The organism is Chryseobacterium endalhagicum (genome assembly GCF_016745235.1).
Taxonomy (GTDB): Bacteria; Bacteroidota; Bacteroidia; order Flavobacteriales; family Weeksellaceae; genus Chryseobacterium; species Chryseobacterium endalhagicum.
The window spans coordinates 763,585-821,255 of record NZ_JAELVM010000001.1; the positions used below are offsets into that span (position 1 = coordinate 763,585).

Consider the following 57,671-nt stretch of genomic DNA (forward strand, 5'->3'; position numbering starts at 1 on the left):
AAGTAGCTCTTAAGTACGACTTAGGCCTTTCAAATACTTATCCTGATCTTGCTAAAGACAAAGGAGGTACCGATAAAGGTAAGTCTGAGCAGGTGATCAGCCTTAGCTTAAGCTACATTTTCAAATAGAATAATTCGTTATTCAGATATAAAAAATCCCGGAAATTTTAATTTCCGGGATTTGTGTTTTATACGATGTGATGAAGTCGGAAAATAGAAGAAAAGTTATTGAAGGTGTAAAGAGAACAACTGGAATCCGTTTCGGCACCTCCATCCTCCATCTTCGGGCTTCCCAACCCTTAGTTTATTATCCTCTGATCCACTTCCAGATCTCCTTCAAGGTAGCCTTATTGCCATACATTAAAATACCAACGCGGTAGATTTTTCCGGCCAGGAATATCATAAAAATAGTAGTTCCCAATAATAACGTAATGGACAGCGCAATCTGCCATGCCGGAACCCCAAAAGGTATCCTTGCAATCATGGCAACAGGCGATGTAAACGGAATAATAGACAGCCAGAAGCCCAGAGGACCGTCAGGATTGTTCATTAATGAAAAACTTCCGTACATTCCTAAAGTAAGCGGCAAAATAGCAAATAAAGTGAACTGCTGCGTCTCAGTTTCGTTATCTACGGCAGAACCTATGGCTGCATATATGGAACTGTAGAAAATATATCCCAAAAGGAAAAACACTATGAATACGAAGATAATCAACGGGAAGTTCAGTTCCAGTAAGCTGTGCGAAACCTGTGTTGCAATCTGTGTAATATCAAGTTTGCTGGCCAGTTCCTCATTGCCTCCGGGAATATTCTTCTGAAAAGATGAAAATCCGGTATTTAAAACCAGTGCTCCCACGACGGACATAGAGATCCAGATCAGGAACTGCGTCAGAGCAACCAGCGTTACCCCTAATATTTTACCCATCATCAGCTCAAATGGCTTCACGGATGAAATAATAATCTCCACAACACGGTTGTTCTTTTCTTCAAGCACACTTCTCATTACCCTTACTCCGTAAATAATGATGAACATGAATGTCACATACATTAAAAGGATGCTTAAACCGCTTTTTACTCCGAAAGCAAGATCGGAATCTTCCTTATTGTTATCAGAAACATTAATGGTTTTTAAAGTAAACCCTTTATCAAGGCTGTTCAGCTGCGTTTCCTGAATGCCAAACTGCTTGATTTTTTCCTTTTTAATGACATCGGTGATATCAGAAACAATTTTCTGCTTCGTATCAAAGCCCATCTTGGAATTCACAATAAGCCTTGTTCCGTTTTCAAGAGCGGTATAATCCTGATCTTTCAGCTCGGGAAGGATAAGGATACCGTCCAGCGATTCATTATCTTTCAGATTATTGACTTTTGCTTTCTCGTCTGCAGCAGAAACAATGACGTAATTCAGTTTGTCATCAGATTTCAGCTGGTCCCTGAAAAGTCCGCTTTTATCCACAACCTCAATAATGCTGTGAGATTCATTGGCTTTAAACATAAGACCGATGACAGCTCCGAAACCAATCAGTAAAACAGGAGCGAGCAATGTCAGTATAATGAAGGATTTTTTCTTAACCTGCGTAAGAAACTCCCTTTTGGTAATTAAAAAAATATTATTCATAAAAATTAGGAATGATTGCTTACAGCATTAATAAACACTTCGTTCATGCTCGGGATTTTCTCGTCGAATGACCTTATTTTTCCTACGTTGATCAGGTCCAGAAGAATATCATTCTGTCCGCTTTCATTTTTAAGATCAAAAGAAACCAGATTGTTTTCGTTGGAAAAATTAAAAATATCGTGGGTGCTTTTGAAATTTTCAAATTTAGCCTCATCGATCTCCGAAAGCGTTACCCCGAAAATATTTTTCTTAAATTTTTCCCTTACATCAAAGACTCTTCCGTCGATGATCTTTTTAGAATTGTTGATCAATGCTACATAATCACACATTTCCTCCACACTTTCCATTCTGTGGGTAGAAAGGATAATTGTGGTTCCGTTGTTTTTAAGATCAATGATCTGATCTTTAATCAGGTTGGCGTTTACCGGATCAAAACCTGAGAAAGGCTCATCCAGGATCAGAAGATGCGGACGGTGAAGAACCGTTACCACAAACTGAATTTTCTGTGCCATCCCTTTTGAAAGTTCCGAAAGTTTCTTTTTCCACCACTGATCGATGTTCAGCTTTTCAAACCATTTTTTGGCTTCATTCAAAGCATCATTCTTGCTCATTCCTTTCAGTTCCCCGAAATACAGGATCTGGTCACCCACGCTCATGTTTTTATACAGTCCGCGTTCTTCGGGCATATAGCCGATATCCCTGATATGGGTAGGATTAAGCTTGTTTCCATTGATAAATACATCGCCGGAATCGGCCTGGGTAATTTGGTTGATGATACGGATAAAAGAAGTTTTTCCGGCTCCGTTAGGGCCTAGAAGACCGTAAATACTGCCTTGAGGTACATGGATGCTGAAATCATCCAATGCTACTTTCTTTCCGGCGCCATACGTCTTTCTGATATGTTCAGCTTTAAGCATTCAATTGTTTTTATAATGAGTATAAAAAAGTTCTGAAAGTTACGGAATTATTAGGGCAGAACCGGTGTAAAAGAAAAAATCCTGATGATTATCAGGATTTAATTTTATTGTTTTACGATTTGAGTTACCTTTTGGGTGTTATCGCTTAAAATATAGCGGATCAGATATTTTCCGGGTTTTAACTTTTCAATGTTGATCTCTCCGGAATTCATGTTGACAGAATAGTTGGCTACCTGCGTTCCTAAAATAGAATAAAAGGTTACACTTTTGATCTTTAAAGCAGAATCTTTTGCTTTGATCAGAAGGAAATCTTTTGCTGGATTTGGATACGCTACCAATACACCGTCATCAGACTTCTGGGAAGGGGAACCCGGCTCTCTCAGCTGTGCTTGCATATTGTTGGAAAACCCAACGAAAGCGCCTATAAATAGAAATAAAAGTAAAAGTTTTTTCATCAAATTATAATTTCTCGAATGTATTAAAACAAAAATAAACAATTCTACAATTCTACACAATAGTTTTTTATATAAGTTGTAGTAAATTTGTAGAAACTTATTCAAAAAGTATTCCAAAATGATACATTCAAGAAATAGAAGACTTAGAGTTAATGAATCTATCAGAAGTTTAGTAAGAGAAAATATTCTTACAACGGATGATTTTGTAATGCCTATCTTCGTAATGGAGGGCGAAAACCAGCAGGAAGCAATTCCGTCAATGCCTGGAATATTCAGGAGGAGCGTAGATTTAACGGTGAAAGAATGTAAGGAATTATTTTCTTTAGGAGTAAAATCGGTCAATCTGTACATGAAAGTGTCAGAACATTTGAAAGACAATACCGGGAAAGAAGCCTGGAACAGAGACGGACTGATGCAGCAGACGATCAAAGCGATCAAAGATGCGGTTCCGGGAATGATTGTAATGCCGGATGTAGCGTTGGATCCTTATTCCATCTACGGACACGACGGAATTATTGAAAACGGAAAAATCATGAATGATGCGACCAATGATGCATTGGCAAGAATGTCTGTGTCGCATGCGGAAGCAGGAGCTGACATTGTGGCACCAAGTGATATGATGGACGGAAGAGTATTGGCTATCCGTGAGGCTTTGGAGGAAAGCGGGTTTACAGACGTAGGAATTCTAAGTTATTCCGCAAAATATGCAAGCTCTTTTTACGGACCTTTCAGAAGTGCCCTGGATAGTGCTCCAAAAGATAATTTGGAAATTCCGAAAGATAAAAAGACCTATCAGATGGATTTTCACAATTCCCGCGAAGCTTTGAACGAAGTATTTAAAGATATTGATGAAGGTGCGGATATCATTATGATTAAACCGGGACTTCCTTATCTGGACATCGTTTCTAAAGTTCGTGAAGCGATTGATCTTCCGATAGCAGTTTACAACGTGAGTGGAGAATATGCCATGGTAAAGGCGGCTGCTCAGAACGGATGGCTGGATAATGATAAAACCATCATTGAAAGTCTTACATGCTTCAAAAGAGCCGGTGCAGACATGATCTTCACTTATTTTGCGAAAGAAGCCGCAATAATTCTGAACAAATAATGTTGATTAATCCTTATGAAGGGATTTAAATGTTAAAATTTAGGTTTGGTGTTTGTATTATAAATAAATACAACTATATTTGAGTATAAGTTATTTAAAAGATTAAATAATAAAGAATCAAAAACAATGTATTTTATGAAAAACCTAAAAAAAATCAACAAAGAACAGTTGAAAAAAATTAAAGGAGGTGCCATTCTTCCGGATGACGATTTTTGCGGAACGTGGTGTTTTGGTGTATGGCATCCATGCACAATCAATCATCTTGCATGTCCCCAATAATTTTGAATTGACATCAAAAATATATAGAAACAGGCCGTCTCAAAAGTGAGGCGGTCTTTTTTTGAATAATTTCAACGCAAAGTTTCACACTATTTCACCTATTTCAAGGTAAGCAGAGAGCTGCGGCTGCGCCACTGAATAAGCGGACGTTTTATCCACACGCTTCATCGAATCAATTTCAATTGATTCTCTACTTTGCATTTCTAAAATATAAAGTATGATCTTCAAACTTTGCGTCAAATAAAACTATTTCTTTTGCCGGCAGCCTCGAAAAATAACATCAGAAAGAAAAAGTTCAGACTATTGTAGGTAAAGACTTAGACTGGACTTCAATATCATTAACAGTTGGGTTGAACCTTAAAAAAGTCTAAGAATAAAAACAAATAATCCCCGAAACTTTTGGATTTGGGGAATTATTACTGGGAAGCTTTTTAGACAGCCTCTTTTTAATTATAAAAACGCTTCAGATCAAATCTGAAGCGTTATATTTTTATCCGAAACAAGCAGTGTAATAAGGGCTTGAAGGGGTTATAGGATTTTCGCCGCCGTTATCATTGATGCAGATATTCTTCGGGCAAAGATACCATCCTCTTGGGCAGTTACCGTTCGCATCAGGAAATCTGATGTTCCCTCCACTGATGTTCTTCAATTCTTTTTTCGTTAATTTTTTCATGTGAAATATTTTATAGGTTAGTTGAACTAAAATAATAAAAATTTATCACATGATGTTGAAATCTTTTCCTTTAGTGAATTTTGCTGCGAAAGGTGCCTGATTTCCAGAATATTTTAAAACAAAATGTTTCTTCGTATCCGTATCTATTTTGGCATCCACTTCCACATTCTGGGTCTGAAAACTGACATCCAGCCCGACTCCCGATTCCTTTTCCAGAAAAATCTCCACACTTTCAGCATAGAAAAGCGAAGTGCTCAGGTAATTGAACTTGATGTTTTTTCTGTAGGTTTTGGATTTGCTTTGTGTAAACAGAGAATAGTTTTTCAGAATTTCAATTCCTGGAGAATCAATATTGGTGATTCTTGATTTCGTAACTCCGTTCACCCGCACCGAAAAGCTTTTGGCATTTTTGATGTTTCCGTTCACCCCGATATTGAATAATGAAGGCAGTGATAGTCCATATTCCACCATGCTGTCTTTTGTGAATTCAAAATCCGGGATTAAAGCAGGATGTTTTGGCGTATTGATCAGCTGTTCCTTCACCGTATTAAGGGCATCACCCGAAAACAGGTATCCAATGAGGTTGTTTCCGGTGGTTCTCCAGTTTCTTCCGTTCCATTCAAAGATTTCGCAAAGCAGGGTGTCTGTGGAAGAGTGGGGAAGAAGATCCATATCCTGCCATTTGAAAACTTCCTTCGCATAAGGGCGTCTGTCCACAATATTAATACCCAGATCCAGGGCAAGCAGATCCGTCAGGTCTTGATTATTTTCCATAGTAAGTTAATTCTTGATTTGGTGTATAAAAATAGGGAAATAAAATAAAAATGAAGACGTCTCTATCAACGAAATCACCTCATCATCAAATCATCCCATCATCAAATCATCATATCACCACATCATCAAATCATCAAAGCCATCCCTTCTTTCCATAAACATACGTATCATCAAACTGCTTATCACTCATAAACAGATATAAGATCCCTTCGATAAAAGGAATAATAGAAGCTGCTCCAAAAGTGATGATATTAAGGACAAGCTGAATTACTCCTTCTTTTGTATAGCCCAGATAAAATTTATTTAAAGCCAGCCACCCTACAAGAATTCCCAGAATCGCAGCCGGAATTTTCTTTTCCGATCTGTAATTCATAGAGTTTTGCTGGTTTTGATTCTGTGTGCCTTCTGTTTTTGTGTAACCGTAATTTTCCATTGTTAATATATTTAGTGTTGACTGAATGAATTTCTCAATAGGTCGGATAAAATTTCATGGAGTTACAAAATAGCCGTCCGAATATTTAATTTTAGATAAAACATGAGTTTTGTTAAGACAATTCCGGATGATATTTAAATCTGTCATTCAAAAAAAATCGGTTCCCATTGATAATCTAAAATTTGAATTCAAAAAAACTTTATCTTTGCTGCTATGATTTTACGAGGAGAAAACTTAATCAAAGAATACGGTCCTAAAAAAGTAGTAAAAGGCGTTTCTGTACAGGTAGAACAGGGAGAAATTGTTGGTTTGCTGGGTCCCAATGGAGCAGGAAAAACCACGTCGTTTTATATGATCGTAGGACTGGTTAAGCCTACTTCCGGGAAAATTTTCCTGGACAAACAGGAAATCACCAGCGATGCGATGTACCGCAGAGCACAAAAGGGAATAGGGTATCTTGCCCAGGAGGCTTCCATCTTCCGAAAGCTGTCTGTGGAAGAGAACATCATGGGTGTTTTACAGCTTACCAAACTCTCAAAGCGTGAACAGCAGATCAAATGTGATGAGCTGATCGAAGAATTTTCTCTGCAGCACGTGCGTAAAAACAGAGGAGATCTTCTTTCCGGAGGAGAAAGACGTAGAACCGAAATTGCCCGCTGTCTTGCCACAAGCCCTAACTTTATCCTTCTTGATGAGCCTTTCGCAGGGGTAGACCCGATTGCGGTAGAAGATATTCAGAAGATTGTAAGAAGCCTCGTAGACAAAAATATCGGAATCCTGATTACCGATCACAACGTACAGCAGACCCTGGCGATCACCAATAAAACATACATTATGTTTGAAGGAAATATCCTGAAAGAAGGACTTCCGGAAGATCTTGCGAACGATCCGCAGGTAAGGGAAGCCTATCTTGGTGAAAACTTCGTCTATCAGAGTATTTTGGATAAACCGAAAAAGAAAAAATATATTTATAACATCTGGGCTGGTAATTTTGACTCAAAACAACAGTTTCAGGGGTTTACAGATGAGAATTTCGGGCAGTTTGATGATTTGAGACTAATGCACGGCATCGAAGATATCAGCTTTGCATCGCTGGCTAATTCTGAAATTGAATATATTTTCAACGAAGTGGTCGATAAAAATGCCAATAATTCTTTCATTTTCCAAAGAAAAGAACTTACATCACATTACACGCTGGAGCAGGCAGAAGCTGAATCCAAAGCGGCCAGCAGACCTGAACTGCATTACCTTACGACCTATTTCTACGAGGGGTAATTCGGGTTTGAGAGTTGGAGAGTCGGAGAGTAGGAGGGTCGGAGAGTTTTAGGGTTTGAAAGTTTCGATGTGTGGGATTCGGGTTTGTGAATAAGAAGATTCGGGAATTATAAATTATTAGGATACGTGATTCTGAGTTGGAAAATTTATGTCAGTAAATCCGGAAGCATTGAATGAACCGGCAAATACCTGGAGGCTGAGGCTCCCGAAGCCACCAGAAGTAATCTCTTCTATCTAAAATCTTGGTTCTTGGCTCTTGGCTCTTGATTCTTTAATCCCCAATTCACTATTCACTTGCGCAGCAAAATTCACCATTGCTATTTCTTAACCTCAATCTCAGTCTTAACCTCCTTAAGTCTGATGTCTGAAATCTGATGTCTGATGTCTAAAATCACCCATTATTCCCCGGACTTTGGCGCCCCGCAAAAATATTTTCCCAGTTATTAAAGACCAGATCAGATAAACGGTGCTGATTCATACTGTCTATAAAAGCCTGATAGGCGGTGTCTAAAAAGAATTTCAGACGGCAGTCAAACGGCATAAAAACACAGGGTTTTGAGTGACAGTTAATAACCGGAGTGTCATCCTGTTCCAGCAAATGGATCAGACTGCCCAGTCCTGTATTGAGCGCTTTATCTGAAATATAAATGCCGCCGTTTTTACCTCTTTTTGTGATGACAAGCTCTTCTTTGGATAAAAACTGAACCACCTTAATGAGATGATTGCGTAATATATTCAGCTGTTCAGACAATTCATCCAGCGAAGAAGATGCTGTGCTGCCTTTTTTGTTTAAATAGATCAATACACGCAGACTGTAATCGGTAAAATGGTTCAGTTTCATTGGGTAATTAATTAAAATGAAGCAATTGAGGGCCAAACTCCTCATATAGAATATCTTCCTGTGCAACCCCGAGTTTGATCAGAGAGTCATACTGTACTTTGATAAAGACTTCCGGTCCGCAAATATAATACTTTGCATCATCAATCAGCACTTCGTCTCTGAGTTCCGCCAAATTGATTCTTCCTTCCTTTACAGAATCGTTTCCGTTTTGAGATAGAGTTTCATAGAAAACATGAGTCGTAAGCCATTCACTGTCCTGATTCAGGCGGTCAACATTATCTTTAAACGCATGAACTTTTTCATTTCTACAGCTGTGAAGCCAGACTGTGGTATTTTCCTGAAGCCTTTTTTTATTGGTTTCCAGCATGCTCAGAAGGGGAGTAATTCCTATACCTCCGCTGATCAATACCAAAGGCTGGTTGCTTTCAACCCCTGCATGAAATACGCCCGATGGAGCACTTACCCATATTTCATCCCCCGTTTTTTTATGATGCAGCATATTGGAGACAACTCCCTCAGGAACATTTCCATTACTTTCTTTTTTAACAGATATTCTGTAATATTCCGGGTTGAAAGCGGATGAAAGACTGTACTGTCTGGCCTGTTCATGTCCTAAAGCGGGAATAAATAACTTTACAGAAAGATACTGTCCCGGAAGATAATCAGCAATAGATGCCTGATCTTTTGGCTTCAGATAAAAAGATTTCACTTCACTGCTTTCTTCGGTAATTTCCGAAATGATGAATGTTCTCCAGCCTTTCCATCCGCCTTCTTTTTTTAGATTGGATTGGTAAAGCTCTGCTTCAATGGAGATCATGATCTGGGCCAGTTCATTATACGCCTCTGTCCAGGCTTCTATTAAATCATCAGATGCTGCTTCTCCCAGTACTTCTTTAATGGAAGAAATTAAATGATGGCCTACAATATCATACTGTTCCGGACTAATATTCAGGCTTACATGCTTATTCCCGATTGATTTTAATACATTGATCAGAACCTCAGGGTTTTCAATATGTTCAGCATACGCAAGAACTGCTCCGGCAAGAGCATGCTGCTGTTTTCCACTGGCCTGGTTGCTCATATTGAAAAGATTTTTCAGCTCAGGGTGGTGTTTGAACATTCTTGAATAAAAATGTTTTGTGAGATCTGTTCCATTGGTTTGTAAAACCGGTACCGTCGATTTGACTAATTTTTTTTGATTAGAGTTCATCTTGTTTTGTTTAATAATGAGACAAATCTACAAAAAGAATTCTAATTGTTGTATTTAAAATACAACAATATGATTTTAAACATTTATTTGAAAAAAACTCTGATTTCTCCCTAAAAATGCCTAATTTTTGATTAACGAATTCTCATGGCAAAACCTTTTAACAGAACAGTCACATTATTTGGAATCTACAAACAGCTGGTTCCATTTATCAGGCCTTACCGTTTAATGATTTACGGGACGCTGTTTCTTACCTTTTTAGGAGCCCTTGCCGCGCAGGTCAATCCTATTGTTTTAAAATACACGGTAGATGAGGTCACGAAGCTCACGCATCTTCCTCATCCAATGTCAGAAGGGATTCATATTCTGGTCGTGATTTCAATTATTTTACTGGGAAAAGAACTGCTTAATATTTTTATCAACTTCGGGCAGAAATTTTACGGGGAAAAAATAAGGATCAACGTAAGTTCTGTGCTGGCACAATCTGCGATCGACAAGATCCTGATGTACAGAGTTGCCTATTTCAACGATGAAAATCATGAATCCGGAAAACTGCAGATCAGGATAGACAGAGGTATTGAAAGCCTGACCAGGCTGGTTCAGAACTTCTTCATCGATATACTGCCGCTTTTCTCCAATGCCATTATTGCACTTATCATCATGTACATGCAGAATGTGTATGTGGGAATGGTTTCCACGATCATTGTTCCGATCTATTTTTACATCAGCTCACTTCAGGCCAAAAAACTGGGTGGAGTACGCCGCCAGCTCAGAAATCAGAGAGAAAGAAAAACTTCAGGGTTGCTTAATCTGATCAATTCCATAATGGTGATCAAAAGTTTTGTCCGCGAAAAATTTGAAGGAAAAAAACAGTATGATTTACAGATGGAGCTGATGGAAAGCCAGATGTTCACCAGAAAAACCAACTTTATTTACGACGGTTTAAAAACTTTTATTGAACAGTTTGGAGTGGTTTTAATCATTCTTTTAACCGTTTATCTGGTGCTGGATCAGCAGATGACCATTGGTGCGATTATGCTTCACATCATGCTGTTCAACAATATTTCTGCGCCCATCCGCCAGCTTCACAGGATTTATGACGATATGAATGATGCTATGATCTACGCTGAAGGATATTTCGAAATCCTTAACGCAGATGACGAAAAAGAACCGAACGGAACTTTTGTAGAAAAGGAGATCAAAGGTAATTTTGAACTGAAAAATGTAGACTTCACCTATCCGAACGGGACAAAAGCGCTGCACGATGTTTCCATGAAAATAGAGAACGGAAAAACTACAGCACTCGTAGGATTAAGCGGTGCCGGAAAATCAACGGTGATCAATCTTTTATGTAAATTTTATCTGCCGGATTCAGGAGAAATTCTGCTGGATGATGTTAATTTAAATGAGTTTGACAATACTTTCCTGAGAGATGATCTGGGGCTGGTATTGCAGAAAAACCATATTTTCCAGGGAAGCATTGAAGACAACATCCGTTACGGGGATATGAATGCCAGTTTTGAAGAAATTCAGGAGGCTTCAAGAAAAGCCTACCTGCATGATCAGATTCTGGATCTTCCGGACGGTTACCAGCATGATGCCACGCAGCTTTCGGGAGGCCAGCAGCAGAGAATTGCCATCGCAAGGCTGTTTCTGAAAAACCCTCCGATTATATTTCTTGATGAACCCACCGCCAGTCTGGATGCTATTGCTACAGAGCAGATCAAAAATTCTCTGGATGCCATCAAAGAAGGGCGTACTGTGGTAATTATTTCGCATTCATTATCACAGATCCTGGATTCCGATACTATTTATGTGATGAAAAAAGGAAGGGTAGTGGAAAGCGGAACTCATGATGAGCTGGTTCAGCTTAACGGGACTTACCGTGAAATCTTTGATGCTTCTGCCAGAAGTTTAAATCTGGATAAACTGGTGAATTCTTTTAAGGATAATTAATCTTAATTTTTCTTTTTTTCAAAAGATTTTATACGCAAAGTCGCAAAGGCTTTTAAAATATATTACTTTTTTAAGACGCAAGAAAATCAAAGATTTTCAGCAAGGGGAATGGTTGAGATTGCTTCGTCGCTTTGCTCCTCGCAATGACAGCGGTACTCAATTTTATCGGAGATAAAATCTTTGCGCCTTATACCATATTTTTGCCATAAAACTTGCGCCTTTGCGTGGCTCCAACTTCAGATTTTATCTATTTAAGTAACTTTTCTCAATAATCAATCCTGTCATACTCCAACCAAATACAATTTGTAAACGATAAATATCAAAAAAGCAGTCCAATTTATATTTTCAGACGAAAAAAGATTGATAGATTTGCGATATCAATATGAATGATCACTATCTTAAAAAACTGGACAGGGTAACGGCTATTCTCACGCAGCTGCAGTCGAAACCCACGGTAAGGGCACAGGACCTTGCTGCAAAATTTGATGTGAGTATCCGTACGATTTACCGTGATGTGAAAACCCTTGAGAATGCCGGAATTCCAATAATAGGTGAAGCGGGGAACGGATATTCGCTGATGGACGGTTATAAGCTTCCGCCTGTCATGTTTACGAAACAGGAAGTATTAAGTTTTATCACGGCGGAAAAGCTGATGCAGAAATTTTCCCACGAAAGTTTGGGAAGCCATTACCAGACCGCAATGGAAAAGGTACGCTCTGTGCTTCGGCATTCGGATAAAAACCTGATCCGGGATATTGAAAAGCAGATTGATGTGTATAATCACCATGCCCATTCAGGAGATACGGTGAAAAATGTGATTCCTACTATTCTGGAAAGCATTGCAGACAAAACGCAGTTGAACATTGAATATAAAACGGTGGATTCCCGGGTAACGAACAGAACCGTAGAAGCGGTCGGCGTTTTCTTTGAATTCAATTACTGGTATATCATGGCGTTCTGTACGTTGAGAAAAGATTTCAGGCAGTTCCGTGTTGACAGAATTCTTCAGATCTTTAAAACTCAGAATCCTTTTTCCCAGGAATACGGACAGATCAACGATTACAGAAGGTATTCAAACGGCGAAAAGACAAGGGTAAGGCTTTTGGTGGAGAAAAAAATAATAGGACATATCGTTAATTCAAAAAGATATTACGGATTTATCGAAGAAAAGGAAACAGAGCATGGAATTGAAATGATCTTTGATACGGAATGGATTGATGAAGGTTTTCCCCGCTGGCTGATCACTTTTGCAGATTATGCAACCATTTTGGAACCGGAATCTTTGAAAACGAAAATTAAAAATTTAACTGAAGGTATTTCAAGAAAACTGGAAGAGTGATAGGAGGGAAGCTGGAAGAGGGAGGATGGAAGTTACTATTAGTCTTGCAACTTCTGGTGATCATCAAATTTGATGAGATAACTTTTAAAGAATAATAAAAGATCTTGTAGCTGTTTTTTGATTTGAATAACTTCCATCATCCAGCCTCAGACTTCCTTACTTTAATAAATATAAAATTATGAAAACTATATTCTTACGCGGGTTTTTATTAATTGGACTTGTATATTCCGGTATTCTTTCTGCCTGCTCGGTGTTTTTGCTGAAAGGAAAGAACCATTGTGTAGTTGGTTTTAATGAAAACTGGAAAACAATGCCCGGAATGATTGTGGTGAATAAGCGGGATATTCAGAAAAGAAATATCAGCTGGGAAAACCTGACGACTGATAATTCAGCCTATGCCAAAGCATGGACTTCCAAATACGGATCCGTAACTTTTAACCTTCTGGGATATGATTTTCCGTGTTATGGTGTGAATGAAAAAGGTCTTTTTCTGGTTGAGCTTTATCTTGAAGAAACGACGAAAGTCCTCAATCCCAAACAGGCCAATATGTTCTGGGCTCAGTGGATTCAATATCAGCTGGACAATTACAAATCGGTACAGGAAGTAGTGGAACATCTCAATGAAGGTCCCAATATAGACTGGTGGCCGAATGCAGCGGGAAGTCATTTTTTTCTGAGTGATGCGAAAGGAAATACGGCTACAATCGCTTTGCTGAACGGGAAATATAAAGTGCTGACGGATAAAGATATGCCGATGCCGCTTTTATGCAATAATCAGTACAAAAAAGATTTCGAAAATGTTCAGCAGTTTGATTTTTTAGGCGGACAGAAGAAATTTGATTTTGCTGAACAGGGGAAATGGGAAGACCGTTACAACCGGGCTTATTATATGCTTAACAGCTATCAGTACGATAAAAAACCGGTAGATTATGCATGGAATATTTTGAATTCAATCCATGCAGGGGAGTGGCAGACCATTATTGATGTAAAAAATATGAATCTGTATTTTCGCTCAGATCTGAAAAAAGAAATTAAAACCATTGATCTCCGCCAGCTGGATTTTTCCAAAAAAGCTGCTGTGAAATTTTTGGATATCCACACAGACAATCTGGGGAAAGTCAATGACAACTTTCAGGCTCTGACCCTGAATAAAAATAACGAATATGTAGAAAAAGGATTTCCCATCGGATATGATAATAAAGAATTCGGTACTTCGGAAACCTTTGTAAAGCTTAAGGCCAATATCATTAAGTTCTTTAAAAGTATCCTGCCTGAATAAAAATATGGGCTTTCTCAAAATTGATACGGTCTTTTTTTATTAGTTTACCACGCAAAGTTCGATTTTGATTTTTTACTTTCCTTTAGATTGAGTATCACCTAAAGTAAAAACTCTGAGTGGTAAAAAATTATTAAATTTAACGCAAAGTTTCATTCTAATTCCGCATACCTTGAGGGGGCAAAGACGGAATCAATTTACATTGATTCGATTAAGCGAGCGTATTGTCCATTCGCTTCATTACGACGCAGTCGAATTCTTTGCTTTCCTTTAAATTTAACATTGTCTAAAGTAAAAACTTTGCGTCTAATAAAATAACTCCTTTTGCCAGCAACCTCGAAAAATAATCTCTAAAGAAAAAAAGACAAAGACCATTGGCAGGTAAAAATCTAAATCTTCCTTTCCATCATTGACGGTTTTAGTAAGTCTTAAAAATAAGTCTTAAAGAATAAACAACAATAATAATCCCCGAAGCCTTTGGATTCGGGGATTATTATTGTGAGACTTTTTAGACAGCCTCCTTAGGAAATTTATATAATTTGAACAAAGAAAATTTTATTTAAACTGAAAGACAAAAATCAAAAACAACAAAATCCGGGTGTCTATATTTAATGAATGGATAATTTGAATAATTGTGACTCTGCTGTTTCATCTTTTTGTCTGGATTGAATCATCATTTTCAGTCTGAATAAAGGCATCAAAGATCCTAAAATCTCTCCCAAAAAAAAGGGGGTTCAATTCCTAAAGCTCTCAGATAGGTATATCCCTGGCCTCTGTGGTGAATTTCATTATCTACGAAGTAAAGAATATTCTGATACACCGGGAATTCATACTGACCGAATAAATTGAAAGTTTCCTGAAAACGCTCTTCCGAAATCTGGTTGAAATAATGGTTGATCACTTCAGTTTCTTCATCCCACTTCTTCAGAATTTCTTCTTTAGTTTTAGGGTTGAATCCTTCCTCATCGTAAGCTTCCATATTTTTATTAATAATTCCTTTCAATGCAGGTCCTGCGATGCTGATAAGCTCTACTGCCAGTTTTGCAAAAGGTCTCATTCCGCCTACTGAAAACTCAAATAATTCTTTTTCAGGAAAAGCTTCAATCACTCTTCTTGTCAGGTTTCTGTGCCCTTGCCAGTGCTCTATTAATTGATCTGTGGACATGAATTGTTTCGTGGCTGTTGCTGTAGTTGTCATAATTGTATTGTTTTGTTTGTTATTGTTGATACAAAGGTATGACAGCATTATGACAACAGTTTGTCAGTAGGATTTTTAATGTTTAAAAATTATTTTTTCTTTCCTAAAATATATGCGGATGTTTCCCGTTTAAATGTAAATTGCATTAATAAAAAACATCTCAGTATTAAATTCAAGAAATGAAGAAGTATATTTTGCCCGTTATTCCTGTTTTTTTATTAATATCATGTAATAAAATCGAAGAGAAAATTGACCAGACTGTTCAGAAAACTACTGAAACTGTTCAGCAGAAAGCCCAGCAGGCGGTAGAAGAAACCGTGAAGAAGACAGTCAGCGAATCAATTAATTCCTTAACGAATTCCCAGGACGTAAAATTTAATGAGGTATTTCCCGATGGCGGAAAACCAGTCGTAACCGAAGATACCGGAAAGAAATTTAAATTTCCTAATGGCTCCGAAGGATACATCTTTAAATATAAAGCAGATATCGCTGCCTTACTTCCGTTTCTGGAAAAGCAGCCTTCCTCCGACGAAAGTAAATCTGATAAGACAGCCCGTAAAATAGACGGACAAAGCATCATTGATAAAATAACCTTCGTTTCTAAATTCCTTCCGGAAAATACTTTTGATACCAGTTTCCTGGAAGATATCAAAAACGATAAAAATATAGAATATTACCGACTGAAAAGGTTTCCCAACAACAGTACAATAATCTATAACCCTAAAAACCAGACCATCATACAATATGTAGAGGTAAATAAATAATTTGTGAGTGGCCGGATTTATCCGGTCATTTTTTATACACAGTCATTGAGAACCATTCGCGAAACAGTTCTGTTGAAAAATACGTTTCAGAACGGATGAAATCATCTTATTCTACTTTCTGCTATTCATTTTGTCAGACAGAATAGGAAGTTATTACTATTTCTTTTCAGATTATTAATAAGCCACTTCATGTTTTATAAATCAAGTCTTATTTTTTATAGAATAATAATAATATTCATTGCATAGGACGGGAAAGGGATTTTTAATATATTTTTATTTATTGTATTTAATATTTATATTTTTACTAGATTTATTGAATTATTATCAACGTATGAAAAGAAAATCATTCAATAAAAAAATATGTGTATTAGTGTTGAGCGGAGCAGGTACTGTGGTATATGCTCAGGAAACGGTAAAAGAAAACAATATAGATGAAGTCGTGGTTACTACAGGTAGAACTAAGCCCAGAACCATCATTACATCAGCAATTCCTATTGATAATATTTCGGCAGCACAGCTAAAATCCACAGGACAAATTACTTTTGATAAAGCATTGACGTACTCGGTACCATCTTTTAATTCATCACAGCAAACTGTTTCTGATGCAACGGCTCATTTTGATCCGGCAGATTTAAGGGGATTAGGGCCTTCCAGAACATTAGTTTTGGTTAATGGTAAAAGAAAAAATCAAAGCGCTTTAATTTACGTAAATGATACACCGGGAAAAGGTGAGGTAGGTACGGATCTGAAGAGTATTCCATCTGCTGCCTTACAGAATGTAGAGGTTTTAAGAGATGGTGCATCTGCACAATATGGCTCTGATGCTATTGCAGGAGTGATCAATATTATTCTTAAGAACAGCGTTGGAAAAAGTGCAGTCAATCTTTTTTCAGGCATTACTTCAAAAGGAGACGGCTTTAATATCGGAGCAGATTTTAATACAGGAATCAGAGTGGCAAAAAATGGAAGTTTGAACCTTACATTGGGATATTCTTCCCAAAATAAAACCAACCGTGCTGGTTCTGTTACAAAAGATGAACTTTTTGGTGTTGATAATGCCTGGACGCAGGCTAATCCTGGTTTAGGAATGATTATAGGACAACCGGAGACAAAAGTTGCCAATATGTTTGTAAATTTTGAATTGCCAACAGGTGAAACAGGCAAGTTTTATGCTTTTGGTGGTACAACGTACAGGAATGGAACCAGTTATGGTTTGTATAGAACACCCTATTGGGTAAGTTCAGATTTTGGTTTATTAACTCCAACAGGACAACCTTATAATGGATTTCAACCGGAATTTAAAACAGATGTTTATGATTATAATTTAACCTCCGGGTGGAAGGGCATGTTTGGAAAATGGAGTTTTGATGGGAGTGCTGCCTTTGGCTCTAATGCGGTAGATTATGTTGTAGGAAACACTATTAATACATCGTTGGGTGGAAATTCACCAACCCGTTTTAAAGCGGGTGGTCATCAGTTTAGTAATATTATAGGAAACATAGATGTCAACCGGAATTTTGGTGTGTTTGTTTTAGGAGCTGGCGTTGAAGTACGTAATGAGAATTATCAGGCAAAGGCAGGAGAGGAGGCGTCTTATATAGGAAGTGGTGCAGAATCATTTCCAGGACTGCAGCCTCAAAATGAAATCAATAAAAATCGTCAGAATATTGGAGCTTATATAAATTCTGAATGGGATGTTACGAAAAACCTGTTACTTGGAGGAACTGTGAGGTATGAAAACTTTAGTGATTTTGGAAATAATGTTTCCTGGAAAGGAAATGCAAGATATAAATTGCTGGATGATAAATTAGTTTTCCGCGGGTCTGTTTCTACAGGATTTCGGGCACCTTCATTACACCAAATTTACTATTCCAATGTTCAAACCAAAATTACAGGGAATACTGTAGCTAATCAGGGTACTTTTAACAATGACTCTCAAATTGTAAGATCTGATCTTGGGGTACAAAAATTAAATGCTGAAAAAGCCTTTAACATTACCGGGGGATTTGCCGTAAAACCTTTTAAGAACCTTACGATTACAGCAGATTATTATAGAATAAAAATTAAAGACCGGGTGCTTTTCTCAGGAGATATTGGTTACAAGACCGGTGCTCCGGGTAGTCCGGATATAACAAACCCTGTGGAAGTAATATTAAACAATAATAAAATTACCTCTCTGAAGTTTTTCACGAATGCTGTAAATACAGTTACTGAAGGGGTAGATTTTGTAGCTAATTATTATACTTCCGCTATTGGCAAAGGAAGATTGGGAGTTATTGCTGCTTTCAATTATAACGAAACTAAAATAGTAGATAATATTGCCGTTCCATCTATTTTGGCTGAAAACGGTTACTCAGAAAACTTTTTTGATAGAAAAGAACAATCCAGAATTACCTCTGCAAGGCCAAAAACAAAAACGATTCTTAGTCTTTCGTATGACTTTTCAAAGTTTAACTTTAACCTTAATAATACTTATTTTGGTTCTGTTACATGGCAACATGCAGCTGATCCTGCCAAAGATCAGACATTTTCCGGTAAGGTGATTACAGACATCGTTTTAACATATAAAATCACCAAAGATCTTAAGGTTTCCGGAGTCGTAAATAATTTATTTAATATTTATCCGGATGTAATAGACAGTAAAGGAGATGTAGTCACTGATCTTGGAGGAAGGTTCAAATATCCTTGGGAGGTAAACCAGTTCGGATTTAACGGAACAACTTTCCAGCTAAATGTTAATTATACTTTTTAATCTATAAATAAAAAAATTAGCAGTGCTTTATCATGCTTAACTAAATCCCTTTTAGACGCAATCATCTGTGAAGATCCGCGCAATCTGGGGTAAAACAAAAAAAAATAGCAAAAAGGCAAAACATAAAATCTAAAAAATTAACACCCAAATATTCAATAGGAATGGGCTTTAGCCCATTCAAAAATTAAAATAGTCCATCCGACTTCAGCCAAAACCTAAATCCATCATTTTAACCATAATTATCTGTGAAAATCTGTGCAACCTGCGGTAAAATAATAACAGTATTGTAAAGATAAAATATCCTTCGACTCCGCTCAGGATGACCTTCCTAATATAATCCTCATCCATTTACTTTTCACATTGTACAAAATAAAGTATTTTAGTACTATGAAAATTTATACAAAAACAGGAGATAAAGGACAGACCGCTTTATACGGCGGTACAAGAGTTTCCAAAGCCAGTGCCAGAGTAGACAGCTATGGAAATATAGATGAACTCAACTCATTCATAGGCATTTCAAAAAGTCATATTGAGGATGAAGCGGTTTTGAACCAGCTGAAAAAAATTCAGTTTGATCTGTTTACGGTAGGTTCAGAAGCGGCGACTCCGGCTGATAAATTAATGCTGGCCAATGGAAAATCCCGTCTGCCATTGATTATTTCCGAAACGGAGATTGAAGAACTGGAAAACTGGATGGATGCTTTTGAAGATAAATTGGAACCGCTTCAGTATTTTATTCTACCGGGTGGTGGAAAACCGGCTACTTTTTTACACGCAGCCAGAACCATCTGCAGAAGGGCGGAACGTTCCCTTGTCTTCTTAAATGAAGCGGAAGAAGTACGTCCGGAGCTCATCAAATACCTGAACAGACTTTCGGACTATCTTTTTGTTTTAGCAAGATATATTTCAAAAATCAATAACGAACCGGAAGAATACTGGAATCCGAATGAAAGGTAAAGTACTGCTTTTTATCAATGGAGATGCTCCGGAAACGCTTCCTGATTACCACAACTATGAATTGATTGCCTGTACGGACGGTGCCTTTCATTATCTGAAAACAATGGGTTTTCCTTTGGATAAACTGGATTTTATTTCGGGTGATTTTGATTCTCATTCAGGAGCAGATGAAAACGTGTATCATGAAAAATTTATTCATACACCGGATCAGGACAGGACAGATTTTCATAAAGCACTTGATCTTATTGCAGAAAGAGGTTTTAATAAAGTTGATGTTTTTGGCGGAAGCGGCGGCGAGCAGGATCATTTTTTAGGAAATCTTACGGTAGCGTTTGCATTTAAAGATCAAATGAGTATACAATTTTATGATGATTTTTCTGAATATTATTTTGTCCCGAAAAATTTTAAACTGAACAGAGTTAAAAATAAAATGATCTCATTATATCCTTTTCCATCTGTTGAAAATATTACAACAACAGGATTGAACTGGCCTCTGACAAACGGAAGTCTAAGCATCACCTCAAGAATCGGGACCCGGAATTTTGCAGTGGAAGATCAGGTTTCCATTGAATATGAAAAAGGAGATCTGCTGATTTTTATAGGAAAGAATTATTTGTAAAGAAAAATAGGAAATATCAATAGAAATGGGCTTTAGCCCATTAAAAAAAATATAAAATCTAATTGGCTTTAGCCAAAATGCAAAAACTATAGCGCAAACATCTGTGCAAATCCGTGAAATCTGTGGTCAAAAAAATGAAACCCCTAATCAAAATATCACTTTTTCTCATCTCAATCCTCTGTATTTTCTCATGTAAAACGCAGAACTTTTCCACATCCGAATATGGAAAAACAGAAAACGGAAAACAGGTTGAGATTAAAAAAGTATATAATTTCCGGACGGTAGGAAATATTAAAAATTCTGATGGAAGGGTTTTAAAAGAAGGCAAATTCTACAGAAGCGGCCATCTTCATAAACTGAAAAAGAAATCATTTAGGGAACTGGAAAAATTAGGAATAAAGGAAGTTATAGATCTTAGGAATTCTAAAGAAATAGCTGATAAACCCGATCAGCTTCCCAATGATATGGTGTATAAAAAATATTCAGCTTTTGAAGATGAGGGAGATCAGCTTACCCAGGCTAAAAAACTCGTTCTGAAAGGAAAAGTAAACGGCTCTGATGCCGACAAAAGAATGATTGATTTCTACCGTGAATATGTAACCGAGAATCCTGAGGTGATCAGAAAAATCATCACAGAAATCCTGGAATCCGATCAGCCGGTCCTTTATCACTGCACCGCTGGAAAAGACAGGACAGGAATTACAACGGCTTTGATTTTAAGTATTTTAAAATTTGATAAGGAAACCATTTACAATGATTATCTGTTATCCAATAATTACAGACAAAAACTGGTTCATAAAAGACTTAAGCTGGCAGATAACTTACATTTCCTCTATCCGAAAATGGATGTAAAAGTCCTCGAAAAGCTGAGCTGGGTGGAAGCTGGCTATCTCGATGCGGCTTTTGATGAAATCAATAAGAAATATGGTTCTGTGGATACTTATATTCAACAGGTTCTGGGAATTTCAGAAGATAAGAGGGAAGAATATATTAAGAAGTTTACAAATTGATAATCAGCTCTGGTTTTCAACGGATCTTCTTTTGAAATTTATAATAAATTTAACGCTCGAAAATCAAACTTTTTTAGCAATTTTGCATTTCGTAATTCACTTGTCAAGAAATGAAAATAAAGTACTCGGAACTTATTGATCAGACATTGTATTTTCCTACGGAGGAATTTAATGTTTCTGAGAACAATTTGTTATTTCACGATGTTCCTTTAATGGAAGTCGTTGAAAAATTTGGCACCCCGCTAAAAATTAGCTACCTGCCGAGAATTTCTCAAAATATCCAGAAGGCGAAGAGCTGGTTCAGGGAAGCTTTTGAGAAAACCGAATATAAAAAGAATTATACCTACTGCTACTGTACAAAATCCAGCCATTTCAACTTTGTGCTTGAAGAAGCTCTTAAAAACGATATTTCTATCGAAACTTCTTCCGCATATGATATGGATATTGTAAAATCTCTTTATGAGAAAGGTAAGGTAGATAAGAATATTGAAGTAATCTGTAACGGATTCAAAACGGATGATTATCTGGTGAAAATTTCAGATATGATCAACAATGGTTTTGAAAATATTACCCCGATCCTGGATAATTACCGTGAGCTGGATAAACTTACCGAAAGCATTGATACCACTTTCGATATCGGGATCAGAATTGCTTCCGAAGAAGAACCTAAATTCGAATTTTATACCTCAAGGTTAGGAATCGGATATAGAGATATCATTCCTTATTACAGCCAGAAAATTGCAGAGCATCCGAATGCAAGACTGAAAATGCTTCACTTTTTCATTAATACCGGGATCAAAGACACGGCTTATTACTGGAACGAATTATACAAATGTCTTCGTGTATACGCGCGTCTGAAGAAAATCGCTCCTGAGGTAGATTCCCTGAATATTGGTGGAGGTTTCCCCATTAAAACGTCTTTAAACTTCGAATACGACTATCAGTATATGGTAGAAGAAATCGTTTCTCAGATCAAAAAATTCTGTGAAGAAGAAGGAGTGGAAGAACCTAATATTTATACGGAATTCGGAAGCTTTACAGTAGGAGAAAGCGGTGCAAACCTTTATAAAATTATCTCTCAGAAACGTCAGAACGACAGAGAAAAGTGGAATATGATTGATTCTTCATTCATGACCACACTTCCTGATACCTGGGCGATCTCCAGACACTTTATCATGCTTCCGTTGAACCGATGGGAAGATACCTATGAAAGGGTATTCTTAGGTGGATTAACTTGTGATTCAGATGATTATTATAATTCTGAACAGCATACCAACGCGATCTATCTGCCGGTTTTCAGTGATACAAAACCTCTGTACATCGGATTTTTCCATACAGGAGCTTATCAGGAAACAATCGGAGGATATGGCGGTGTGCATCACTGTCTGATGCCGCAGCCAAGACACGTTCTGATCCAGAAAGATGAAAACGGTGACCTTCAGTATGAAATTTTCCGTGAAAAACAGGAACCTGAAGACATCCTGAAAATCCTGGGTTACAAATAAAGACACCGTCATTGCGAGGAACGAAGTGACGAAGCAATCTCATCTTAATACTCTTAACAACTCAATTCTTTCTTAATGTTTCAATTTTAACCATTAAGATTTTTGTTAAGGTTTAAGAATAATGAAGATGCTTAACTCATGAAGAAATCCCGCAGATACAATAAAAAAAGCTCTCAAATTTTGAGAGCTTTTTCATTTAAAAATATTTGGAAAGCTTATCCAGTTCCAGTTCTGCATAATCCGAAACCACGATATCCGCTAAAGTATAATCCTGATTTTTTGAGTGCGGGCTTCTGTAGGCGGCACAGAATATCTCAGCTCTGTGTGCGGCTAAAATTCCGTTCGTGGAATCTTCAATCACCATGCAGTTTTCTACAGGTTCTCCTGCCATTTCTGCGGCCAGAAGAAATACTTCCGGATGCGGTTTGGATTCCTTTAAATCGGCACCGCTGATCTTCCCGCTGAAATACTCTTCAAGTCCGAATTTTTCGAAAACCATATTGATCGTTACCATCGTTGCGGAAGAAGCAAGAATAAGCTTGATCCCGTTTTCATGATAATGCTTAATGAGCTCTCTCACCCCGGGAATCAGATCAAAGTCTTCATCATTATCAAAATAATTCTTGAAGTGTGATCTTTTGATGCCCGAAGCGGTTTCATGGGTTTGCGTTAAGCCGTATTGCTGAATCAATGTTTCAAATACTCTTTTGGTAGAGGCTCCGGTGAAAGAAGTATACAGTTCTTCCGAAACATCAATTTCCAGCTCGTGAAATGTAGTAAAATAAGCTTTTCTGTGCAGTGGTTCCGTATCTACAATAACCCCGTCCATATCGAAAAGAACAGCTTTTAAGGACATATTTTGTTTTTTGCAAAAATAGGATTTAATATTTAAAGGGAGAAAGTTATGAGTTATGAATTATAAGTTATGAATTAAAAGAGGAAGGGGCAAGGAAGAGGAACCAGGGAAGGTTTAAAAGGTCAATGGTGAATTTTGCTTTGCAAGTGAATGGTGAATACTAGAATCAACATTTTAGATATCAGACTCCAGATATCAGACATCAGACTTAAGGTTAAGACTGAGATTGAGGTTAAGAAATGGCAATGGTGAATTTTGCGGGGCAAGTGAATAGTGAATTGGGGATTAAAGAATCAAGAGCCAAGAACCAAGATTTTATATTTCAGACAGAAGAGATTACTTCTGGTGGCTTCGGGAGCCTAAGCCGCCAGGTATTTGCCGGTTCATTCAATGCTTCCGGATTTACTGACATAAATTTTCCAACTCAGAATCACGTATCCTAATAATTTATAATTCCCGAATCTTCTTACTCGCAAACCCGAATTGCGCACCCCGAAACTCTCAAACCCTAAAACTCTCCGACTCTCAAACTCTCAAACTCGGATCCCGAGCCCCGAAACTAATAACTCATCATTCATAACTAATAACTCAAACAGTATTTCGTATCTTTGCCGTAAATATTTCAATCTTTAAATCATTTAAATTTTTAAATAAAACATGAGAACATACGCAGGAATTCCTGAAGAAAATGCAACGTTGGAAAACGCTAAAGTAATGCTGGTAACCGTTCCTTACGATGGAACTTCAACATGGGGAAAAGGAGCTGACAAAGGCCCTGAATTATTCTTAAATGCTTCCGAAAACATGGAGCTTTATGACATTGAAACAGGAACTGAACCTTACCTTGACGGGGTATATCTTGCCGGAGACGTTTCTGAAAACTCTACGCCTGAAGCCATGACGGAAGCCGTTTATCAAAAAACAAAAGAACTTCTGAATAATGAAGGGAAAGTATTTACCCTTTTCGGAGGTGAGCATTCCGTATCTATCGGTTCTATCCGTGCAGTAGGAGAGAAGTTTGAAAACCTTACTGTTCTTCAGCTGGATGCACACACAGATTTACGTCCTGAATTCCATGGATCTACTTCTAACCACGCATGTGCGGTTTTTGAAGCCAATCAGAAGCACAACCTGGTTCAGGTGGGAATCCGTTCTATGGATGCTGAAGAAGCTGAATATCTGCCGGAAGGAAGAGTGTTTTTTGCTCATGAAATTGCTGTAAATGAAAACTGGATCAATGATGTTCTGGAAAAAGTTTCAGGAAATGTGTATATCACCATTGATCTTGATGCTTTCGATCCATCCATTGCTCCTTCTACAGGAACTCCGGAACCGGGCGGACTTCAATGGTATCCAACCCTGGAATTACTGAGAAAAGTATTTGAAAAATGCAATGTAGTAGCTTTTGATATTGTAGAATTAATGGATTCGCCGATGGCTAAACCCACTGCTTTCTTAGCCGCCAAACTGTATTACAAAATGCTTGCGTACAACCATATTTATAACAATAACTAAAATTCCGCAAGAATCAGATTTTTTCTGCCCTATATTCTTTGGAAATTTGTGAGGTAAAAAAGAAATACTATGTCCACACAAAGTCAGATAGATTATAACAGAATTGCGAAGGCGATAGATTATATCCAGAGCAATTTCAGGCTTCAGCCAGGTTTGGAGGAAGTGGCAGAGAATATTCACCTGAGTCCGGCTCATTTTCAGAAAATATTCACGGAATGGGCAGGAACAAGTCCGAAGAAATTTTTACAGTTCATCAGCCTTGAACATGCTAAAAATTTACTGAAGGAAGAAAAAGCGAGTTTATTTGATACCGCTTATGAGACGGGACTTTCCAGCACGAGCAGGCTTCATGACCTCTTTGTGAACATAGAAGGAATGTCTCCGGCGGAATATAAAAACGGCGGAAAAAGCCTGAATATCAATTACAGTTTTTCCAAAAGTCCTTTTGGATATGTAATGGCAGCATCTACAGAAAAAGGGATCTGCTACATGGCTTTTGAAGACGATAAAGAAATAGCACTGGGGAATTTATATGCTAAATTTCCCAATGCTTCTTTTTTTGAAAAGCAGGATGCTATTCAGAAAAACGCACTGTCCATATTCGATAAGGACTGGACGAAACTCAACACAATAAAATTACATCTTAAAGGAACCGATTTTCAGCTGAAAGTCTGGGAAAGCCTTCTTTCTATTCCCATGGGAAAACTATCCACCTACGGAAATTTAGCCGGAAAAATTGGCAACCCGAATGCATCCAGAGCGGTAGGAACTGCAATCGGTAGCAATCCGGTGGCATTTCTTATTCCGTGTCACCGTGTGATTCAGTCTACGGGAAACATCGGTGGTTATAAGTGGGGAAGTGAAAGAAAACAGATGATGGTGGGTTGGGAAAGCTCACGTATGTACTCTGAAAATTCTATTCTGCTTTAATCTGTTATTCAACCACAAAAGTTACAAAAGCATTACGGTTTATTTTAAAAAATTACTATTTTTAAATAGACAAGTTTAGGTTTTGGCTAAAGCCAATTGAATGTTTTTATTGATAAACAAACGGGCTAAAGCCCGTTCCTGTTGATGCGAATACTCAATATATATAAAGCAATATTGCCGGATAAAAATCTTTGATTTTTTAAAAAAGCTTAAGTGTACTTTATTCATTATTTTAATAATAACTTAAAAAACTTAAGTGTACTAAAACTTTTGCGACTTTTGTGGTTAAAAAACATTTAAAAAGTCATCAATACATTATACTTTTTACAAATTAAAAATCATGAACAGCCTGTTTGAAGAAATATCAGAATATCCGTTGAATATTCTTCCTAATGACGGAACAGTCCACTATTACGGAAAAGTCTTTGACAAAGAAAGATCAGATTTCTTTTATGATTATCTGCTCAATCAGATCCCGTGGGAAAATGATGAGGCCGTGATCTTTGGAAAATTAATTTTAACGAAAAGAAAAGTTGCATGGTTTGGAGAAAAACCCTTTGAATACACCTATTCAAAACGGACAAAGCAGGCTAAGTTCTGGACCCCGGAATTACTCGAACTAAAGAAAAAGTGTGAAGAAGTTTCAGGAGAAACCTATAATTCATGCCTTCTTAATCTGTACCACGATGGAAGCGAAGGAATGGCCTACCACAGCGACGGGGAAAAGGATCTTAAAAAACACGGAGCCATCGCATCCCTGACGTTCGGAGCGGAAAGAAAATTTCTCTTCAAACATAAAACAACCAAAGAAAAGGTAGAAATATTCCTGGAAGAGGGAAGTCTGCTGATCATGAAGGGAACCACGCAGGAAAACTGGCTGCACAGACTGCCGCCAACCACCAAAGTGAAAACGCCGCGGGTGAATCTTACTTTCAGAACAATTGAAGAGTAAAAATAAGTAGGCTTCGGAAACCTCTTTTTTATGTTAAGAATAGTATTGTCGCCATTTTTTATTCAGACAAATTGCACAACTGGTGGCTGAGGCTCCCGAAGCCACCAGTGCCTATCATAAAAAAATCCGGTCGCTTCGAGAACCTCAGCGACCGGATTTTATGTTTTCAGATATCTATACTTGCGATTGGTGGCTTCGGGAGCCTCAGCCACCATCATTTTATTTCAGAACTTCCACTTCAATAGAACTGTCATTATACACTTTGATAAAAGCTTTCGTATAATCTTCTTTCGTAGCGAAATTTGGATTGTCCATGAATTTTTGTGGGTTGATGGCAAAAAGCGGCCACCATGTGCTGCTGATCTGAATCTGGATCTTGTGTCCTTTTTTGAAGGTGTGCACCACATCCTGCAGTCTGAAATTCACAGCAGTTTTTTGGTTTGGAACCAACGCTTCTCCCTTTTCTCTGGAATTTCTGAACCTTGCCGGCATAATCTCACTTCTTACCATCTGATGATAATTAGGATAGATCACACCGTCTTTCTTTTCTTTAGGTTTAAAATCTTCAGGATAAACGTCAATCAGTTTTACCGCGAAATCCGCGTCGCTGGAAGAGCTGGCGATATTCAGTTTAGCCATGATTTCTCCTGCAAAGCTGATGTCTTCGGTTAAAACATCTGTGGTAAACGTTAAAACATCCGGTCTTCCCACTGCAAATCTCTGATCTTCGGACATATAATTTTTAGGTGTAAAACCATTGAAATCTTTCAGGTTATCAGAACTTAGAACCGGATTGTTCGGGTCACTGTAATATTCCGAGAAGCCTTGTCCTGCAGAGTTTTTTAAAGTTCCATCCGTTAAATAGAAATTGATTTTCTGAGCATTTTTAGGAGGATAAGAAGCAAATTCTTTCCATTCTTTTGCGCCTGTGTCATACATCAAAGCTTCCGGAAGTCCCGCATCTTCTTTTGTATTTCCTTTCAAATAATGATTGAAAAATTTAGTTTCAATATTCTTCTGGTAATACGTAGCAATACTATCCCCGAAATAGATCTGGTTATGGAAATGCTTCCCTTGTTCCTGTGCCCATGCGCCGTGAGAGAAAGGTCCCATGACAATTGTATTTTTAGCTTTTGGGCTTGTTTTTTCTATGGTCTTGTAAATATTTAACGGCCCTGAAAGATCTTCTGCATCAAACCATCCGCCGACAGTCATTACCGCGTGGTTTACATTTTTCAAATAGGGAAGAAGATTTCTTTTCTGCCAGTATTCATCATAATTGGGATGGTTCATAATCTCGGTCATGAAGAAATTATTCTTGTAATACTTTTCATAGCCGTCTTTTAAAGTTCCCATATCTCTGTAAAACTTAAGACCGTCTTCAGAGGTCTGTTTTACGAAGGTATCCATATACCAGGCCTTGTTTTCAGGCTTCGTTTTCTGGATTCCGAAAACAGGGAACGTTCTGAAATAGCCAAGCATAAATCTGCCGTTGTGAAGAAAATCATCATTCCAGAAATCCGAAATTGGAGCCTGAGGCGATGAAGCTACCAAAGCAGGGTGTTGCGCCAATATGCCTACCGCAGTGTAAAATCCTGGGTATGAAGTTCCGTATTGGCCGGCCTTTCCGTTATTGTCTTTAATGTTTTTCAGAAGCCATTCTATCGTGTCATACGTATCTGTACTTTCATCGATATCCTTTTTCGTTTTACGGTCTACCTGAGGTGTCATATTGGTGAAAGTCCCTTCACTCATGTATCTTCCGCGTACATCCTGGAATACGAAAATGTACTTATCCTTCATCAGATACTGGTTAGGTCCCAGTTTGGCTCTGTATTCATTCTCCCCGTAAGGAGCAATGCTGTAGCAGGTTCTCTGCATCAGGAAAGGATATTTGTTTTTATTGGAAATATCTTTCGGGATATACACCGAAGTGAAAAGTTTTACCCCGTCACGCATGGGGATATAAAATTCTTTTTTGGTGAAATTATCCTTAACGAATGTATCTTTCTGGTCCGTAGCCTGCGCACTTCCAAGGATAAACAAGAAAATAAATAAAATTGAAATATGGATCTTCATAAATAAAATTTACCGCTAATTTAGAAATAAAATAGCTCCGGTATACACATATATTCAATCTTTCAGCAGAAAAACAAGGAAAAACAGTGTTGTAAATAAGCCGTTGAATTTTTCATCAGCGTAATCCGCAAAATCTGCGTGAGTTTTCATCGCGCAGATTTTGCAGATCAGACAGATTTTTTAATCATAATTTCAGGGAGGAAAGCTGTTCTCTTACAACTTCTTCCCTGCAAATTTGTTAAGCTTCATGCTGATGGAAAACATGATGTACCGCTTCAGAATAAGATCCTCACGGTCCTCAAAATACGCATTGGAAATGGTTCTTCTCACACTTTGATTCTGGTTCAGAACATCGTAGATCTTCATTTTTGCCGTGAACTGTTTATTGAAGAATGAATATCCTAAACTCGTGTTCCAGAAGTAGAAATCCCTTTTAAAACCGGGAGCAATATTGGAATTTGTATTGTATTCAAAATCATTTCCGAAGACCAGCCTGCTTTTGAAAAGATAATTGGTAAGCTCGAGTTTCAGGGCCTGGCTGGCCGTGTTTACATTGTCGATGCTGTAGTTCGTGTATTTTGAAAAATTATAGCCCAGTCTGTAAGAAGGTTTAATGGTGAATTTATCCTTAAGTTCATACGTAAGATTGATCCCCGGATTCATGCTGTACGAGTCGCTGGTATAAAGCTGCCCGTTGATATATCCTTTATTGTAATTGTACTGCATGTTGAATCTCGGATTGATCGATACCTTGTTGTTTTTCCACTTAAAGCTTTTGCTGAAACCACCTCCGGCATTGAAACTCTTGTTCCCGCTTATATTGTCATACGTAACGAGCTGTTTTCCCGAGCTGTCATACTTTGAATAATTCACAATATCATTATCCCTGTAGGTAAAACCGATATTGAAATAATAACTCATGTTCTTCACCATATTGTAATTATTAAAATACAGATACGTGTTGTTCGTCCATGTGTTTTTAAGGTCCGGATTTCCGGTGTACGCGATCAGAGGATTGGTAGTATCCTCATAAGGCGTCAGCTGTTCTGCTCCCGGAATATTAAAATCGGCATAATTAAAAAGGCTTAATCTTTTGTTTTCAGCAAGCTCATACTGTACATTCAGGTTATATCCCGGAAGCGCAAAATTTTTCTGAAGACCGTAATTTTGTCCGTTAAAAACAGAATTCACTTTCATATCCGAAATATCAAGATTGACCGATGCCCACATATTGAATTTCTTCTTGTTAAGCTCAAAGGAAACCTCGGGTATGATCTTGTTAATTTTCTGCCTCATACTGTTGGAAAGAGCGGTATTGTACTCTGAATACTGCCCGGTGGAGGTATCAAAATCGTTGACATTTCTGAAATCTCTTGAAGCGTTTGAACTGTAATTTACTTCAAAGCTCACGGATGCAGAATCGGAAACCGGCTCCGTATATCCCGCTCCGAAGCTGTACATATTGTTCTGGCTTTTGTTTCTGGCGAGCTGATTTCTGTTGTCATTCGGGTCCGAGCTCTGGTAAAATGTCGTTTGAGAACGGTTAAGATTATCGCTGTTGGACTCAGAGATGGTTCCGCTCATTTTTGCATTCATGGAACGTCCCTTTTTTCTGAATTTTTTTGAAAAATAAATGGATGGATTGAATGAATTGTTTTCCGAATCTGTACTTGTATAAGAATCACTTTCGTTCAGAAGGGTATTATCTTTAAATGTTGTGGACTTCGAATTGTTGAAACTGAAACTTTTAGAATGGGTGAATCTTGGTGAAATATAAACACTCGTCAGAGAATCCAGATTGATTCTTGCCGAAGTATCAAAACTGTACTGCTTGTTTTCGCTTTCCCCGTTGGTTTCTGAATTTGTCTTCAATGTAAATTCAGGCAGCAGGGTCGTTCTGGAAACTTTCGACCTTGTTTCCATATTGGAATCCGAATGCATCAGGCTGAACGAATCCAGATCCGCATCTTTTCCCAGTTTATCGCTGTAGTTGAAACCAATGGTAGTGGATCTTTGAATTCCTTTAGCATTTCCGCCGCCCTGATTGTAATAGGTGGTATTTCCCACCGTAGAAACAGAGCCGCCCTGCATCATCCAGGAATTCCGGCCATTTCCCATACTGTCGAAAACCTCATCATTGGAAAACCCCTGCGAATTGATATTATTCGAAGAGGCGAGGAGGCTGATTTTGGTGTCATTTTTAAAATAACTTACAAGTCCGCTGCCTTCATATCGTTTATCTGAACCGTATCCCAGTGTTACTCTGGAGATCAGTCCTTTATTTTTCTTTTCATCAATATTGAAATTGATGGTGGTATTATTGGATTTTGCTGTTTTTCCGCTCAGTTCTTCCTCTTTGGTTTTAGTGGTGGTAAACTGGATGTTTTTAATGATATCAGCAGGAAGGTTTTGCAGGGCAATTTTGCCGTCTTTATCAAAGAAAGGCTTTCCGTTGATCATGATCTGATCCACTTCCTTTCCGTTAACAGTAATTTTTCCGTCATTATTCACTTCTACACCAGGAATCTGTTTCAGAAGTTCCTCGATTTTACTGTCAGGACGTACTTTGATGGAAGAAGCATTGAATTCTATGGTGTCTTTCTTGATCTTTACCGGAGAAACCGTGATCTTCACTTCATCAATGCTCGTTACTTTGTTTTTTTCCAGCTCAATATCTCCCAAAGTCAGCGACTGGCTGATTTTTTCCAGTTTTTTAGAATAGGACTGTAATTTGTCAGCATCTATTTTTAAAAGGGAAGGCTCATTCAGACCATCTGTTTTCAGGGAGAATTTCCCTTCTTTATTGGTCGCTGTATAATTGATGATGGAGGAGTCTTTTTCTTTCAGAAGATAAACCGTAGCGTTTTCTACAGGTTTTTTGTCAGGATCCGATACTTTCCCGTCGATATGCAGACTTTGGGCATGCAGGATAAAAACCGTAAATGCCAGCATCAGCATCGATAATATTTTCTTCATGAAACAGCTGTTTTTTTAAGGCGTAAAAGTATAAAAAAAACATCCCCGATCGGGGATGTTTCGTAAATATTTGTTGAAGATTTAATTATCGGAATAATTAAGCTCTTAAATATCTTGAATACGCATAGCCTTCCTGGCCGTCGTCAGTTTTTACTTTCCACCAGTCATCAGAAGTCTGCTCAATCAATGTTACGGATGAACCTTTTGCAGCTTTTCCTACTACAGCAGCCTCAGTAGACGGCTCTTGTCTGATGTTCAGGTTAGAATCTTCAGTAGCAACCGTTAAAGCAGCACCAGCAGCCAATCCGGCTACCTGCACGTCGATATTGATATCTGAAGCTGAATAGGTAGAATCAATAGTTCCCAAAGCATTCCATACGGCATCTTTTGCTGCTGTATTGGAAGCACTTCCTGAAACATAAAGAATACCATCCTGCTCCTGAACCTGAAGGTTAGAAATTCCCGCAGACTGTGCAGCTGAAACTACACTTGAATATTTATCTTGTAATGTGCTCATCTTAAAATTATTTTACCACTAAATTATTGTTATACTTTCCGATTTTCAAAGCATCTACAGATTCTTTGATTTTTCTGGCCTGAAGACCTGAAACATTTCCTGTAAGCGTAAGCTGTCCGTTTACAACCTCTACTTTTACAGAAGGGAAATCTTTAACAGCATCCTGAACTTTTTTCTGAACTGCAGGATCTACAGCAGATGTTGTTTCCACTGGTGCAGCAGTAACAGGAGCAGCTATAGTAGACATGTCCATTACTTCTTTTACTCCAGTGATCGCTTTTAATTTTGCAATCATGGCATCTTTAGACTGCTGGTCAGCGAAAGTTCCGCTTAGGTGAGCTACTCCTTCTTTTACTTCTACAGAAGCATTGGGATTAGAAGTTACCACAGTTGTAGCCTGAGTCTGAAGATCGGCGTCAGAAACTTTCTTTTTACAAGAAACCGCTCCAAAAGATATAGCTACAGCTAATGCAGCCATTGCGATAGTTTTTTTCATAGTTGTATATTTATTAATGTTGTTAATACAATCAAATGTAATAATAAAATTTGTACCAAAAGAATAAAAACTCAACAAATGTTTTTTAAATTTTTTACAATATTTTCAAAATCAGGGATTTAATTTTAATGTATTATAAACTTAATTTAAACTTAACCCAATTCGGGCAAAATAGTGTACCAATTGAAAAACTATTATATTTGTGCGAATTGAACTATATATATGAAAGGACAGAATAAACTTTTTATTGCCATTATCGTTGCGCTTCTTCTGGGAGTAGGAATCGGAGGTGTGGTACACGTACAGTATCCTGAAAGTGCGGAACCATTTTCCAAAAATATCAAACTGCTGGGAACCGTATTTATCAGGCTCGTACAGATGATCATCGCGCCGCTGGTTTTCACCACTCTTGTGGTGGGAATTGCCAAAATGAGCGATATCAAAATGATCGGGAGAGTAGGAACGAAAGCAATGCTGTGGTTTATTACCGCTTCCCTGGTTTCTCTTTTTATAGGATTGGTGCTGGTGAACTGGCTGGAGCCGGGACATGTGACCAAACTGCCTATCCAGGATGCTGCTGCTGCTGAAGATCTTCTGAAAAGCAGTAAAGGTTTCTCTCTGGAAGATTTCGTAAAACATATGATCCCTAAAAGTTTATTTGAAGCTTTTGCGACCAATGAGGTACTTCAGATTGTGGTTTTTTCCATTATGTTTGGAGTTGCTCTTGCCAATTTAGGGGAAGAATATTCGAAGCCGGTGGTTAAGCTTTTTGATATTATTGCCCATGCCATCCTTAAAATGGTAGGGTATATTATGTGGTTTGCTCCTCTTGGTGTTTTAGGATCCATTGCCGCAGTAGTAGCGATGAATGGATTTGAGATATTTAAAGTCTACGCTGTTTATCTGAGAGACTTTTTCTTTGCATTAGGCGTTCTTTGGCTTGTGCTTCTGTTAGTAGGTTACCTGATCCTTGGAAACCGTCTTTTTGAACTGTTGAGAAGAATTAAAGCTCCATTACTGATCGCTTTTTCTACCACAAGTTCAGAAGCTGTATTCCCGAAACTGGTGGAAGAGCTTGAGAAATTCGGATGTAATAACAGGGTAGTATCTTTTATCCTGCCTTTAGGATATTCATTTAACCTGGACGGAAGTATGATGTATATGACGTTTGCTTCTATCTTTATTGCCCAGATCTACGGTATTGAAATGGAAATCGGCCAGCAGATCACCATGCTTCTTGTACTGATGCTTACTTCAAAAGGGATTGCAGGGGTTCCGAGAGCTTCTCTGGTAATCATTGTAGCGACATGTTCTATGTTCGGAATTCCGCCGGAAGGGATTGCTTTGATTCTTCCGATTGACCACTTCTGTGATATGGGAAGAAGTATGACGAATGTATTAGGAAATGCACTGGCTACCTCAGCTGTTTCCAAGTGGGAAGGCCAGCTTGAAAATACGCCTCAGGAAGTTTAATCACTGATGAAAGAGCAGGATTTGCAGGTTTATCAAAAAGATATTCTGGAAAAAGGTTTTGCAGTCATCAATTCGGTGTTTACGGATCGTGAAATTGAAAAGATAGCAGAAACCATTCAAAAGACTGATAGTTCCACGGAAAATTTCAGAAAGTCTGATGATCTTTTTGCTGTAAGACAGTTTTTAAAAGAAGTTCCGGAGGTTAAAGATCTTGTGTTTAATGAAAACGTTAAAACCATTGTCAGAGAGCTTTTCGGGGAAAGATATTTTGCGGTAAAAAGCATTTATTTTGACAAACCGGAAACTTCAAACTGGTATGTGGCCTATCATCAGGATCTGACGATTTCAGTAGATAAAAAACTGGAAATGCAGGGCTTCGGACCATGGACCACCAAGAAAAACCAGTTTGCGGTGCAGCCGCCTCTGCCTGTTCTTGAAAATATTTATACCATCCGGATTCATCTGGATGATACCGATGAGCATAACGGGGCGCTTAAAGTGGTCCCGGGATCTCACGCCAAAGGAATCTACAGACCGGAAACCATTGACTGGAATACGGAAACTGAAGAAATCTGTCATGTGAAAAAAGGAGGAGTTATGATCATGAAACCTTTGACCCTTCACGGTTCAAACAGAACAACGGACGGAAGGAGAAGAAGAGTGATCCATATAGAATTTTCTGATATGGAACTGCCACAGGAACTGCAGTGGTCTGAAAAATTGAATTAAAATCCAACATTAAAATGGGACCAGACGAAGATCAATTTCCGGTCATTGACTCAAAAATTTCTAAAGGCTTGACTTTGGCCATTAAAGTTTTTTTTTCAATATTCGCCGTACTGACACCGCTGATGACGATCTTGATGGCATGGCTTACTGTGGATTCCAATATTAAGATGGAACTGAAAGTTTTAATAGTTCTATTGGCGATACTCATTGCTGCAGGATTTATCTGGCTTCTGATTACAAAAATAAAAGAAAAACCAGGCCCGAAGATAATCCGGACAGCGGTTGACAGAACGGGAATTCATCATTACAGCCATCAGGGTTTAGTAAAGTCAATATTGTATACTCAACTGATGCCCAATCCTGAGAACGGAAAATATGACGTTTTTATACCTCTTGATCAGACCGATACCAATATGGATTTGTGTTATTATGTATTTGATGATCTATCCGATAAAGTTGTAATCAGATCATTATTTCTGGAAGGTGATTTTGTCATTACTAATGGAAATTCATTAAAAAAACATTTCATAAAAGGAATTACCTTTTTCAGGCCCGATCTGAAAATTTCGCCGGGTGTTCTGGAATTGTATAAACTGGAAAGAAATTGATAAACAACAATAAAAAAACACTGCACTTCGGAAAATTCGAAGTGCAGTGTTTTTTTGGTTAGGAAGCAAGAGGAGGGAAGCTGGAAGTTATTGTTGCCAATCTACTTCTGATAGTCATTTTATAGATTTTTAATCCAATGAATTTTCAAAAGTTAATAAACCGTGATTCAGTCATCTTCGGACTTCTATTAACTTCCAGCTTCCCTCCTCTGGCTTCCTTTCCCAATTTACTTCACAGAAATCTCATCAATAAAGATATACGCCTCACCGCCAGCTCCCTGGTGCCATTCCGGAAGTTTCCCGTAGTAATAAGCTTTTACCTTGATGTAGCGGGCTTCAGTCTGCAGAATTTCTGCTTCGAAATCTTTAATCTGTGCTTTTTCATCCTTAGCATCAATGGTGTTGTCAATGCTTTTCAGCAGGATAAAATCTTTGCCGTTCATGGAGGCGTAATATTCCACTTTTTTTGGCATCAGAATCCAGGCTTTGCTGTCCTGAAGGTAGGTAGAAGATAATTTTGTAATCTGCTGAGGTGATTTCAGATCAAGAACCGCTTCGAAATTCTGTCCCTGATAACCCTGCCATTCACCTTTTCTCCAGTTGACTTCTCCATTGATCCCGTCAATAAGTGCCAGCTTTCCGTTCGCGATATATTGAGGATTCACTTTTGAATTGACGGTGATATCCCAGTAATTCGGTCTTCTGCTGAAATTGGCCATCGTTATTGAGCTTTTCTCTCCGTTTCTTTCCGAGTAGGCATGAACCTGAGTGGTTTTACTGATCGTGAAAGGACCTTTATAGGCGGTGAAAGTTTTTCTCACGTTGGCATCACTCTCATTCAGTGTCATATAATAGACCTTATCACCCGGATTAAGAGGGGTAATCTGTACTTTTGCAGAGAAATCAAAGATCCTGTCGGATGCAATAACCGGGGCTGGAGTGAGTGGTGGATATTTAAAATCCTTTGCAGGCTTGCTGTTTTCAAAGCCTAATTTCTGAAGTTCAGCGCTGCCGGTATTTTTTGTGATCACTTTGGTTGTACCGTCTTCCAGATGGATTTTAACCTCATCAAAATACGGAGTTGTTGTCTGCCATTCCGGAAGTCCCGGAGTTACAGAATAAATTCCTATTGAACTGAGGATATACCATGCGCTCATCTGGCCGCAGTCTTCATTTCCGATGAGTCCGTCCGGTGTGTTTTTATAGAAATTATCGAGAATGTATTTAATTTTAGCATCTGTTTTTTCAGGTTTTCCTACATAATTGTACAGATAAGCGATGTGATGGCTCGGCTCATTGCCCTGGGCATATTGTCCCATCAATCCTGTAATGTCGGCCTGTTCTCTTCCTGTCGTTTTATCCGGTGCCGTGAAAATTGCATCAATGAATTGTTCAAATTTATCTTTTCCTCCATGAGCAGCGATCAGTCCCGGAATATCCTGCTGTACGGAATAGGAATAATGCCATGAATTTCCTTCTGTATAATTATTGTTGACTTCCCTTGGATCGAAAGGTTCATACCAGTTTCCGTTCTTTCTGGGCTGCATAAAGCCAGTGTTTGGATTATAAAGGTTTTTCCAGCTCTGGGATCGTTTCATGAAATACTGATAATCTTCTTTTTTGCCTAAAATCTTAGCCATTTGGGCAATACACCAGTCATCGTAAGCATATTCCACGGTTTTGGAAACGCTTTCGGATTCATCATCCATGCTGATGTAGTTGTTGTGTTTGTAGGCATTCAACCCGAAAATATCCTGCATGGCAGAGTTTTTAGAGGCTTCAAATGCTTTCTCATAATCAAACCCTTTGATTCCTTTGGCCATCGCATCTGCAATTACAGAAACGGAGTGGTAGCCGATCATACATTCCGTTTCATTGGAAGCTAGCTCCCAAACCGGAAGTTTTCCGCCCTGTTCATATTGTTTGATAAAAGTATTGATGAAATCTGCCGTTCTTTTTCTGTCGATTAAAGTCATCAGCGGATGAGCAGCCCTGAAGGTATCCCAAAGTGAGAACACAGAATAATAATCGAAACCATTAGTGGTGTAAAGTTTATTGTCCCTGCCACGGTATCTTCCGTCAACATCCATATTAATGTTCGGTTGGGTAAAAACATGATATAAGGCGGTGTAAAAGACAGAAAGCTTATCCTTATCATCAGATTTCACTTCAATTTTTGAGAGTTCTTTGTTCCAATCGGTTTCTGCCTGCTTTTTGATGGATTCAAAATCATTGGATTTTCCTTCTGCAAGCATATTTTTTTCCGTTCCCTCATAACCTGTTGGAGAAATGGCGACTTTTACAAGAATTTTCTCACCTTTTTTAACTTCATTGGAAAAAGCAATTTTTACTTTAGTTCCATAATAAAAGTTGTTTTTTTGTATAGTACCTTTTGGCACTATGGCATGTTCTTCATATGCGTTTGTTTCAAACATTGGTTTTGAAAACTCAATTCTGGCATAGATATACTGATTGGTTGCCCAGGCCTCACTTCTTCTGAAAACCTCAATGGTTTTATCATCAATGATCTTTACTTCCCCTTCCAGCAGTTTGTCCCTGTGGTTGAGGTCCAGAATGATATTGGCTGTTCCTGACTTGTTAAAAGTATATTCATGATAACCCACTCTTTTGGTTGTGGTAAGACGGACATCAATATTGTTTTTATCTAATTTAACGGAATAAAATCCTGCTGAAGCTTTTTCATTTTTATGCGAAAATTTAGAGGAATAATCTTTGGCATCCAGGCTTGCATTTCCCATCGTGGGCATCAGCATAATGTCCCCATAATCCGACACTCCGGTTCCGTTCAGGTGGGTATGGGAAAAACCATAAATCACAGAATCTGAATAATGATATCCGCTGCATCCGTCCCAACTGCCGTCTATCCTGGTATCCGGGGAAAGCTGAACCATCCCGAAAGGAACAATAGCCCCGGGAAAGGTGTGGCCGTGGCCGCCGGTTCCTATAAAAGGATTTACATATTGGGAGTAATTCTGCGAATAGATGATCTGGGCAATGAAAAGTGAGAAAACTGCCAGCCTTTTTTTCATATCATAATTTTATACAGCGAATATATTGAAAAAATGGGTTTCAGTAGTTTGAATTTTTTTCACCTTGGATTTCAGGGATGATTGTATTTTTTGTGTTCGAAGGAATTGAAATTTTTTTGATTTAGAATTTTATTCACCGCAGATTTCGCAGATTTACACAGATGATTGCGTTTGAAAAATGTTGATCTATGTTTTGGCTAAAGCCTTGGTGAATATTTGATATTTTGAAAACGGGCTTTAGCCCGTTCCTATTGAATTTATATGGGTATTCAATCTTTCAATTCTTGAATCTTTTAATCCTAAAATCCAATGTTTTGTTGTTTTATGATTTTTTATTCACCACGGATTTCGCAGATTTTCACAGATGATTGCGTTTGAAAAATGATAGATTTATGTTTTGGCTAAAGCCTTGGTGAATGTTTGATATTTTGAAGACGGGCTAAAGCCCGTTACTATTGAATTTATATGTGGTATTCAATCTTTAAATTATTTAAATCTTTCAATTTTTTAATCTCTCAATCTCGCCTCCTACACCTCTCCCTCAAAAACATCATCCAGATAATTTTGTTGATGAGATTTCGCTCGGTCTGTTCCCAGAAATTTTTTCCAGGCCTGGGATTCATGATATACAATGCCCATTTCCCAGACGCAGTAGGTTGGGAGGTGAATTTTATTTCTGTCCCAGACTTCAAAGGTTCCGGAACCGTCATAATAAACGCTTTCCCAGAGTTCGTTTTCGCTTCTCCAGGTACAGACTAAAAGTAGATATTTTTCGCCGCATCTGTGCATGATGACAAATCCGAGATCTTCTTTTTCTTGGAAATTTTCTTCAGCATTTTCAATACATATTTTGGCATTATGGATGTCCTGTGCAGAAACAGCAGTTGGATCTTCGGCGAGATCATACCATTTGAATCGGGTTTTTCCGACGGTGAAAATTCCTTTCGGAGAAGCATATTTAGAAGGATAAGTGGTGGAATTCATAGGTGATATTTTATGGTGGTGAATGGATATGATAAAGATGAAGATAAGAAATATGAAAGACGTCTCTTTTATCATCTTATTTATCACATCGGGTTATAGATTTTATTGATTCTAAATTATCGAAAAAATCCGTAAATTTGTGAACAATTTATATTTATATGTTGACGAAAGAAAAGGTTCAAGATTTCCTTAAAGAGATAGAAGTAGATGATTTGGTGAGTAATTTTCAAATTATGGGTAATGATGTTTATATTGACATGACCGCCCATTCACCGGCCATGCACGAAAAGAAAAAACTGGAGGCAGCAATGAAGCAGGCTTTTGCCAGTGAGTTTGGAGAAGAGATCCAGCTAAAACTTAAAATTGTTTCTCCGGAACCTAGTGAGATTCAGCTAAGCCAGATTAAAGGCAAGCAGATTCCGGGAATTCAGAATATTATTGCTATTGCTTCCGGAAAAGGAGGCGTAGGAAAATCTACTGTAGCTGCGAATATGGCCGTTACTTTAGCTAAAATGGGGTTCAAGGTAGGATTGCTGGATGCCGATATCTATGGACCGTCTGTTCCAACCATGTTCGATACGGAAGGTGAAAAGCCAATCTCTGTAGAAGTTAACGGAAAAAGCCTGATGAAGCCTGTAGAAAATTACGGGGTAAAAATGCTTTCTATCGGGTATTTTTCAGGAGCCAATCAGGCGGTGGTGTGGAGAGGTCCTATGGCTTCAAAAGCACTGAACCAGATGATCAGAGATGCAGCGTGGGGCGAACTTGATTTCTTACTGATCGACCTTCCTCCGGGCACCGGAGATATTCACTTATCGATCATTCAGGAAGTGCCTGTAACGGGTGCTGTGATCGTAAGTACCCCTCAGCACGTGGCATTGGCAGACGTAAGAAAAGGAATCGCAATGTTCCAGATGGAAAGTATTAACATTCCTGTTCTTGGATTAATCGAAAATATGGCGTATTTTACGCCGGCAGAACTTCCTGATAACAAATACTACATCTTTGGTCAGCAGGGAGCTCAGTATCTTGCTGAAGATCTGGGAATTCCGGTATTGGGAGAGATTCCTTTGATCCAGAGTATAAGAGAAGCGGGAGACGTCGGAAGACCGGCAGCGCTTCAGGAAGGCTCTAAAATTGCAGAAATCTACACCGAAACAGCGAGAAATATGGTAGAAAGTCTTGTAGAAAGAAACAAAAATCTTCCACCTACGGAAGCTGTAAAGATTTCGACTATGGCAGGATGCTCGCCGAAAGCTAAAAAATAATTATTTTCAATTAAGTTTGAAAAAAGCCGAATTGAACTGAAAAAATATGGAAACAAATATAACACACGAAGATACAGTAACGAGAGTAATGGAAGCTCTGGAAAGCATCAGGCCGTTCCTGAATAAGGATGGAGGTGACATCGAGCTTATTGACGTGAAGGATAACCAGGTTTTTGTAAAACTTCTGGGGAACTGTTCCGGATGTTCGCTGAATTTCTCAACCCTAAAATTAGGCGTAGAAAATACCATCAAGCAACATGCTCCGGAAATTGAAAAAGTAATCAATGTAGAGTAAAAAATTACACGAAATATTTTTTAAAGACAGGTTTTTCAGCCTGTCTTTTTTTTGTTTTATGGGGCTGTATTGCTTTCTCTTTTAATCTTAAAATTTGAAGGTTTAACAGACTGTTTTGTAGTGATTTTTGTTAGCTTTATTAAGTTTTTTTAATTATATTTGTGAAAAACGCATCTTATGTTTGAATTTCTGCAAAACTTGGAACCGCTTCAGCAGGGGTTCTGGTATACGGCCATAGCAGCCAGCTTTATCTTTTTAATTCAAACGGTCCTTACTTTTGTCGGAGGAAGTCATGGTGATGTATCTCATGCTGATTTTAGCGGAGATAGTCATGCTGACAGTCCATTTCAGTTATTTTCTTTCAGGAATCTCATCAATTTTCTTTTAGGATTCGGATGGAGCGGTGTGGCATTCTATGGATCCATAGGAAACAAATCGCTGCTGATCTTTGTTTCTGCGCTTGTGGGAGCCGGATTTATCTTTTTATTTTTTATCCTTATCCTTCAGATCATGAAACTTACGGAAGACAATACCTTCAAGCTGGAAAATCTGATTGGCAGAAGCGGAGAAGTTTATCTTACCATTCCTGCGGATATGAGCGGTAAAGGAAAAATCACGATCTCTGTGAATGGAACCAGCCACGAACTTCAGGCGATGACAGAAGAGAAAGAAAATATTCCTTCCGGACATTCGGTGAGAGTGACTTACATCTATGACAAAATCCTTGTCGTTTCAAAAATTTAAATATTATCAACCATTATAAAAACTATTTATGGCAATACCAGGAAGTCTTATTTTAACATTAGTTATTGTACTTGTACTGTTCGTCACATTTTTAGCCCTTATTTCCAGGTATAAAAGATGTCCGTCGGATAAAATTTTGGTTATTTACGGTAAAACAGGTGGCAGCTCTGCGAAATGTATCCACGGTGGTGGTGCTTTTGTATGGCCTGTTATTCAGGATTTTGCTTATCTTGACCTTAAACCGATCTCTATTGAAGCAAATCTTACCAATGCCTTATCCCGGCAGAATATCCGTGTAGATGTACCGTGTAGATTTACCATCGCTATTTCTACAGAACCGGATTCTATGGGAAATGCAGCGGAAAGATTATTGGGATTGGCCCAGGAGCAGATTCAGGAACTTTCCAAAGATATCCTTTTCGGGCAACTTCGTTTGGTAATTGCTACCATGACGATTGAAGAAATCAACTCAGACAGAGATAAATTCTTAGACAATATTTCTAAAAACGTAGATACAGAATTAAAGAAAATCGGTTTAAAACTGATTAACGTGAACGTTACGGATATCAGAGATGAGTCCGGATATATCGAAGCTTTAGGTAAAGAAGCGGCTGCAAAAGCAATTAACGAAGCCATCATCAGCGTTGCCGAGCAAACGAAAATCGGGGAAACCGGAAAAGCAATTGCCGACAGAGAAAAAGATACACAGATTGCCGAAACACAAAGAGACAGAGATGTAAAAATTGCCATCACGCAAAAAGATAAAGAGATCAGCATTGCCTCTGCTATGAAGGACGAATCCATCGGTAAGGCAGAAGCTGCAAAGGAATCGAGAATTGCGACCTCTCTGGCGAACTCTATCGCTGTAAAAGGGGAAAACGAAGCCAAAATTACCATTGCAAACTCAGATGCTGAAAGAAGAGAAAAAGAAGCGGAAGCATTAAGAATTGCAACGGCCGCAGAAAAAGTACAGGCTGCACGATCTTTGGAAGAATCTTACCTTGCTGAACAAAAGGCAGAAGCGGCAAGAGCAGAAAGAGAACGTTCTACGCAACAGGCGAATATTGTAGTACACGCAGAAATTGCAAAACAGAAAGCCATCATTGATGCGCAGGCAGAAGCTGAGAAAATCAGACTACAGGCCAAAGGGGAAGCAGACGCTATTTTCGCTAAGATGGAAGCCGAAGCAAAAGGTCTATATGAAATTCTGACGAAGCAGGCTGAAGGTTACGATAAAATTGTACAGGCTGCCGGTGGCGATACCAACAGTGCCTTCCAGCTGTTGTTAATTGAAAAACTTCCTGAATTGGTTAAAACCCAGGTGGAAGCTGTTAAAAATATTAAAATCGATAAAATTACGGTTTGGGACAGCGGAAACGGACAGGACGGAAATGGTTCTACCGCTAATTTCGTGTCAGGAATGATGAAAACTGTACCACCATTGAACGATCTGTTTAATATGGCGGGTCTTAATTTACCGGAATATTTAAAAGGCAGACCGGAAGAAGTTCAGAAGGAAATTATCATGGTTCCTGAGAAGAAAGAGAAAAAGAATTTTGATGATATGAATCCTGAGCCTGAGGCTCCGAAAGCATAATTGACATATTGAGATAGACTCAGACTCGGGCGGAAAGCGAAGCTTTCCGCCCGAGCCTTTTTATTCCAGAATAACTTTTACATTGTAATCTGCAAAAACCTGAAGTATTTCATTAAATTTGGTTTTAAATAATTTTTTGCTTCTCTGATGATTCAGCCATTTTAATTCTGATATAGATTTTACCCCAAAATCACCACGCATGCAATCAAACAAAGCATAAATTCCTCTTCCAAAGTATCCTCCAATACCATTAACTTCTTCTCCTAAAGTACAGAAGAAGCCATCCAGATTGTGAAATTCATTTCCGTCGATCTCAATGCTGATATTTTCTTTTACTTCATCTATTCTCATGGTGTGAAGTGTATAGACAAGCCATCCCTGTAATTCTTCTTTCCTGAAATTTTTCCAGATATTCTTTTCGGTAATTTCATTATTTAATCTCATCTTCATTGCTTTATGGTAGCCTGGAGGATTACTCCATACCTGCCCTAATAAAGTAATATTATTCTTTTTGGACTTTATGACTCTGATATTGCCAATAAAAGTTCTGGTTAGAATCGATTTTTTATCATCAAGCAGGCAAATGTAACCATTGTTTTCATAGTTTTTTGTGGCATTTTCTATTGCTGATATTAAATTAGGAACATTGTCTACATGAATAAATCGTAGGGTACGGTAAATAATACCTGCTTTGTGTTCAATATTTTTTACATCATCAATATAAGTTGTAATCTCAAGTTCCGTTTCACTGTCAAAGGCAAATCCAAACATCTTTTTATTATTTTCAGGTATTAGCAAGCGATCAAAACTACTGAAATTAATGAAAACAAAAAAGCCCCGGAAAACCCGGGGCCTCATCAACTGAATTATATATTTAAAGTATTTCTATTGGTGTATCAAGATATCAGATGTCAGATTTCAGACACGAGACATTAGATTAAGTTTAAGGCTGAGATTGAGAAATGTCAATGGTCAATTTTGCTTCGCAAGTGAATGGTGAATTCAAGAAACAAAAGCCAAGAACCAAGATTTCAGACAATCATCTTACTAACTTCATCACTATGAGCCAGCAACCAGCAACTGACAACCCGTCCAAAACGCTCAAACCCTCCGACTCTCAAACCCGTATCCCGAATCCCGCAACTTCCTACTATTTCACAATCACCCTCTTCACATGTCCTTCAGAAGTTTTTACAAGATAAACTCCTGTAGAAAGTTTGGAAGTATCTATCGTTAAAGCATTTTTCTCTTTTCCAAGCATTTTCCCTGACATGTCATAAAGTTCATAGTCCAGAGCTCTGTTGAAATAAAGTGTATTTCCTTTTGTGACAGGATTAGGGAATACATTGAAGGTTGCTTTCTCCGTTTTGACTTCACCTGTTCCCAATGTTGGAGGAGAAGCTACTTCATACATCGATAATGTTCCGCTGATCTCGTTGGCAACAATGACATAACCTTTTCCGTTTGTTGTATTTGTCGGAGCGATGTAAGTAATCCCTTCAGGACCATTGTCGCCGCCGTAAGCTGATGTGGAACGGGAATGTTTATAGTCTGTAAACGTAGGATTGTTAGGATCTGTAATATTATAAACCATTACCCCTCCGGTTCTTTCCAAAGTGATGAATGCGTAAGTCTGCCCATTGATGGCCGCCAAAGCTACTCCTTCCGGTTCAGGACCTTTCGCACGGCTTCTGTTTTTGGCACCGTTCGCTTCATTGTCTGCATTAAAGATCAGGGGATGTTTGGCTGCGATATATCTTTCAAAACGGTCACCGCTGTCGTAAACCAATTGTTTGGTATCAGCATTAAAGATAGAGAATGAACGTGCTCCCAAGGCTGCAATCTCTTCAAAATCTGTATCCGCATCCGTATTTCCTGTTGCGCTGGAAACCCTGAATCGGCCTAAATTATAAGATGCTTTTAAAATACTGGACTGAGGGAACAAAACAGGATCCAAAGTATACGTATTAGCCCCTACCGTTGTTCTTTCGCTGTAGCCTGAAAGATCTTTTTCGTCACCTTCATTAGCCGTTACGATATAATTGGTAGTTCCCACTTTGTAATTCTGAACCGCATCCGGAATATAATAAGCTTTCACAGGCCAGTTCGCGATAAGTACCTCACCATTATTGTCCGAAGCATCAAAACCGTTACCCGGAAGACTCATATCTTTTTTACCCAATCCCCAGACTCCGGAAATGGTTTTTGTGGCCAAATTAATTTCAGCTACTGCATTGTTTTCCTGAAGGGTTATCCATGCTTTCTGGCTGTCCGGACTTACCGTAATATATTCAGGTTCCAGATCCTGGGAAAGCGTATTGTTTGTTCTTACCTTTCTCAGCCCTGTAGCCGTTAAAGCAGCTACCTGAGAATCATAATTATTGAAATTAAGTGTAGTGACGTTACTTTGCGTAAGATTTCCGATACCTCCTGAAATATCAATGATACTGACCGTTCCTTCAGGATCTACGGTATAAGCATCATTAGGTTCGCCTTCATTGGCTGTGATTACCTTTGTTCCGTCAGGACTGAAAGTCACCATATCCGGAAGAGCACCTACAGTCACCTGTTTCAGGAAGTTTCCGTTAATATCGAAAAAGACTACCGAGCCGTTCTGCTGTGGATCTGCATTCGGAGAAGCGGTGGCAATGATCCCGTTTTTAACGGCAATACTTGTGATTCCTCCATAGGGTGCCATATTCACGGTTCTGACTACAGACAGGGAAGTTGGAGTACTGAAATCAATAATATCAAAAACATCGGTGATGGAGCTGATGGTAAATAATTTCTGAGTAGCCGGATCATGAACTACAATTTCCGTAGAACTGTTGTTGTTTCCTGAAGGGTCAAAACTTCCGACATAGTTCAGCTGGATCTGTCCTGAAGGAACCGGTGCAAGCTTATCATTATCTACAATATAAACGGTCGCCGTATGGTCTCCGGAAATTGTTGCTCCCGTTGGACTTTCAAGGCTTACTGTAAAATATTCTGCCTGTTGTTCCTCCAGTGTATCATCAATAATAGGAATATTGACTGTATAACTCGTTGTAGAAGGAGTGATATTGATGGTCTGATTAGCTAATGTAAAATCATTGCTGTCGGCAGTATTGAACTGTGCCGGTTTTACGACAAGATTCACACTGGCTGCCGAAGGATTGGAAACATTGATCTTGAAAGCCAGAGTTCCTGCATTTTCATTCACCTTAATGAAATTTTTATCCAGAGAAATAGTGGTTCCGGCTGTTGTAAAAGTTGTGGATGTAACTGCTGTAACCGGATTGTCACTTAAATCTTCAACCATATTGGGCTTAAGAGCGAAATAATATGTTTGTCCTGGAATAAGTGTCGCTGCGGGAATTACAGTGATCTTGTTATTAATGAAAGTCGTTGTGAAGGGAACCTGAGTACCTGAAGCATTTCCAAGACGGAATTCTACAAGGTTTTGTGCATTAGAATCGGTGATCGCGGAATTGTCTGTAAGCCTTACATTTTCATTGAAAGAAATAGAAGGATTTACTGTTGTGGAAGCATTATTTGTGTTGTGAGCGGGAAGATAGGTGGTCGCTGGAGGGGTAGTATCAGCTCCGCCCGCAGCAGTTGCATCTACAGAAAAATTATCAAAACGGTTATTTCCACCGGTTCCGCCTCCTGTTGCGGAAAATTCTACTTTTAATTTGAAATTGGGATTATTGGAAACGCCCGCAACCGCCGAAAAATCGAAGGTAACCAGCTGAGGATTTCCATCCTGTGGAGCAACGGTCTGATACGGAGTAAAAGTAGTTCCATCCGTAGAATAAGACCAGCTCTGAGTTCCGGCACCCTGTCCGGATCTTCTGGTGGTAAATTTTACAACCGCATTTTGATATCCTGTCGTAGGAAGATTAAACTGTAATGCTCCTCCAATCGGATTGTTGAATCTTAAATGCGTTCCCGAAGGATCTCCGTTGCGGGCATTTAAATTTTCCAAACTGAAATTCTGCCCGGTACCACCTGCAAAATCTATTTCGCTGGTTCCTCCCGCTACAGCAGCAAGAGATCCGCTCACTAAGGTGGAAGAAGGAGTGGTAATGGATGCTGCAGATGTATTATTGTTAAAATTCCAGTAATGGATTAAAGTCTGTCCGAAAAGCCCGCCCTGAAGGAAGAATGCGGCAATAACAGATCCTTTTAATAGATAATTGTTGGTCATTTTTTACTTGCATTAGATTTATGCAAAAATGAACTTTATACACTGCAAGTATTTTAATGGAATTTTAATAAATGTTTAATAAACAGGTAACAAATGGGGTAGAGATGTGAATAGATTGAATCGAAAGGGTAAAATGGCAAAATGCTAGGAAGAAAAGCAACAGAAGGGAATTCGCAGATAATAAACAAATTCGCCCTTTTGTCTTTCGTTATTTTGCTCCTTTAACCTGCTTTCCCGAGAAATTCAATGTTTTTTCCACAGCTGATTTCCCTTCCATTGGATGTTTCTGCATATAGAAAAACCCTGAAACAGCCATCAGAACCAGAAGTACAAAAACAACAAGAACGATTCTTTTTAACATATCTCTCATATGGCTAAGTTTTTAATGTCCCTAATTTCTAAAGTAGAGGTAGGATAGCCTTTATGCACCGCGTTAATCATGGCTCGGCCCACTTCGTGTAAAGTTAATGATTTTGAAGGTAAAATAACAGGAAACAGCCAAATAACCGGCTTGAAGAACCATTTTACATTAATCTGACCATCAACAGGTTTCATAAATCCCGGTCTGAAATTGAAAGCGTTTCTGAAACCCAGTTTTTTCAAAGCATTTTCAGTGCGGCCTTTTACTCTTGCCCACATCAGTTTTCCACTTTCTGTGCTGTCGGTAGATGCTCCCGAAACATAGTTGAACACCATTTCCGGATTTTGATTTAAAACAGCCTTTGCGAAATGCAGCGTTGTATCGTAAGTGATTTTCGTATAGTCTTCTTCACTCATTCCTACACTGCTGATTCCTGCACAGAAAAAACAGCTGTCGTAGCCTTTCAGATTTTCATCATTCAGATTGATGGATAAAAAATCCGGAACTAAATATTCTTTGAGCTTGGCATGTGTTTTTCCCGAAGGTTTTCTGCTGACACTTAATATTTCGGAAACATTAGGATTTTCAAGGCATTCCATTAAAACACCTTCTCCTACCATACCGGTTGCTCCTGTAAGAATTATTTTGATCGGATTCATTATTTTCTGTTAATACTATGTAAGACGTATCACTTTTGGTTTTACTTTAAATTTACGGTAAAAATTTCATATTTTAAAATAAAATATTGAGAGACTGTGATTTACATATCATTGCGAGCGAAGCGAAGCAATCCCCTTAATTTCTGAATCCCTAAATCTCTTAATTTTTTTGTTGAGATTGCTTCGCTTCGCTCGCAATGACTGAAAAACAAAACCCAGTCAAATGATGGCTGGGTTTTATAGTATAGCGTGTCAGGAATTTACTTCTTTTCGTGCAGCTGGCTGTAAATATTGTGAATCAATCCGTCGGCTACAGAGATTTTAGGAACAAAAATCCTGCTGATATCCGACCAGGACATTACATTGTTAAAGATTCTCAAGGCATGAACCAAAACATCGGCTCTATCTTCTCTGAGCGTGTATTTGGTCATTCTTTCCTCTACAGAAAGCTCATTGAATTCTTTATATACCTTTTTAAGATGAGCAAGTGTCATCGGTTTTCCGTCTTTGGTTTTACTCATGGAGAAAACTTTATTGATATTTCCTCCTGAACCGATGGCTACAATAGGTTTTTTGCTGACAATATTCTTTTTAATTTCGTCCTTCATCTCATCCCAGTTTTGGGGCGAAACCAGATTGTTCAGAAGACGGATGGTTCCGATATTGAAAGATTTTTCATAGACCATTTTTCCGTTTTCGTAAAAAGTAAGTTCCGTAGAACCACCGCCTACGTCAATATACAGATAGGCAAATTCTTTGTCAAGACCTTCCGCGACATGGTTCTCATAAACCAACGTAGCTTCTTCATCCCCGGAAATGATTTCTATATTGATTCCTGAAGTCTCCTTCACCAGACGTATAATGTCATGGCCATTGGAGGCATCACGCATGGCACTGGTGGCACAGGCTCTGTAATGATCCACCTTATAGATCTTCATAAGGTCACTGAAAATCTTCATCGAATCGATGACCATTTTTTCCCTTTCCTCACCAATCATCCCCATGGTAAATACATCCATTCCCAGTCTCAGGGGGATTCTTAAAAGATTAAGTTTTATAAATTCAGGTTTTCTGTTACTGATCTTTACTTCATTGATCAGAAGTCTGGCGGCGTTGCTTCCAATGTCTATCGCTGCGATCTTCATTTCTTGCTTGTTTTAGCTTTTAAATATTTATAGGTTTCTATTTGAGAACGGCACTCCTTCTTATCATTCCTCACATACTCGTTGCTCAATTTTTTGTCTAAAATACGAGCTTTTACGTTATCTCTCAACTGAATGTCCAGAATATCTTTCAATTCTTTCTTCAGTTCCTTATCTGTGATCTTCGCGGCGGCCTCAATTCTGTAGTCCAGATTTCGTGTCATCCAGTCTGCTGACGAGATATACATGTCTTCTGCGCCCTTGTTGTAGAAATACATTACCCGGGCATGTTCCAGATATTCGTCTACAATACTTATGGCTTTTATTTTTTCTTTAAACTCCTTCTGATTCACTACACAATAAATCCCCCTTACAATAGTTTTGGTTACTACGCCTGCATTGGCTGCCTCATAAAGCTTTTCAATAAGGGACCGGTCACTCATAGAATTAACTTTGATGATGATCTCGGCCTTTCTGCCTGCTTTGGCTTCTTCTATTTCCTTATCAATATGGTGAACAATCTTTTCACGCATGAACTGTGGGCAGACCATTAAATTTTTACAGGTTTTCAGAACAGTCAGATAATCCTCTTTCGGTTTTTTCAGGACATTGAATACCTTATTAATATCAGCCATAATGCCACGGTCGGAGGTCATTAATAAGTGGTCGCCGTAAATTCTTGCTGTTTTTTCATTGAAATTTCCGGTACTTACAAAACCATACTGAATGGTTTTATTGTGTGATCTTTTTTTGATGATACACAATTTGGCATGTACTTTTTTATTCGGAAGTCCTACAAGAACTGTAATTCCTTCAGGTTCGAACATTTCTTTCCACTGCAGGTTGGATTCCTCATCGAATCTTGCCTGGAGCTCAAGCATGACCGTAACTTCCTTACCGTTTCGGGCAGCATAAATAAGAGCATTACTGATTTTTGAGCTGCTGGCAAGGCGGTAGGCCGTGATTTGTATGGATTTTACATCGGGATCCATGGCGGCCTCACGCAGAAGATCAATAACAGGATTATATTTATGATAAGGGAAAGTGAGAAGGACATCTTCTTTTAAGATCACATCCGTCACCCTTTCACCATGTTCAAAAGCCTGATGGGTAAAAGAACTTCTTTCTACCGGTCTTGCGTAGGTTTCAAAAACATCAGGGAAATCCATAAAATGTTTGAAATTGTGAATTTTTCCACCCGGAATGATGCTGTCTTTTTTCGTTAAATTCAATTTCCGGATAAGAAGTTCCAGCAGTGCTTTGTCCATATCCTTATCAAAAACAAAACGGGTAGGTTTTCCTTTTCTTCTGTTTTTAAGTCCTTTTTCTATTTTTTCGGCGAAGTTGGTGCGGATGTCATTATCCAGCTCCAGTTCGGCATCTTTTGTTACTTTAAAAGCATTGGCCGCAAATTCGTCATATCCGAAATAAGAGAAAATATGCGGAAGGTTGAAAGTAATGACATCTTCAAGCAGCATTACATTTTTTTCTTCCGGATCTTCGGTAGGCAGCAGGACAAATCTTCCTACAAAACGGGACGGAATCTCAATGATGGCATAATTGCTGGAATACTGCCAGTCTTTCTTCCTCATCGCCACGCCCAGATAAAGACTTTTATCCCTTAAATAAGGCATCGGGGTATTTTCGTGAAGAAGAATCGGGATTACATTAGCTTCCACCACTTCATCAAAATACTGGCGTACAAATTCTTTTTGTTTAGCAGTCAGATTTTTAGAAGTTTTAATGGAAACTTTAAGGCTTGCCATTTCAGACTGAATGTGCTTCCAGGTCTTGTCGAAATTCTGCTGCTGTCTGATCACGATTTCATTGATCCGCTGAAGGATCTTTGAAGGCGGCTGATAAAATGATTCTGCAATTACTTTCTCTTTAAAATCCATAGCACGCTTTAATCCGGCCACACGCACCCTGAAAAATTCATCTAAATTGTTGGAAAAGATTCCCAGGAAACGTATTCTTAAATGTAAAGGGACATTTTCGTCCATGGCTTCCTGCAAAACTCTTTCATTAAAGGCCAGCCAAGTAATATCTCGCGGATTAAAGTGTATTGACATTCTAAAGTTTATATTTTATCAAAAATAAGGATTCGGAAAGTTCCAATCCCTATTTTCAAAGTTAAACTTTGATTAATTTTTAAAGATTTCCGATGTTCAAACTGTCTTGAATAGTACAATTTAACATAATCTGGAAGGTCTTGCGGGCGGTGGATAATTTAGATTCTGTCATTTTGTCACAAAAAAGGATATGGTACAGATATTGAGAAATTGAGAGTGTAAATTAATAGATAAAAATTAGAAAAAATATAAATATTATGAGTAAAATAATTGGAATTGACTTAGGAACAACCAACTCTTGTGTTGCTGTAATGGAGGGTAAAGACCCTGTTGTTATCCCTAATGCAGAAGGTAAAAGAACAACACCTTCTATCGTAGCATTTACAGAAGATGGTGAAAGAAAAGTAGGGGATCCTGCAAAAAGACAGGCTGTAACGAATCCAAAGAAAACTGTATACTCTATCAAAAGATTTATCGGTACTCATTTTAAGGAAGATGCTAAAGAAATTTCAAGAGTGCCTTATGAAGTAGTAGCAGGACCCAATGATACCGTAAAAGTAAAAATCGACGACAGAGAATATACACCACAGGAAATTTCTGCAATGACGCTTCAGAAAATGAAGAAAACTGCTGAAGATTATCTTGGTCAGGAAGTAACAAGAGCGGTAATCACTGTTCCGGCTTACTTCAACGATGCACAGAGACAGGCTACTAAAGAAGCAGGAGAAATCGCGGGTCTTAAAGTGGAAAGAATCATCAACGAGCCTACTGCAGCTGCATTGGCTTACGGATTGGATAAAAACCATAAAGATCAGAAGATCGCTGTATATGACCTTGGAGGAGGTACTTTCGATATCTCTATCCTTGATTTGGGAGATGGTGTATTCGAAGTATTGTCTACCAACGGAGATACTCACTTAGGAGGTGATGACTTTGATGATGTGATCATCAACTGGATGGCTGATGAGTTCAAAGCTGAAGAAGGCGTAGAATTGAAATCTGATGCTATTGCACTACAGAGATTAAAAGAAGCTGCTGAAAAAGCAAAAATCGAGTTATCTTCTTCTCCTCAAACTGAAATCAACCTACCTTATATCACGGCTACAGCTACAGGTCCTAAACACTTAGTGAAGACTTTAACTAAAGCTAAATTCGAGCAGTTAGCTTCTGATCTGGTAAGAAGATCTATGGAGCCGGTAGCAAAAGCATTGAAAGATGCAGGTTTATCAACTTCTGATATCGATGAGGTACTTTTAGTAGGTGGTTCTACAAGAATCCCGATCATTCAGGAAGAAGTAGAAAAATTCTTCGGTAAAAAGCCTTCAAAAGGAGTTAACCCGGATGAAGTAGTAGCTGTAGGAGCTGCTATTCAGGGTGGAGTATTAACGGGAGACGTTACAGATGTATTGCTTCTTGACGTTACCCCGCTTTCTTTAGGAATTGAAACTATGGGTTCCGTATTCACTAAATTAATTGATGCGAACACAACGATCCCAACTAAAAAATCTGAAGTATTCTCTACAGCTTCTGACAACCAGCCTGCTGTAAGTATCAGAGTAGGACAGGGAGAAAGAGCAATGTTCAACGATAACAAAGAGATCGGTAGATTTGATCTTGCAGATATTCCACCGGCACCAAGAGGAGTTCCTCAGATTGAAGTAACTTTCGATATTGATGCCAACGGTATCCTTAGCGTTTCTGCTAAAGATAAAGGAACAGGAAAAGAACAAACGATCAAAATCCAGGCTTCTTCAGGTCTTTCTGACGAAGAAATCGAAAGAATGAAGAAAGAAGCTCAGGAAAACTCTGCAGCGGATGCCAAGAGAAAAGAAGAAGTTGAAATCTTCAACAAAGCTGACGGATTGATCTTCCAGACTGAAAAACAGCTGAAAGAATTCGGTGATAAACTTTCTGCAGACAAAAAAGCAGCAGTAGAAGCAGCTCACACAGAACTGAAAGCAGCTTTCGAAACTAAAAATGTTGACGATGTAAAAGCTAAAACAGAAGCTTTAGATGCAGCATGGATGGCCGCTTCAGAAGAAATGTATGCAGCAGGACAAGGAGCTCAGGGTGCAGACGCCGGAGCAGGGGCTCAAAACCCTGGAGGTAATGCAGGTGCAGCTGATGATGTACAGGATGCAGACTTCGAAGAAGTAAAATAAGTAATTGTAAGTAACCCTTACACTTCATTATACAACCGCAGTGAACCTTGAGTTTACTGCGGTTTTTTGTTGCTGTATTTTATAGTAGATAAAAGGAATCAGTGATTTATATAGGACAGAATCAGTCTTAATTACAAGTCAGTTTTATTTATTAATTACATACTCAATGAACCAGTTAGGAAAGAACTCCTGATCAACATTCAAAGTAAGTTCTCCACTCTCTATTTCAGCAATCATCAGCATTTCATCCGAGTTGTCAAATAAATAAGCACGATCTACAAGTTTTAGAGCAGGATAAAGATTTTGAAGCGTATTTAAATACCTGGTTTTTATTTTTTCCGGATCTACCTTATGGCCTCCTTTTCGGATCCGGTCATTAACTCTGGATATATTTAGAGTAGCTTCCTCCAGACAGATGAAGTATAGGTAGATTTTATATCCATACTTTTGGGCCTCAACAATCTCGTCGAGTTTTGAAGGATGGCTCATTACTGTCTCAAATGTGTAAGAAATACCTTTCTTAAGAAGATTTTCTCTTATAAAAGAGGTGATTAAAGCGGCTTCGTAGCTATGGGTATCCCGGGATTTATCTACTATGATATTTTCTTTTATTTCAATATCAATTGTATGTCCTGTTACCTGAGATTTTTCCAAAAGGGTTTTTGCATTTGGACTTTGATAAAAATCAATGAGATCATCTTGAGTGAGTTCAAGACCGTATGGCAATAAATCAAGAAATCCTTTTTCAAGGATCTCTTTTTCTACTACATCAGAATTGATGAAAATTCCGGGTTTATAATTTTTTTGCTGAAAGGCTTCAAACAGAGTAGACTTGCCAGATCCATTTGGACCGGCAAAAATTCTCAATCTTTTTACTTTAGACATATTTTACTTCCTTTAGTAAGTCCGCTTTTATTAGATTCTATTTTTTTGAATGAAGCTGTTTTAATCATTTTTCCTTTTTGGAATTGATAAACTGCTCCATTTTTAATGATCTCAAACGGAATGTCTAAAGCAATGGAAGATCTCTTGGCATTTCGTGATGCAGTAAGAGCAAAGCTGGCAAGTTCTCTTCTTGCTCTGTTTCTGCGAGCTGTTCTCATCCTGCTTATTAAATTACTTCTGCTTCTGCTCATTTTTATACGTTTACTTCGCTAAAATACAAAAAATATTGCTCCTTCTATTGTTTTAACGAACTAAAAAAAGTATAGTTAAAATACAATTCTTCAATAATAAATATCTGCTTTTATGATCAAATAGTATGAAATTTTATAAAATAAAATAAATCAATTATTTTTAATCTGTATATTTGTTTTTATTTAGAATAAATAAATATTTGATTAAAAAAATAAACTTTTTACCCTTACAAAACGGTTGCCGGAACCTCTCAATCAACCTCCTGCTTTACGTTTTGTACCTTTTTAAAACTTAAAAAAACTATGGAACATCAAAGTAAAAGAATTGCAGCACTTGACCTGATAAAAGGAATGAGTGTGGTGGGAATGATCATTATTCACACTTTGCTCATCTATGCAAATGTACAGTCACAATCAGAATCAGTTATCGGAAGCTTTATTGTCTTTTTGGGCAGAGGAACTTCTATTTTCCTGATCTGTATGGGGATCACATTCATGACTTCCAGTCATCAGAGTCTGAAGAGCTCTATAAAACGAGGCGGTTTACTTTTATTGGCTGCTTTTTTTATGAATTTCATGAAGTTCATTGTGCCCGCAGTTTTGGGCTTTGCTCCGGATAATTTTATTCAGAAATACGGTTGGCACGGCCCGATAGAACAACAGTATATGTATCTGGTCATGCTGGGAGATATCTTACAATTGGCGGGAATTTCTTTACTGTTTGTCGGTTTTATCAGGGAATATATAAAAAACAAGTACGGTATTCTGGCTATAGGTTTGTTAATCGCATTAGTGTCCAGAGAACTGAGCAGAATTAATATCGATTATCCTGTAATTAATTATATTTCCGATCTTTTCTTCAGTAATGATTATCCTGCCTATATCTACTTCCCGGTCTTCCCATGGATGTCTTTTATCATCATCGGAATGTTCTTCGGAAAATGGTATCTGGAACTGAATCACAACAGTGAAAAACTATTTAAGAAGATGCTGTATTTCGGACTCGTATTTGTAGCGGTTGGAGCTCCTTTGGTTTTTCTTTATGAATCTTATAATTATAATGGTTTTTACCATATGGGACCCGGAGGTGTTATTTATTTTGCCGGTTGGACCCTGATTTTCCTGTGGATTATTTTCAGAATCACCTTAAAAATGAAAGACAATAAATTCACCACAATCTTAAAATACTGCAGCAAAAACCTGACATCCATGTATATGATCCAGTGGATATTGATTTCCTGGGGCAAAGGGATCTTCGGATACAGACAGCACGGGATCGGAGTTGTGCTGATTCTCATTGTGCTTTATATGATTCTGACGTTTTCAGTTCAGAAATTACTGGATCTTGTAAGAAAGAAAAAGCCGGTGATTGCTCTTGAACAGCCTATTTCGGTGGATGAAACTGTCCTGAAGTAATAGGCTGCTTGTTGCAGAGATAAAGAAAGCATTTTTTTCAATTCGATAAATTATTTTCATCAATCTTTTTTGTCATATAGGTTTGGCTTGCTTTATGTTATATCTATCCAAATAACTTAAAAAAAAGACAATGAAAAAGAATGTATTAGCCTTATTAGCGTTCGGTTTATTTGCAACAACCGTTCATGCCCAGGAAACGATAAAAAAGGAAGCAAAAAATGTAGGCACTGCCATTGAAAAAGGGGCAAAAGCTACAGAAAAAGGAGTTAAAAATGGTGCAGAATGGGTTGGAGACAAAGCTAAAAAAGGAGCAACAGCTACAAGAAAAGGAGTTAAGAAAGGTACAAAATGGGTTGGTAAAACAGCAACCAAAGGTGCGAAAAGTGTTGAAAAAACCGCTGTAAAAGGTGCAGATGCAGTTGCAGATGGTTATAAAGATGTAAAATCAGATTTAAAAAAATAATTTTCACGAAAAATATAAAAAGCTCCCTGGATATATTGTCCGGGGAG

At 38.2% G+C, this 57,671-nt stretch carries 49 protein-coding genes and 1 pseudogene (1 of these 50 running past the window's edge); 26 read left to right on the plus strand and 24 right to left on the minus strand.

The features are described from left to right. Positions 1-128, plus strand: partial view of a porin family protein gene (locus tag JET18_RS03405; protein WP_202089205.1) — the final stretch only. Its footprint begins 550 nt before the window's first position; 128 of the gene's 678 nt are visible here — the last part of the coding sequence; its start codon lies off the left edge, out of view; the stop codon is at positions 126-128. Positions 129-306: 178 nt separating this feature from the next. Here JET18_RS03405 and JET18_RS03410 read toward each other — a convergent pair whose 3' ends face one another. The 3 genes from JET18_RS03410 to JET18_RS03420 all read right to left on the minus strand — a co-directional run bounded on the left by JET18_RS03410 (position 307) and on the right by JET18_RS03420 (position 2,989). Then, positions 307-1,617, minus strand: coding sequence for an ABC transporter permease (locus tag JET18_RS03410; RefSeq protein WP_202089206.1), 1,311 nt, complete (start codon positions 1,615-1,617; stop codon positions 307-309). A gap of 5 nt (positions 1,618-1,622) precedes the next feature. After that, positions 1,623-2,534, minus strand: a complete 912-nt coding sequence (locus JET18_RS03415; protein WP_202089207.1) for an ABC transporter ATP-binding protein — start codon at positions 2,532-2,534, stop codon at positions 1,623-1,625. A gap of 104 nt (positions 2,535-2,638) precedes the next feature. Continuing rightward, on the minus strand, positions 2,639-2,989 hold the full coding sequence (locus tag JET18_RS03420; protein WP_202089208.1) for a T9SS type A sorting domain-containing protein: 351 nt from the start codon (positions 2,987-2,989) through the stop codon (positions 2,639-2,641). 118 nt (positions 2,990-3,107) lie between these two features. Between JET18_RS03420 and hemB the strand changes: the two genes are divergently transcribed. Then, positions 3,108-4,097 carry a porphobilinogen synthase gene (hemB, locus tag JET18_RS03425; RefSeq protein WP_202089209.1) on the plus strand — a complete coding sequence of 330 codons (990 nt, stop codon included), beginning with the start codon at positions 3,108-3,110 and terminating at the stop codon, positions 4,095-4,097. 135 nt (positions 4,098-4,232) lie between these two features. Continuing rightward, positions 4,233-4,376 carry a bacteriocin-like protein gene (locus JET18_RS03430; protein WP_202089210.1) on the plus strand — a complete coding sequence of 48 codons (144 nt, stop codon included), beginning with the start codon at positions 4,233-4,235 and terminating at the stop codon, positions 4,374-4,376. A gap of 490 nt (positions 4,377-4,866) precedes the next feature. On the opposite strand, the gene JET18_RS03435 is transcribed toward JET18_RS03430, so the two are convergent. The 3 genes from JET18_RS03435 to JET18_RS03445 all read right to left on the minus strand — a co-directional run bounded on the left by JET18_RS03435 (position 4,867) and on the right by JET18_RS03445 (position 6,256). Beyond that, positions 4,867-5,049, minus strand: a complete 183-nt coding sequence (locus tag JET18_RS03435) for a bacteriocin (RefSeq protein ID WP_202089211.1) — start codon at positions 5,047-5,049, stop codon at positions 4,867-4,869. 45 nt (positions 5,050-5,094) lie between these two features. After that, positions 5,095-5,823 (minus strand): hypothetical protein, encoded by a 729-nt coding sequence (locus tag JET18_RS03440; protein WP_202089212.1) that lies wholly within the window; start codon positions 5,821-5,823, stop codon positions 5,095-5,097. 133 nt (positions 5,824-5,956) lie between these two features. Next, positions 5,957-6,256, minus strand: coding sequence for a TM2 domain-containing protein (locus tag JET18_RS03445; RefSeq protein WP_202089213.1), 300 nt, complete (start codon positions 6,254-6,256; stop codon positions 5,957-5,959). A gap of 213 nt (positions 6,257-6,469) precedes the next feature. On the opposite strand from JET18_RS03445, the pseudogene lptB reads away from it, so the two are divergent. Beyond that, positions 6,470-7,195: pseudogene (gene lptB, locus JET18_RS03450) on the plus strand (LPS export ABC transporter ATP-binding protein); the annotation flags it as partial. 727 nt (positions 7,196-7,922) lie between these two features. Here lptB and JET18_RS03455 read toward each other — a convergent pair. Both JET18_RS03455 and hmpA read right to left on the minus strand, forming a co-directional pair. After that, entirely contained in the window at positions 7,923-8,372 is a 450-nt protein-coding gene (locus tag JET18_RS03455) for an Rrf2 family transcriptional regulator (RefSeq protein WP_202089215.1), read from the minus strand. Positions 8,373-8,379: 7 nt separating this feature from the next. Beyond that, entirely contained in the window at positions 8,380-9,582 is a 1,203-nt protein-coding gene (gene hmpA, locus JET18_RS03460) for an NO-inducible flavohemoprotein (RefSeq protein ID WP_202089216.1), read from the minus strand. A gap of 225 nt (positions 9,583-9,807) precedes the next feature. Between hmpA and JET18_RS03465 the strand changes: the two genes are divergently transcribed. From JET18_RS03465 to JET18_RS03475, 3 genes are all read left to right on the plus strand, one after another. Beyond that, the gene (locus tag JET18_RS03465) at positions 9,808-11,535 is read left to right on the plus strand and encodes an ABC transporter ATP-binding protein (protein ID WP_202090700.1); all 1,728 of its coding nucleotides are present in this window, start codon (positions 9,808-9,810) and stop codon (positions 11,533-11,535) included. A 382-nt stretch (positions 11,536-11,917) separates the two neighbouring features. Then, positions 11,918-12,874, plus strand: coding sequence for a helix-turn-helix transcriptional regulator (locus JET18_RS03470; RefSeq protein ID WP_202089217.1), 957 nt, complete (start codon positions 11,918-11,920; stop codon positions 12,872-12,874). A gap of 178 nt (positions 12,875-13,052) precedes the next feature. After that, on the plus strand, positions 13,053-14,153 hold the full coding sequence (locus tag JET18_RS03475; protein WP_202089218.1) for a linear amide C-N hydrolase: 1,101 nt from the start codon (positions 13,053-13,055) through the stop codon (positions 14,151-14,153). A gap of 703 nt (positions 14,154-14,856) precedes the next feature. Here JET18_RS03475 and JET18_RS03480 read toward each other — a convergent pair. Then, entirely contained in the window at positions 14,857-15,348 is a 492-nt protein-coding gene (locus JET18_RS03480; protein WP_202089219.1) for a DinB family protein, read from the minus strand. Positions 15,349-15,527: 179 nt separating this feature from the next. Here JET18_RS03480 and JET18_RS03485 point away from each other — a divergent pair, with 179 nt between their 5' ends. The 6 genes from JET18_RS03485 (at position 15,528) to JET18_RS03510 (ending at position 22,955) form a co-directional block, all read left to right on the plus strand. After that, on the plus strand, positions 15,528-16,112 hold the full coding sequence (locus JET18_RS03485) for a hypothetical protein (RefSeq protein ID WP_202089220.1): 585 nt from the start codon (positions 15,528-15,530) through the stop codon (positions 16,110-16,112). Positions 16,113-16,443: 331 nt separating this feature from the next. Further along, positions 16,444-18,864, plus strand: a complete 2,421-nt coding sequence (locus JET18_RS03490) for a TonB-dependent receptor plug domain-containing protein (protein WP_202089221.1) — start codon at positions 16,444-16,446, stop codon at positions 18,862-18,864. A 387-nt stretch (positions 18,865-19,251) separates the two neighbouring features. Then, positions 19,252-19,821, plus strand: a complete 570-nt coding sequence (locus tag JET18_RS03495) for a cob(I)yrinic acid a,c-diamide adenosyltransferase (RefSeq protein WP_202089222.1) — start codon at positions 19,252-19,254, stop codon at positions 19,819-19,821. Further along, a complete protein-coding gene (locus JET18_RS03500; protein ID WP_202089223.1) occupies positions 19,811-20,440 on the plus strand; it encodes a thiamine diphosphokinase in 630 nt (209 codons plus the stop codon). Before JET18_RS03495 ends, JET18_RS03500 begins: the two co-directional genes overlap by 11 nt. A 134-nt stretch (positions 20,441-20,574) precedes the next feature. After that, entirely contained in the window at positions 20,575-21,450 is an 876-nt protein-coding gene (locus JET18_RS03505; protein WP_202089224.1) for a tyrosine-protein phosphatase, read from the plus strand. Positions 21,451-21,560: 110 nt separating this feature from the next. Beyond that, positions 21,561-22,955, plus strand: coding sequence for a type III PLP-dependent enzyme domain-containing protein (locus JET18_RS03510; RefSeq protein WP_202089225.1), 1,395 nt, complete (start codon positions 21,561-21,563; stop codon positions 22,953-22,955). Positions 22,956-23,151: 196 nt separating this feature from the next. On the opposite strand, the gene JET18_RS03515 is transcribed toward JET18_RS03510, so the two are convergent. Continuing rightward, a complete protein-coding gene (locus JET18_RS03515; protein ID WP_202089226.1) occupies positions 23,152-23,811 on the minus strand; it encodes an HAD family hydrolase in 660 nt (219 codons plus the stop codon). A gap of 657 nt (positions 23,812-24,468) precedes the next feature. Between JET18_RS03515 and speB the strand changes: the two genes are divergently transcribed. The 3 genes from speB (at position 24,469) to JET18_RS03530 (ending at position 27,208) form a co-directional block, all read left to right on the plus strand. Next, positions 24,469-25,326: an agmatinase gene (gene speB, locus JET18_RS03520; protein WP_202089228.1), complete on the plus strand. Its 858-nt coding sequence runs from the start codon at positions 24,469-24,471 to the stop codon at positions 25,324-25,326. Positions 25,327-25,395: 69 nt separating this feature from the next. Next, positions 25,396-26,256 (plus strand): bifunctional helix-turn-helix domain-containing protein/methylated-DNA--[protein]-cysteine S-methyltransferase, encoded by an 861-nt coding sequence (locus tag JET18_RS03525; RefSeq protein WP_202089229.1) that lies wholly within the window; start codon positions 25,396-25,398, stop codon positions 26,254-26,256. A 340-nt stretch (positions 26,257-26,596) separates the two neighbouring features. Continuing rightward, positions 26,597-27,208 carry an alpha-ketoglutarate-dependent dioxygenase AlkB family protein gene (locus tag JET18_RS03530; RefSeq protein ID WP_202089230.1) on the plus strand — a complete coding sequence of 204 codons (612 nt, stop codon included), beginning with the start codon at positions 26,597-26,599 and terminating at the stop codon, positions 27,206-27,208. A 219-nt stretch (positions 27,209-27,427) separates the two neighbouring features. Here JET18_RS03530 and JET18_RS03535 read toward each other — a convergent pair whose 3' ends face one another. From JET18_RS03535 to JET18_RS03550, 4 genes are all read right to left on the minus strand, one after another. Beyond that, on the minus strand, positions 27,428-29,287 hold the full coding sequence (locus tag JET18_RS03535) for a CocE/NonD family hydrolase (RefSeq protein WP_202089231.1): 1,860 nt from the start codon (positions 29,285-29,287) through the stop codon (positions 27,428-27,430). Between the two features lie 213 nt (positions 29,288-29,500). After that, entirely contained in the window at positions 29,501-32,263 is a 2,763-nt protein-coding gene (locus JET18_RS03540; RefSeq protein ID WP_202089232.1) for a TonB-dependent receptor, read from the minus strand. 97 nt (positions 32,264-32,360) lie between these two features. After that, positions 32,361-32,780 carry an SH3 domain-containing protein gene (locus JET18_RS03545; protein ID WP_202089233.1) on the minus strand — a complete coding sequence of 140 codons (420 nt, stop codon included), beginning with the start codon at positions 32,778-32,780 and terminating at the stop codon, positions 32,361-32,363. Positions 32,781-32,787: 7 nt separating this feature from the next. Next, positions 32,788-33,276 carry a BON domain-containing protein gene (locus JET18_RS03550; RefSeq protein ID WP_202089234.1) on the minus strand — a complete coding sequence of 163 codons (489 nt, stop codon included), beginning with the start codon at positions 33,274-33,276 and terminating at the stop codon, positions 32,788-32,790. Positions 33,277-33,498: 222 nt separating this feature from the next. Here JET18_RS03550 and JET18_RS03555 point away from each other — a divergent pair, with 222 nt between their 5' ends. Genes JET18_RS03555 through JET18_RS03565 form a run of 3 tightly spaced genes read left to right on the plus strand, consistent with a single transcriptional unit; the run spans position 33,499 to position 36,086 of the window. Then, positions 33,499-34,749, plus strand: a complete 1,251-nt coding sequence (locus JET18_RS03555) for a dicarboxylate/amino acid:cation symporter (protein ID WP_202089235.1) — start codon at positions 33,499-33,501, stop codon at positions 34,747-34,749. 6 nt (positions 34,750-34,755) lie between these two features. Beyond that, entirely contained in the window at positions 34,756-35,478 is a 723-nt protein-coding gene (locus JET18_RS03560; RefSeq protein WP_202089236.1) for a phytanoyl-CoA dioxygenase family protein, read from the plus strand. A gap of 14 nt (positions 35,479-35,492) precedes the next feature. After that, positions 35,493-36,086, plus strand: coding sequence for a hypothetical protein (locus JET18_RS03565; protein ID WP_202089237.1), 594 nt, complete (start codon positions 35,493-35,495; stop codon positions 36,084-36,086). Between the two features lie 227 nt (positions 36,087-36,313). On the opposite strand, the gene JET18_RS03570 is transcribed toward JET18_RS03565, so the two are convergent. Further along, entirely contained in the window at positions 36,314-39,136 is a 2,823-nt protein-coding gene (locus JET18_RS03570) for a GH92 family glycosyl hydrolase (RefSeq protein ID WP_202089238.1), read from the minus strand. 528 nt (positions 39,137-39,664) lie between these two features. Further along, positions 39,665-40,120 carry a hypothetical protein gene (locus JET18_RS03575; RefSeq protein ID WP_202089239.1) on the minus strand — a complete coding sequence of 152 codons (456 nt, stop codon included), beginning with the start codon at positions 40,118-40,120 and terminating at the stop codon, positions 39,665-39,667. Between the two features lie 158 nt (positions 40,121-40,278). Between JET18_RS03575 and JET18_RS03580 the strand changes: the two genes are divergently transcribed. From JET18_RS03580 to JET18_RS03595, 4 genes are all read left to right on the plus strand, one after another. Further along, positions 40,279-41,388 (plus strand): Mrp/NBP35 family ATP-binding protein, encoded by a 1,110-nt coding sequence (locus JET18_RS03580; protein WP_202089240.1) that lies wholly within the window; start codon positions 40,279-40,281, stop codon positions 41,386-41,388. Positions 41,389-41,434: 46 nt separating this feature from the next. Next, entirely contained in the window at positions 41,435-41,683 is a 249-nt protein-coding gene (locus tag JET18_RS03585) for a NifU family protein (protein ID WP_002977212.1), read from the plus strand. Positions 41,684-41,860: 177 nt separating this feature from the next. Beyond that, complete coding sequence (locus JET18_RS03590; RefSeq protein ID WP_202089241.1) at positions 41,861-42,427, plus strand: NfeD family protein; 567 nt, start codon at positions 41,861-41,863, stop codon at positions 42,425-42,427. Positions 42,428-42,455: 28 nt separating this feature from the next. Further along, positions 42,456-44,024 carry a flotillin family protein gene (locus tag JET18_RS03595; RefSeq protein WP_202089242.1) on the plus strand — a complete coding sequence of 523 codons (1,569 nt, stop codon included), beginning with the start codon at positions 42,456-42,458 and terminating at the stop codon, positions 44,022-44,024. Between the two features lie 60 nt (positions 44,025-44,084). Here JET18_RS03595 and JET18_RS03600 read toward each other — a convergent pair whose 3' ends face one another. The 6 genes from JET18_RS03600 to ppk1 all read right to left on the minus strand — a co-directional run bounded on the left by JET18_RS03600 (position 44,085) and on the right by ppk1 (position 52,447). After that, complete coding sequence (locus JET18_RS03600) at positions 44,085-44,795, minus strand: barstar family protein (protein ID WP_202089243.1); 711 nt, start codon at positions 44,793-44,795, stop codon at positions 44,085-44,087. 379 nt (positions 44,796-45,174) lie between these two features. Beyond that, positions 45,175-48,213, minus strand: a complete 3,039-nt coding sequence (locus tag JET18_RS03605) for a choice-of-anchor I family protein (protein ID WP_202089244.1) — start codon at positions 48,211-48,213, stop codon at positions 45,175-45,177. 208 nt (positions 48,214-48,421) lie between these two features. Beyond that, positions 48,422-48,583 carry a hypothetical protein gene (locus tag JET18_RS03610; protein ID WP_202089245.1) on the minus strand — a complete coding sequence of 54 codons (162 nt, stop codon included), beginning with the start codon at positions 48,581-48,583 and terminating at the stop codon, positions 48,422-48,424. Next, the gene (locus JET18_RS03615) at positions 48,580-49,233 is read right to left on the minus strand and encodes an NAD-dependent epimerase/dehydratase family protein (RefSeq protein ID WP_202089246.1); all 654 of its coding nucleotides are present in this window, start codon (positions 49,231-49,233) and stop codon (positions 48,580-48,582) included. The genes JET18_RS03610 and JET18_RS03615 overlap by 4 nt, the downstream gene beginning before the upstream one ends. Positions 49,234-49,493: 260 nt before the next feature. Beyond that, complete coding sequence (locus JET18_RS03620; RefSeq protein ID WP_202089247.1) at positions 49,494-50,378, minus strand: Ppx/GppA phosphatase family protein; 885 nt, start codon at positions 50,376-50,378, stop codon at positions 49,494-49,496. Then, positions 50,375-52,447 (minus strand): polyphosphate kinase 1, encoded by a 2,073-nt coding sequence (gene ppk1, locus JET18_RS03625; protein ID WP_202089248.1) that lies wholly within the window; start codon positions 52,445-52,447, stop codon positions 50,375-50,377. The genes JET18_RS03620 and ppk1 overlap by 4 nt, the downstream gene beginning before the upstream one ends. Positions 52,448-52,704: 257 nt before the next feature. Here ppk1 and dnaK point away from each other — a divergent pair, with 257 nt between their 5' ends. Next, positions 52,705-54,609, plus strand: a complete 1,905-nt coding sequence (dnaK, locus tag JET18_RS03630) for a molecular chaperone DnaK (protein WP_202089249.1) — start codon at positions 52,705-52,707, stop codon at positions 54,607-54,609. Between the two features lie 144 nt (positions 54,610-54,753). Here dnaK and JET18_RS03635 read toward each other — a convergent pair whose 3' ends face one another. Together JET18_RS03635 and JET18_RS03640 are read right to left on the minus strand one after the other, a co-directional pair. Beyond that, entirely contained in the window at positions 54,754-55,494 is a 741-nt protein-coding gene (locus JET18_RS03635; protein WP_202089250.1) for a zeta toxin family protein, read from the minus strand. Then, entirely contained in the window at positions 55,482-55,745 is a 264-nt protein-coding gene (locus JET18_RS03640) for a hypothetical protein (RefSeq protein WP_202089251.1), read from the minus strand. The genes JET18_RS03635 and JET18_RS03640 overlap by 13 nt, the downstream gene beginning before the upstream one ends. Before the next feature lie 303 nt (positions 55,746-56,048). On the opposite strand from JET18_RS03640, the gene JET18_RS03645 reads away from it, so the two are divergent. Together JET18_RS03645 and JET18_RS03650 are read left to right on the plus strand one after the other, a co-directional pair. Then, positions 56,049-57,161: a heparan-alpha-glucosaminide N-acetyltransferase domain-containing protein gene (locus JET18_RS03645; RefSeq protein WP_202089252.1), complete on the plus strand. Its 1,113-nt coding sequence runs from the start codon at positions 56,049-56,051 to the stop codon at positions 57,159-57,161. Positions 57,162-57,291: 130 nt separating this feature from the next. After that, positions 57,292-57,624 carry a hypothetical protein gene (locus tag JET18_RS03650; protein WP_202089253.1) on the plus strand — a complete coding sequence of 111 codons (333 nt, stop codon included), beginning with the start codon at positions 57,292-57,294 and terminating at the stop codon, positions 57,622-57,624. Positions 57,625-57,671: the final 47 nt, after the last annotated feature.

Excerpts from the sequence above, each read along its gene's own strand:
- JET18_RS03410 (WP_202089206.1), bottom strand. The coding sequence starts at position 1,617 with ATGAATAATATTTTTTTAATTACCAAAAGGGAGTTTCTTACGCAGGTT.
- JET18_RS03415 (WP_202089207.1), bottom strand. The coding sequence starts at position 2,534 with ATGCTTAAAGCTGAACATATCAGAAAGACGTATGGCGCCGGAAAGAAA.
- JET18_RS03420 (WP_202089208.1), bottom strand. The coding sequence starts at position 2,989 with ATGAAAAAACTTTTACTTTTATTTCTATTTATAGGCGCTTTCGTTGGG.
- hemB (WP_202089209.1), top strand. The coding sequence starts at position 3,108 with ATGATACATTCAAGAAATAGAAGACTTAGAGTTAATGAATCTATCAGA.
- JET18_RS03430 (WP_202089210.1), top strand. The coding sequence starts at position 4,233 with ATGAAAAACCTAAAAAAAATCAACAAAGAACAGTTGAAAAAAATTAAA.
- JET18_RS03435 (WP_202089211.1), bottom strand. The coding sequence starts at position 5,049 with ATGAAAAAATTAACGAAAAAAGAATTGAAGAACATCAGTGGAGGGAAC.
- JET18_RS03440 (WP_202089212.1), bottom strand. The coding sequence starts at position 5,823 with ATGGAAAATAATCAAGACCTGACGGATCTGCTTGCCCTGGATCTGGGT.
- JET18_RS03445 (WP_202089213.1), bottom strand. The coding sequence starts at position 6,256 with ATGGAAAATTACGGTTACACAAAAACAGAAGGCACACAGAATCAAAAC.
- JET18_RS03455 (WP_202089215.1), bottom strand. The coding sequence starts at position 8,372 with ATGAAACTGAACCATTTTACCGATTACAGTCTGCGTGTATTGATCTAT.
- hmpA (WP_202089216.1), bottom strand. The coding sequence starts at position 9,582 with ATGAACTCTAATCAAAAAAAATTAGTCAAATCGACGGTACCGGTTTTA.
- JET18_RS03465 (WP_202090700.1), top strand. The coding sequence starts at position 9,808 with ATGATTTACGGGACGCTGTTTCTTACCTTTTTAGGAGCCCTTGCCGCG.
- JET18_RS03470 (WP_202089217.1), top strand. The coding sequence starts at position 11,918 with ATGAATGATCACTATCTTAAAAAACTGGACAGGGTAACGGCTATTCTC.
- JET18_RS03475 (WP_202089218.1), top strand. The coding sequence starts at position 13,053 with ATGAAAACTATATTCTTACGCGGGTTTTTATTAATTGGACTTGTATAT.
- JET18_RS03480 (WP_202089219.1), bottom strand. The coding sequence starts at position 15,348 with ATGACAACTACAGCAACAGCCACGAAACAATTCATGTCCACAGATCAA.
- JET18_RS03485 (WP_202089220.1), top strand. The coding sequence starts at position 15,528 with ATGAAGAAGTATATTTTGCCCGTTATTCCTGTTTTTTTATTAATATCA.
- JET18_RS03490 (WP_202089221.1), top strand. The coding sequence starts at position 16,444 with ATGAAAAGAAAATCATTCAATAAAAAAATATGTGTATTAGTGTTGAGC.
- JET18_RS03495 (WP_202089222.1), top strand. The coding sequence starts at position 19,252 with ATGAAAATTTATACAAAAACAGGAGATAAAGGACAGACCGCTTTATAC.
- JET18_RS03500 (WP_202089223.1), top strand. The coding sequence starts at position 19,811 with ATGAAAGGTAAAGTACTGCTTTTTATCAATGGAGATGCTCCGGAAACG.
- JET18_RS03505 (WP_202089224.1), top strand. The coding sequence starts at position 20,575 with ATGAAACCCCTAATCAAAATATCACTTTTTCTCATCTCAATCCTCTGT.
- JET18_RS03510 (WP_202089225.1), top strand. The coding sequence starts at position 21,561 with ATGAAAATAAAGTACTCGGAACTTATTGATCAGACATTGTATTTTCCT.
- JET18_RS03515 (WP_202089226.1), bottom strand. The coding sequence starts at position 23,811 with ATGTCCTTAAAAGCTGTTCTTTTCGATATGGACGGGGTTATTGTAGAT.
- speB (WP_202089228.1), top strand. The coding sequence starts at position 24,469 with ATGAGAACATACGCAGGAATTCCTGAAGAAAATGCAACGTTGGAAAAC.
- JET18_RS03525 (WP_202089229.1), top strand. The coding sequence starts at position 25,396 with ATGTCCACACAAAGTCAGATAGATTATAACAGAATTGCGAAGGCGATA.
- JET18_RS03530 (WP_202089230.1), top strand. The coding sequence starts at position 26,597 with ATGAACAGCCTGTTTGAAGAAATATCAGAATATCCGTTGAATATTCTT.
- JET18_RS03535 (WP_202089231.1), bottom strand. The coding sequence starts at position 29,287 with ATGAAGATCCATATTTCAATTTTATTTATTTTCTTGTTTATCCTTGGA.
- JET18_RS03540 (WP_202089232.1), bottom strand. The coding sequence starts at position 32,263 with ATGAAGAAAATATTATCGATGCTGATGCTGGCATTTACGGTTTTTATC.
- JET18_RS03545 (WP_202089233.1), bottom strand. The coding sequence starts at position 32,780 with ATGAGCACATTACAAGATAAATATTCAAGTGTAGTTTCAGCTGCACAG.
- JET18_RS03550 (WP_202089234.1), bottom strand. The coding sequence starts at position 33,276 with ATGAAAAAAACTATCGCAATGGCTGCATTAGCTGTAGCTATATCTTTT.
- JET18_RS03555 (WP_202089235.1), top strand. The coding sequence starts at position 33,499 with ATGAAAGGACAGAATAAACTTTTTATTGCCATTATCGTTGCGCTTCTT.
- JET18_RS03560 (WP_202089236.1), top strand. The coding sequence starts at position 34,756 with ATGAAAGAGCAGGATTTGCAGGTTTATCAAAAAGATATTCTGGAAAAA.
- JET18_RS03565 (WP_202089237.1), top strand. The coding sequence starts at position 35,493 with ATGGGACCAGACGAAGATCAATTTCCGGTCATTGACTCAAAAATTTCT.
- JET18_RS03570 (WP_202089238.1), bottom strand. The coding sequence starts at position 39,136 with ATGAAAAAAAGGCTGGCAGTTTTCTCACTTTTCATTGCCCAGATCATC.
- JET18_RS03575 (WP_202089239.1), bottom strand. The coding sequence starts at position 40,120 with ATGAATTCCACCACTTATCCTTCTAAATATGCTTCTCCGAAAGGAATT.
- JET18_RS03580 (WP_202089240.1), top strand. The coding sequence starts at position 40,279 with ATGTTGACGAAAGAAAAGGTTCAAGATTTCCTTAAAGAGATAGAAGTA.
- JET18_RS03585 (WP_002977212.1), top strand. The coding sequence starts at position 41,435 with ATGGAAACAAATATAACACACGAAGATACAGTAACGAGAGTAATGGAA.
- JET18_RS03590 (WP_202089241.1), top strand. The coding sequence starts at position 41,861 with ATGTTTGAATTTCTGCAAAACTTGGAACCGCTTCAGCAGGGGTTCTGG.
- JET18_RS03595 (WP_202089242.1), top strand. The coding sequence starts at position 42,456 with ATGGCAATACCAGGAAGTCTTATTTTAACATTAGTTATTGTACTTGTA.
- JET18_RS03600 (WP_202089243.1), bottom strand. The coding sequence starts at position 44,795 with ATGTTTGGATTTGCCTTTGACAGTGAAACGGAACTTGAGATTACAACT.
- JET18_RS03605 (WP_202089244.1), bottom strand. The coding sequence starts at position 48,213 with ATGACCAACAATTATCTATTAAAAGGATCTGTTATTGCCGCATTCTTC.
- JET18_RS03610 (WP_202089245.1), bottom strand. The coding sequence starts at position 48,583 with ATGAGAGATATGTTAAAAAGAATCGTTCTTGTTGTTTTTGTACTTCTG.
- JET18_RS03615 (WP_202089246.1), bottom strand. The coding sequence starts at position 49,233 with ATGAATCCGATCAAAATAATTCTTACAGGAGCAACCGGTATGGTAGGA.
- JET18_RS03620 (WP_202089247.1), bottom strand. The coding sequence starts at position 50,378 with ATGAAGATCGCAGCGATAGACATTGGAAGCAACGCCGCCAGACTTCTG.
- ppk1 (WP_202089248.1), bottom strand. The coding sequence starts at position 52,447 with ATGTCAATACACTTTAATCCGCGAGATATTACTTGGCTGGCCTTTAAT.
- dnaK (WP_202089249.1), top strand. The coding sequence starts at position 52,705 with ATGAGTAAAATAATTGGAATTGACTTAGGAACAACCAACTCTTGTGTT.
- JET18_RS03635 (WP_202089250.1), bottom strand. The coding sequence starts at position 55,494 with ATGTCTAAAGTAAAAAGATTGAGAATTTTTGCCGGTCCAAATGGATCT.
- JET18_RS03640 (WP_202089251.1), bottom strand. The coding sequence starts at position 55,745 with ATGAGCAGAAGCAGAAGTAATTTAATAAGCAGGATGAGAACAGCTCGC.
- JET18_RS03645 (WP_202089252.1), top strand. The coding sequence starts at position 56,049 with ATGGAACATCAAAGTAAAAGAATTGCAGCACTTGACCTGATAAAAGGA.
- JET18_RS03650 (WP_202089253.1), top strand. The coding sequence starts at position 57,292 with ATGAAAAAGAATGTATTAGCCTTATTAGCGTTCGGTTTATTTGCAACA.